At 63.8% G+C, this 54685-nt stretch carries 57 protein-coding genes and 2 tRNA genes (2 of these 59 cut by a window edge); 29 read left to right on the top strand and 30 right to left on the bottom strand.

The window, feature by feature from the left end; all coding sequences use genetic code 11:
- From B059_RS0113415 to B059_RS0113405, 3 genes are all read left to right on the top strand, one after another.
- Positions 1-724, top strand: the 3' portion of a protein-coding gene (locus B059_RS0113415; protein ID WP_018078770.1) for an arsenite methyltransferase. The gene continues 98 nt to the left of window position 1, outside the view; 724 of the gene's 822 nt are visible here — the last part of the coding sequence; its start codon lies off the left edge, out of view; the stop codon is at positions 722-724.
- Positions 721-951, top strand: a complete 231-nt coding sequence (locus tag B059_RS0113410; protein WP_018078769.1) for a thioredoxin family protein — start codon at positions 721-723, stop codon at positions 949-951. Before B059_RS0113415 ends, B059_RS0113410 begins: the two co-directional genes overlap by 4 nt.
- A 122-nt stretch (positions 952-1073) precedes the next feature.
- A complete protein-coding gene (locus tag B059_RS0113405; protein WP_018078768.1) occupies positions 1074-1970 on the top strand; it encodes a universal stress protein in 897 nt (298 codons plus the stop codon).
- A gap of 149 nt (positions 1971-2119) precedes the next feature.
- On the opposite strand, the gene B059_RS0113400 is transcribed toward B059_RS0113405, so the two are convergent.
- Together B059_RS0113400 and gltX are read right to left on the bottom strand one after the other, a co-directional pair.
- Positions 2120-2195: transfer RNA gene (locus B059_RS0113400), tRNA-Thr, on the bottom strand.
- A 30-nt stretch (positions 2196-2225) separates the two neighbouring features.
- A complete protein-coding gene (gene gltX, locus B059_RS0113395) occupies positions 2226-3629 on the bottom strand; it encodes a glutamate--tRNA ligase (RefSeq protein WP_018078767.1) in 1404 nt (467 codons plus the stop codon).
- Positions 3630-3733: 104 nt separating this feature from the next.
- Between gltX and B059_RS0113390 the strand changes: the two genes are divergently transcribed.
- Positions 3734-3808: transfer RNA gene (locus tag B059_RS0113390), tRNA-Val, on the top strand.
- 14 nt (positions 3809-3822) lie between these two features.
- Here B059_RS0113390 and B059_RS0113385 read toward each other — a convergent pair.
- On the bottom strand, positions 3823-4404 hold the full coding sequence (locus tag B059_RS0113385; RefSeq protein ID WP_038058830.1) for a hypothetical protein: 582 nt from the start codon (positions 4402-4404) through the stop codon (positions 3823-3825).
- 247 nt (positions 4405-4651) lie between these two features.
- Between B059_RS0113385 and B059_RS0113380 the strand changes: the two genes are divergently transcribed.
- The 3 genes from B059_RS0113380 to B059_RS19110 all read left to right on the top strand — a co-directional run bounded on the left by B059_RS0113380 (position 4652) and on the right by B059_RS19110 (position 7245).
- Positions 4652-6106 (top strand): DEAD/DEAH box helicase, encoded by a 1455-nt coding sequence (locus B059_RS0113380; RefSeq protein WP_018078765.1) that lies wholly within the window; start codon positions 4652-4654, stop codon positions 6104-6106.
- 91 nt (positions 6107-6197) lie between these two features.
- Positions 6198-6491 carry a hypothetical protein gene (locus B059_RS0113375; RefSeq protein WP_018078764.1) on the top strand — a complete coding sequence of 98 codons (294 nt, stop codon included), beginning with the start codon at positions 6198-6200 and terminating at the stop codon, positions 6489-6491.
- A 106-nt stretch (positions 6492-6597) separates the two neighbouring features.
- Positions 6598-7245 (top strand): MFS transporter, encoded by a 648-nt coding sequence (locus B059_RS19110; RefSeq protein WP_018078763.1) that lies wholly within the window; start codon positions 6598-6600, stop codon positions 7243-7245.
- Here the strand turns inward: B059_RS19110 and B059_RS20830 are convergent.
- The 20 genes from B059_RS20830 to B059_RS0113280 are packed head-to-tail and all read right to left on the bottom strand — an operon-like array spanning position 7157 to position 32619.
- Positions 7157-7507: a hypothetical protein gene (locus B059_RS20830; protein ID WP_157273699.1), complete on the bottom strand. Its 351-nt coding sequence runs from the start codon at positions 7505-7507 to the stop codon at positions 7157-7159. The two genes, B059_RS19110 and B059_RS20830, sit on opposite strands and share 89 nt — an antisense overlap.
- 12 nt (positions 7508-7519) lie before the next feature.
- Entirely contained in the window at positions 7520-10957 is a 3438-nt protein-coding gene (locus B059_RS19965) for a DUF6519 domain-containing protein (RefSeq protein ID WP_018078762.1), read from the bottom strand.
- Between the two features lie 35 nt (positions 10958-10992).
- A complete protein-coding gene (locus tag B059_RS0113360; RefSeq protein ID WP_018078761.1) occupies positions 10993-13047 on the bottom strand; it encodes a hypothetical protein in 2055 nt (684 codons plus the stop codon).
- Positions 13044-16019 (bottom strand): putative baseplate assembly protein, encoded by a 2976-nt coding sequence (locus B059_RS19100; RefSeq protein WP_018078760.1) that lies wholly within the window; start codon positions 16017-16019, stop codon positions 13044-13046. The genes B059_RS0113360 and B059_RS19100 overlap by 4 nt, the downstream gene beginning before the upstream one ends.
- Positions 16016-18763, bottom strand: coding sequence for a putative baseplate assembly protein (locus tag B059_RS0113350; RefSeq protein ID WP_018078759.1), 2748 nt, complete (start codon positions 18761-18763; stop codon positions 16016-16018). The genes B059_RS19100 and B059_RS0113350 overlap by 4 nt, the downstream gene beginning before the upstream one ends.
- The gene (locus B059_RS0113345; protein ID WP_018078758.1) at positions 18760-19128 is read right to left on the bottom strand and encodes a GPW/gp25 family protein; all 369 of its coding nucleotides are present in this window, start codon (positions 19126-19128) and stop codon (positions 18760-18762) included. Before B059_RS0113345 ends, B059_RS0113350 begins: the two co-directional genes overlap by 4 nt.
- Positions 19125-19442 carry a hypothetical protein gene (locus B059_RS0113340; RefSeq protein ID WP_018078757.1) on the bottom strand — a complete coding sequence of 106 codons (318 nt, stop codon included), beginning with the start codon at positions 19440-19442 and terminating at the stop codon, positions 19125-19127. The genes B059_RS0113345 and B059_RS0113340 overlap by 4 nt, the downstream gene beginning before the upstream one ends.
- An 11-nt stretch (positions 19443-19453) precedes the next feature.
- A complete protein-coding gene (locus B059_RS0113335) occupies positions 19454-19969 on the bottom strand; it encodes a phage baseplate assembly protein V (RefSeq protein WP_018078756.1) in 516 nt (171 codons plus the stop codon).
- Positions 19966-21093: a hypothetical protein gene (locus B059_RS0113330; protein WP_018078755.1), complete on the bottom strand. Its 1128-nt coding sequence runs from the start codon at positions 21091-21093 to the stop codon at positions 19966-19968. Before B059_RS0113330 ends, B059_RS0113335 begins: the two co-directional genes overlap by 4 nt.
- Entirely contained in the window at positions 21086-21448 is a 363-nt protein-coding gene (locus B059_RS0113325; protein WP_018078754.1) for a LysM peptidoglycan-binding domain-containing protein, read from the bottom strand. The genes B059_RS0113330 and B059_RS0113325 overlap by 8 nt, the downstream gene beginning before the upstream one ends.
- Positions 21445-22101 carry a hypothetical protein gene (locus B059_RS0113320; protein ID WP_018078753.1) on the bottom strand — a complete coding sequence of 219 codons (657 nt, stop codon included), beginning with the start codon at positions 22099-22101 and terminating at the stop codon, positions 21445-21447. The genes B059_RS0113325 and B059_RS0113320 overlap by 4 nt, the downstream gene beginning before the upstream one ends.
- Positions 22098-25304: an eCIS core domain-containing protein gene (locus B059_RS19960; RefSeq protein WP_018078752.1), complete on the bottom strand. Its 3207-nt coding sequence runs from the start codon at positions 25302-25304 to the stop codon at positions 22098-22100. Before B059_RS19960 ends, B059_RS0113320 begins: the two co-directional genes overlap by 4 nt.
- The gene (locus tag B059_RS0113310; RefSeq protein WP_018078751.1) at positions 25297-25587 is read right to left on the bottom strand and encodes a hypothetical protein; all 291 of its coding nucleotides are present in this window, start codon (positions 25585-25587) and stop codon (positions 25297-25299) included. Before B059_RS0113310 ends, B059_RS19960 begins: the two co-directional genes overlap by 8 nt.
- The gene (locus B059_RS0113305) at positions 25584-27491 is read right to left on the bottom strand and encodes an ATP-binding protein (protein ID WP_018078750.1); all 1908 of its coding nucleotides are present in this window, start codon (positions 27489-27491) and stop codon (positions 25584-25586) included. Before B059_RS0113305 ends, B059_RS0113310 begins: the two co-directional genes overlap by 4 nt.
- Positions 27488-28810, bottom strand: a complete 1323-nt coding sequence (locus B059_RS0113300; RefSeq protein ID WP_018078749.1) for a Pvc16 family protein — start codon at positions 28808-28810, stop codon at positions 27488-27490. The genes B059_RS0113305 and B059_RS0113300 overlap by 4 nt, the downstream gene beginning before the upstream one ends.
- Positions 28807-29502 (bottom strand): hypothetical protein, encoded by a 696-nt coding sequence (locus tag B059_RS20825; RefSeq protein WP_157273698.1) that lies wholly within the window; start codon positions 29500-29502, stop codon positions 28807-28809. Before B059_RS20825 ends, B059_RS0113300 begins: the two co-directional genes overlap by 4 nt.
- Entirely contained in the window at positions 29499-30227 is a 729-nt protein-coding gene (locus tag B059_RS0113295) for a T4 family baseplate hub assembly chaperone (RefSeq protein ID WP_018078748.1), read from the bottom strand. The genes B059_RS20825 and B059_RS0113295 overlap by 4 nt, the downstream gene beginning before the upstream one ends.
- A gap of 8 nt (positions 30228-30235) precedes the next feature.
- Complete coding sequence (locus B059_RS0113290; RefSeq protein WP_018078747.1) at positions 30236-30760, bottom strand: phage tail protein; 525 nt, start codon at positions 30758-30760, stop codon at positions 30236-30238.
- Positions 30761-30770: 10 nt separating this feature from the next.
- Positions 30771-32354, bottom strand: coding sequence for a phage tail sheath family protein (locus B059_RS0113285; protein WP_018078746.1), 1584 nt, complete (start codon positions 32352-32354; stop codon positions 30771-30773).
- A gap of 43 nt (positions 32355-32397) precedes the next feature.
- Positions 32398-32619, bottom strand: a complete 222-nt coding sequence (locus B059_RS0113280; RefSeq protein WP_018078745.1) for a hypothetical protein — start codon at positions 32617-32619, stop codon at positions 32398-32400.
- 317 nt (positions 32620-32936) lie between these two features.
- On the opposite strand from B059_RS0113280, the gene B059_RS0113275 reads away from it, so the two are divergent.
- Positions 32937-34439, top strand: a complete 1503-nt coding sequence (locus B059_RS0113275) for a methyltransferase domain-containing protein (protein WP_018078744.1) — start codon at positions 32937-32939, stop codon at positions 34437-34439.
- A 102-nt stretch (positions 34440-34541) separates the two neighbouring features.
- Entirely contained in the window at positions 34542-35174 is a 633-nt protein-coding gene (locus B059_RS0113270) for a nitroreductase family protein (protein ID WP_018078743.1), read from the top strand.
- Positions 35175-35219: 45 nt separating this feature from the next.
- Here the strand turns inward: B059_RS0113270 and B059_RS0113265 are convergent, their stop codons facing one another.
- The 3 genes from B059_RS0113265 to B059_RS0113255 all read right to left on the bottom strand — a co-directional run bounded on the left by B059_RS0113265 (position 35220) and on the right by B059_RS0113255 (position 37952).
- Entirely contained in the window at positions 35220-35705 is a 486-nt protein-coding gene (locus B059_RS0113265) for a hypothetical protein (RefSeq protein ID WP_018078742.1), read from the bottom strand.
- A 71-nt stretch (positions 35706-35776) separates the two neighbouring features.
- A complete protein-coding gene (locus B059_RS0113260) occupies positions 35777-36529 on the bottom strand; it encodes a DUF4197 domain-containing protein (protein ID WP_018078741.1) in 753 nt (250 codons plus the stop codon).
- 25 nt (positions 36530-36554) lie between these two features.
- Positions 36555-37952, bottom strand: a complete 1398-nt coding sequence (locus tag B059_RS0113255; protein WP_018078740.1) for a PhoH family protein — start codon at positions 37950-37952, stop codon at positions 36555-36557.
- 207 nt (positions 37953-38159) lie between these two features.
- Here B059_RS0113255 and B059_RS0113250 point away from each other — a divergent pair, with 207 nt between their 5' ends.
- Positions 38160-38510: an HIRAN domain-containing protein gene (locus tag B059_RS0113250; RefSeq protein WP_018078739.1), complete on the top strand. Its 351-nt coding sequence runs from the start codon at positions 38160-38162 to the stop codon at positions 38508-38510.
- Complete coding sequence (locus tag B059_RS0113245; protein WP_018078738.1) at positions 38507-39610, top strand: PQQ-dependent sugar dehydrogenase; 1104 nt, start codon at positions 38507-38509, stop codon at positions 39608-39610. The genes B059_RS0113250 and B059_RS0113245 overlap by 4 nt, the downstream gene beginning before the upstream one ends.
- A 4-nt stretch (positions 39611-39614) precedes the next feature.
- Here B059_RS0113245 and B059_RS20820 read toward each other — a convergent pair whose 3' ends face one another.
- Positions 39615-39791, bottom strand: coding sequence for a hypothetical protein (locus B059_RS20820; RefSeq protein ID WP_157273697.1), 177 nt, complete (start codon positions 39789-39791; stop codon positions 39615-39617).
- 12 nt (positions 39792-39803) lie between these two features.
- Between B059_RS20820 and tsaB the strand changes: the two genes are divergently transcribed.
- From tsaB to B059_RS0113210, 7 genes are read left to right on the top strand one after another with little or no spacing between them, the layout of a single operon-like run.
- Entirely contained in the window at positions 39804-40493 is a 690-nt protein-coding gene (gene tsaB, locus B059_RS0113240) for a tRNA (adenosine(37)-N6)-threonylcarbamoyltransferase complex dimerization subunit type 1 TsaB (protein WP_018078737.1), read from the top strand.
- Entirely contained in the window at positions 40490-40957 is a 468-nt protein-coding gene (gene rimI, locus B059_RS0113235) for a ribosomal protein S18-alanine N-acetyltransferase (protein ID WP_018078736.1), read from the top strand. Before tsaB ends, rimI begins: the two co-directional genes overlap by 4 nt.
- A complete protein-coding gene (locus tag B059_RS0113230) occupies positions 40951-41631 on the top strand; it encodes a uracil-DNA glycosylase (protein WP_018078735.1) in 681 nt (226 codons plus the stop codon). The genes rimI and B059_RS0113230 overlap by 7 nt, the downstream gene beginning before the upstream one ends.
- A gap of 11 nt (positions 41632-41642) precedes the next feature.
- Complete coding sequence (locus B059_RS0113225; protein WP_018078734.1) at positions 41643-42695, top strand: class I SAM-dependent methyltransferase; 1053 nt, start codon at positions 41643-41645, stop codon at positions 42693-42695.
- A 33-nt stretch (positions 42696-42728) separates the two neighbouring features.
- A complete protein-coding gene (locus B059_RS0113220) occupies positions 42729-43403 on the top strand; it encodes a LemA family protein (RefSeq protein ID WP_018078733.1) in 675 nt (224 codons plus the stop codon).
- Positions 43400-44248, top strand: a complete 849-nt coding sequence (locus B059_RS19090; RefSeq protein WP_018078732.1) for a TPM domain-containing protein — start codon at positions 43400-43402, stop codon at positions 44246-44248. Before B059_RS0113220 ends, B059_RS19090 begins: the two co-directional genes overlap by 4 nt.
- On the top strand, positions 44242-44760 hold the full coding sequence (locus tag B059_RS0113210; protein ID WP_018078731.1) for a TPM domain-containing protein: 519 nt from the start codon (positions 44242-44244) through the stop codon (positions 44758-44760). The genes B059_RS19090 and B059_RS0113210 overlap by 7 nt, the downstream gene beginning before the upstream one ends.
- 43 nt (positions 44761-44803) lie before the next feature.
- On the opposite strand, the gene lplT is transcribed toward B059_RS0113210, so the two are convergent.
- A complete protein-coding gene (lplT, locus tag B059_RS0113205) occupies positions 44804-46021 on the bottom strand; it encodes a lysophospholipid transporter LplT (RefSeq protein WP_018078730.1) in 1218 nt (405 codons plus the stop codon).
- Positions 46022-46177: 156 nt separating this feature from the next.
- Here lplT and B059_RS0113200 point away from each other — a divergent pair, with 156 nt between their 5' ends.
- Both B059_RS0113200 and B059_RS0113195 read left to right on the top strand, forming a co-directional pair.
- Entirely contained in the window at positions 46178-47122 is a 945-nt protein-coding gene (locus B059_RS0113200; RefSeq protein ID WP_018078729.1) for a LysR family transcriptional regulator, read from the top strand.
- Positions 47122-47490, top strand: a complete 369-nt coding sequence (locus B059_RS0113195; RefSeq protein ID WP_018078728.1) for a hypothetical protein — start codon at positions 47122-47124, stop codon at positions 47488-47490. Before B059_RS0113200 ends, B059_RS0113195 begins: the two co-directional genes overlap by 1 nt.
- Before the next feature lie 12 nt (positions 47491-47502).
- On the opposite strand, the gene B059_RS0113190 is transcribed toward B059_RS0113195, so the two are convergent.
- Complete coding sequence (locus B059_RS0113190; RefSeq protein WP_018078727.1) at positions 47503-47811, bottom strand: putative signal transducing protein; 309 nt, start codon at positions 47809-47811, stop codon at positions 47503-47505.
- A gap of 16 nt (positions 47812-47827) precedes the next feature.
- Entirely contained in the window at positions 47828-48238 is a 411-nt protein-coding gene (locus tag B059_RS0113185; RefSeq protein WP_018078726.1) for a Fur family transcriptional regulator, read from the bottom strand.
- Between the two features lie 142 nt (positions 48239-48380).
- Between B059_RS0113185 and hisD the strand changes: the two genes are divergently transcribed.
- From hisD to B059_RS0113140, 9 genes are all read left to right on the top strand, one after another.
- A complete protein-coding gene (gene hisD / locus B059_RS0113180) occupies positions 48381-49679 on the top strand; it encodes a histidinol dehydrogenase (RefSeq protein WP_026177521.1) in 1299 nt (432 codons plus the stop codon).
- Positions 49680-49692: 13 nt separating this feature from the next.
- The gene (hisC, locus tag B059_RS0113175; RefSeq protein ID WP_018078724.1) at positions 49693-50757 is read left to right on the top strand and encodes a histidinol-phosphate transaminase; all 1065 of its coding nucleotides are present in this window, start codon (positions 49693-49695) and stop codon (positions 50755-50757) included.
- Positions 50758-50787: 30 nt separating this feature from the next.
- Complete coding sequence (gene hisB / locus B059_RS0113170) at positions 50788-51375, top strand: imidazoleglycerol-phosphate dehydratase HisB (RefSeq protein ID WP_018078723.1); 588 nt, start codon at positions 50788-50790, stop codon at positions 51373-51375.
- Between the two features lie 61 nt (positions 51376-51436).
- Positions 51437-52123, top strand: coding sequence for an imidazole glycerol phosphate synthase subunit HisH (hisH, locus tag B059_RS0113165; protein ID WP_018078722.1), 687 nt, complete (start codon positions 51437-51439; stop codon positions 52121-52123).
- Positions 52124-52152: 29 nt separating this feature from the next.
- Positions 52153-52908, top strand: coding sequence for a 1-(5-phosphoribosyl)-5-[(5-phosphoribosylamino)methylideneamino]imidazole-4-carboxamide isomerase (gene hisA / locus B059_RS0113160; RefSeq protein ID WP_018078721.1), 756 nt, complete (start codon positions 52153-52155; stop codon positions 52906-52908).
- 15 nt (positions 52909-52923) lie between these two features.
- Entirely contained in the window at positions 52924-53679 is a 756-nt protein-coding gene (gene hisF, locus B059_RS0113155; protein ID WP_018078720.1) for an imidazole glycerol phosphate synthase subunit HisF, read from the top strand.
- Positions 53676-54077, top strand: coding sequence for a phosphoribosyl-AMP cyclohydrolase (gene hisI / locus B059_RS0113150; RefSeq protein ID WP_018078719.1), 402 nt, complete (start codon positions 53676-53678; stop codon positions 54075-54077). The genes hisF and hisI overlap by 4 nt, the downstream gene beginning before the upstream one ends.
- Entirely contained in the window at positions 54074-54391 is a 318-nt protein-coding gene (locus B059_RS0113145; RefSeq protein WP_018078718.1) for a phosphoribosyl-ATP diphosphatase, read from the top strand. Before hisI ends, B059_RS0113145 begins: the two co-directional genes overlap by 4 nt.
- Positions 54384-54685 carry the 5' portion of a histidine triad nucleotide-binding protein gene (locus tag B059_RS0113140; protein WP_018078717.1) on the top strand. The gene runs 37 nt beyond the window's last position, so only the first 302 of its 339 coding nucleotides appear in the window; its start codon is at positions 54384-54386; its stop codon lies off the right edge, out of view. Before B059_RS0113145 ends, B059_RS0113140 begins: the two co-directional genes overlap by 8 nt.

Below are 54685 nucleotides of genomic sequence, written 5' to 3'. Positions count from 1 at the left end.
CGGCTGTTGCGCGCCGTCCGACCAGGCCGTCGCCGAACTGCTGTCGCGCGGCATTGGCTACAGCGCCGAGGAAGCAGCCGCGGTGCCGGAAGGCGCCAACCTCGGGCTGGGCTGCGGCAATCCGCAGGCGATCGCGGCGCTGCAGGCCGGCGAGACCGTGCTCGACCTCGGCAGCGGCGCGGGCTTCGACGCCTTCCTCGCCGCACGCCAGGTGGGGGCCTCTGGCACCGTCATCGGCGTCGACATGACCCCCGACATGGTGTCGAAAGCGCGCGCGAACGCGGTGAAGGGTGGGTACGCCAACGTCGAATTCCGCCTCGGCGAGATCGAGCACCTGCCGGTCGCCGACGCCACGGTCGACGCGATCATTTCCAACTGCGTCATCAACCTCTCGCCGGACAAGGCGCAGGTCTTTCGCGACGCCTTCCGGGTGCTGAAGCACGGCGGCCGTCTCGCGATCTCGGATATCGTTACCACCGCCCCGCTACCACCCGACATGCAGCAGGAGGTCGCGCTCTACACTGCATGCGTTGCCGGCGCTGCCAGCGTCGACGAACTCGAGGCGATGCTCGCGGCGGCGGGCTTTATCGATATCCGCGTAGCGCCCAAGGATGCGAGCCGCGAATTCATCCGCCACTGGGCGCCCGGACGCGGAGTCGAGGGCTACATCGCCTCGGCCGTCATCGAGGCGGTCAAACCCGGACTTATGGAGAACGTGGAATGAAGGACATCAAGGTGCTCGGCACAGGCTGCGCCAATTGCAAGGCCACATTGAAACTCATCGAAGAAGTTGTCCAGGCGCGTGGCGTGGCGGTCAGGCTGGAGAAAATCGAGGATATGGCGGCGATCCTGGGCTACGGCGTCATGTCCACGCCCGGCGTGGTGATCGATGGCAAGGTGGTACACGCCGGCGGGGTGCCGGACCGCAAGAAGATCGAAAGCTGGCTCTGACGACGGCAGCTGCCCGGATTGACCGGGCAGGAAAAGCCGGTGGGCGTGAGGCCTGAAAACCCAACCTCACGGGATGTCTATTATGGATAATGTATTGTTTGTAAATTTCCCGGGGAATCGCCATGCCCAGCCTTCGCCGCATCGTAGCCGCCACCGATTTTTCCGGTTTTTCCGAGCGGGTGGTGCAGCGCGCCGCACAACTGGCCAAACAGCACCAAGCCGAACTGTACCTGCTGCACGTGGTGCGCCCACTCGATCTTTATCCCGGCCTGGCGCTGGCCCCGGACGAATTCAAGCATACCGACCAGGATTTGTTGCAGGCGGAGCAGACCCGGCTCGACGCCACGGCTGCCAGCCTGGTTAGCGAACTGGGTATTCAGGTCCGCACTGTTACCCGTCTGGGTCGGGCTCACGCCGAAATCGCCGCCTACGTGCAGGAGGTGTCCGCCGATCTGGTGGTTGCCGGGGTGCGCGGTGAGAACACGCTCATGGATCTGTTCCTGGGATCAACCGTGTCGCGTCTGCTGCGGGTGGATATCTGTCCGGTGCTCATCGTCAGAAATCCTGCGGATGGGCCCTACCATCAGGTGCTGGCGGCGGTCGATTTCTCTCCGGTGTCGGCGGCGGTGGCCGCCCATGCGCTAATGTTTGCCGACGGCGCGCCGGTGCACATGCTGCACGTGCTGGGCAGCGAGGTCGAGCAGCGCTTGCGCAGGGCGAAGTTGAACCAGGTGGACATCACATGCTGGCTTACCAAGCTGCATGACGATGCCGAGAAACAACTGGATGCCCTGCTGGCATCGATCGGGAAAAGCCCGGCAGTCGTACGACTGATCCAGTCGGGTTTTGCCCCTGCTGCAATCTGCCAGTGCATCGGGGACAAGCAGGCCGACCTGGTCGTCCTCGGCCGCCATGGCTACGGCGGCGGCTTGCAGGACTGGCTTCTGGGCAGCGTGAGCAAGGATGTGGCCTTCGCTGCGACGTGCGACGTGCTGCTGATCAGCAAGAGCGGACAATAGGGGCTCGCCATGGTCATCTGGCCTGGACATGACCAGGCCAGATGAGCTGGGAGTCTTCTTTTTTGCCTGGTGCATGGGCATGAGCTGGCAGGAGGCAGGGATCGGGAAACAAACAAAAACGCCGCTCGGAGAGCGGCGTTTTTTTCAACTGGTGCCGGTGAGAGGAGTCGAACCCCCGACCTTCGCATTACGAATGCGCTGCTCTACCAACTGAGCTACACCGGCGAAAAACAGCGCGCATTATAGCGGAATCGATCAGGCTTGTGCGGCCTGCAGCCCGGCTTTCAGGCGGGCCACGACCTTGTCCCGGCCGATCAGTTCGAGCGTCGCATCGATCGCCGGCGTCTGCGGCTCGCCAGTGACCAGCACGCGCACCGGCATCGCCAGCTTCGGCATCTTGAGGCCGTGCGCGGCGAGCGTTTCCTTGAACGTGGCGCTGATCGCGCTGCGTTCCCAGTCCAGTGCTTCGAGACGAGCGGCGAGTTCGGCCAGCGCCGGCAGCACCTCGGGAGTGACGTGCTGCGCCAGCAACTCGGGCGAGGGATGCAGGGTGCGATAGAACAGCGTGGCGGCGTCGGCCAGTTCCACGATCGTCGCGGCGCGTTCCTTGACTAGCGCGCACACCGCGGCAAGGGCGGGGCCGTCGTCCGGATTGGCGCCGTTGCGCACCAGGAAGGGGCGCATCAGTCCGGCCAGCCGCGTATCGTCGGCCGCCTTGATGTACTGCTGGTTGAGCCAGCGCAGCTTCTCGGTGTTGAACTGCGCGGCCGACGGCGTGATGTGATCGAGGTCGAACCACGCGACGAACTGTTCGCGGCTGAAGATCTCGGCGTCGCCGTGCGACCAGCCGAGCCGCGCGAGGTAGTTGATGACCGCCTCCGGCAGGTAGCCTTCCTCGAAATACTGCATCACCGACACTGCGCCGTGGCGCTTCGACAGCTTGGTGCCGTCGTCGCCGAGGATCATCGACAGATGGGCGTATTGCGGCACCGTCGCGCCCAGCGCCTTGAGGATGTTGATCTGGCGCGGCGTGTTGTTGACGTGGTCGTCGCCACGGATGACATGGCTGATCCGCATGTCCCAGTCGTCGACCACCACGCAGAAGTTGTAGGTGGGGGTGCCGTCGGCGCGTGCGATGATCAGATCGTCGAGCTCGGCGTTGGAAAACTCGATGGTGCCCTTGACCAGGTCCTTCCACGCCACCATGCCCTCGACGGGGTTCCTGAAGCGCACCACCGGCTGCACCCCCGACGGCGGCACCGGCAACGCCTTGCCGGGCTCGGGGCGCCAGCGGCCGTCGTAGCGCGGCTTTTCATTGCGCGCACGCTGCGCCTCGCGCATGGCTTCGAGTTCTTCCGTGCTGCAATAGCAGTGATAGGCCTGGCCTTTTTCCAGCATCTGCGCAATCACTTCCTTGTAGCGATACATCCGCTCCAGCTGGTAGAACGGGCCTTCGTCGTGCGCAAGGTCCAGCCAGGCCATGCCGTCGAGAATCGCCTGCACCGCCTCGGGGGTGGAGCGCTCGATGTCGGTGTCCTCGATGCGCAGGATGAACTGGCCGCCGTGATGGCGCGCGAACGCCCATGAAAACAGCGCGGTGCGGGCGCCGCCGATATGCAGGTAACCAGTGGGGGAGGGGGCGAAGCGGGTACGGATCATGGCAAGGCCGGGCTAAAACGCATTATTTTAACCGCGCGTTGCCGGAAGGGCGCTGCCAAAATTGACCTGCCCCACCGGGATGTGGTTTAATTCGCGCCGCTTCGGGGCAGTTAGCTCAGCGGTAGAGCATCGCCTTCACACGGCGGGGGTCACAGGTTCAAACCCTGTACTGCCCACCACCCGAATTCCAAACTCAAAGCCCTGGCGGGTTCCCGCCAGGGCTTTTGTTTTTCGTCGCACTAAATCTTTCCTCTGCTTCCCGGAATAGAGACTTGACCTCGTCGACATTCCACGGCCGTTCGATCAATGTTTCGTGATCCCATTCACTCCTGGGTTCCTCCGGGTCGAAAAAATCCCCTCCATAAACATGCACTGCGCACGTCATTTTCCCTATGGGGTTAAGTACGGAGTGGATAACGTCGCGACCCAGCGTGGCGATGTCGCCGGCGCCGAGAGACTGGGCGCCTGCCGCTTCAATGGTCGTTGCTTTTCTACGCCAGAAAACATTGTCTTCCCTCCCGGAATAGACGCCGACCACCGCAAACATTTGATGATTGTGTGGCATGAGGCTCATGCACGGCGCCCACACAAAGTTGATGATCGTGAGGTCGTTTGCCCGGTATATCGGCGTTATCCCGGCGTGCTGCGGTTCGCCAAGCTCGGACATCATCCCCGCGCTATCGGAAAGCGCAGCCGCGACGACCTCGCGAATTGGCTCCTGACCACCGGAAACGGCCTTGATGCAGTCCTCAATAAAATGATCTCTGTCGAACATGATGTGTCCTTCGCGGGTGGGGAACATATCGCAATATAGAACCCAGCCGGGCATCGAACAGTAGCGCGTCCGGCCATGCGTCACATACTTTCCGGACAAAAGCGTTGCTGCTCCCGGGTAGAGCCGGTATAGTGCGGCCTCCCGTACCCAGCCAATCGGTACGCGGCCGTTTTATTCCGATATCACCCCCATTCGTCTGCCTCGATTGGTGTTGCCACAAGCGCAACAGGCCGTCGCAGGAACTTACATGATCACTGAAACCACACTAGCCAGCCCAAGCTTCGACACGCTTGGCCTGGCCGAACCCATCTTGCGCGCTGTTGCCGAGACCGGCTACACCACGCCCACTCCGATCCAGGCGCAGGCCATCCCGCAGGTGCTGGCTGGCGGCGACCTGCTCGCCGCCGCGCAGACCGGCACCGGCAAGACCGCCGGCTTCACCCTGCCGATCCTGCATCATCTGTCGACGCGCGCCGCGCAGGCGCCGAAGCCGGGGCGCCCGCGCTGCCTGATCCTGGTGCCGACGCGCGAACTCGCCGCGCAGGTCGAGGAGTCGGTGAAGACCTACGGCAAATACCTGTCGCTCGGCTCGATGGTGATGTTCGGTGGCGTCAACATCAACCCGCAGTTCAAGGCGCTGAAGTCGCGCGTCGACATCCTGGTGGCGACGCCGGGCCGTCTGCTCGACCACCTGGGGCAGAAGACCGTCGACCTGTCGGGCGTCGAGATCCTGGTGCTCGACGAGGCCGACCGCATGCTCGACATGGGCTTCATCCGCGACATCAGGAAAGTGCTCGCGGTGCTGCCGAAACAGCGCCAGAATCTCTTGTTCTCGGCAACCTTCTCCGACGAGATCAGGACGCTGGCCAACGGCCTCCTGCACAACCCGAAGAGTGTCGAGGTGGCGCGCCGCAACACCACGGTGGAAGTCGTCGAGCAGTCGATGCACCGCGTGCCGCAGGCGCACAAACGGGATCTATTGGCGCATCTGATCAAGCACCACGACTGGCAGCAGGTGCTGGTGTTCACCCGTACCAAGCACGGCGCCAACAAGCTGGCCGAAAAGCTGAACAAGGACAGCATCAGCGCCGCCGCGATCCACGGCAACAAGAGCCAGTCGGCGCGCACCAAGGCGCTGGCTAGCTTCAAGGACGGCAGCGTGCGCGTGCTGGTGGCCACCGACATCGCCGCGCGCGGCATCGACATCGACCAGTTGCCGCAGGTGGTCAACTTCGAATTGCCCAACGTGCCGGAAGACTATGTCCATCGCATCGGCCGCACCGGCCGCGCCGGCGCCACCGGCTCGGCGCTGTCGCTGGTGGACGACGAAGAAATGAGCTATCTGCGCGACATCGAAAAGCTGATCAAGCGCTCGATCGTGCGGGTCGAGATCGAACCCGGCTTCGTGCCGCCGGCCAAGGCCGACCTGATGTCCGACGAGCGCCCGCCGCGTCCGCCGCAAGGGCGCGGCGGCCAGCGTCAGGGACAAGGACAGGGCGGGCAGAATGCCCGTCCGGGCCAGTCCGGTGGTCGCAATGGCGGCGGAGGTCGTTCGTCGCAGGCCAAGCCTGCGTCAGGCGGCGCCCGCTCCGGCACAGCGAACGTCGCACCCAAGCCTGGCCCGCAGCCCGCCTCGCATGCGCGCAAGCCGCGCCCGCAGGCAGCGCTGTTCTCGTCCAAGCCGGGTACGCGCGGGCATTAATTACTGGCATCGGCGCCCGGATCGTTCGGGCGGTGGCGAATCTGCCCTGATTCACCACCGCCTCGGATGCCCCAGGGAATTCGATCCACCCATGCCATGGCCCGTATTGCGTAGCCCGCGCAATACGGGCCATGGCTTTTTCAGATTTCTGAATCTCGCCCATCGCGGCGCTAGTCGATCGGCTTTACAGGAACGGCTCGCCATCAGCACAATCGCTGCCAGGGCACGCCCGCCAACGACGACGAACTTCACGACCGATGACCTCGTGGTCATCATGCAGGCCACGCTGGCCGGTCAGGGATTGGACATGCCGCGGGCAACCGTCGCCGAACTGACCCGTCGGCAATTATGGTTGTTCGCGCGCCAGGGCTTGCTGACGGCGTGAGGCTGACCGCGGCTCCGGGCACCCGAATCCCCCCGAAATGATCGTGCATGGCTCAATTCAATGTTTCGTGAGGCCGGAATAGGCTAGTCCGCATCCATCCGGCAGCATGTCCCGCCTGCCGTCCGTGTCGCTGGCCCGGCTGACCTGGAGGCTGCTCGCCAGCCTCTATTTCGTCGGCTTTTTCCAGCGTGTCGCCCTGGCAGTGATGGTCGACGAACTGATGCGCGACTTCAGCATTGCCGCGACGATGCTCGGCAACCTCTCCGCCATCTACTTCTACGCCTACGCCGCCATGCAGATTCCCAGCGGGCTGCTTGTCGATGCCGTGGGCCCGCGCCGGGCGGCCATCGCTGCGGTCATCGTCTTCGCCATCGGAATCATGCTGTTTGCACAGGCCGATGACTTGTGGATGGCCCGTCTTGGCCGGGGGTTGATCGGCGCCTCCATCACCGTCGCGTTCGTCGCCTGCATGAAACTCGCCGGCCACTGGTTCCCGGCCAACCGCTTCGCCACCGTAGCAGGCATCTCCCTCCTGTTCGGCAATCTCGGCGGTGTGCTCGCCGGAGTGCCGCTGTCGGAAGCGGTTGTCGGCGTGGGATGGCGCGCTGCGATGCTCATCAGCGCGGGCGTCATCCTGACCGGTTTTTCTGGCTGGCGCCTGCTGCTTACCGGGTTTTTCTGCGCGGTTCTTTTTTTATATTTCCAATTTTCCTGTCTTTGGGCGTGTCTTTTCGTTCTGCAAGTTGTTTTTTGAGAGCATTCATTTCTTCTTGCAGTTTGGCGACGCTCGCCTTGCGTTGCGTGACTCGCTCGTCCCAGCGGCTTACGGCCGCATCACGCTCCTTGATGGCGGCTTCGACTTCGGCTTGGGCACTCGCAAGTATTTGCTCCTTTTCCTTGAGAAGCACTTCAATGGCCGGCATCTTGCCCGTGCGCTGCGATTCCAGGCTTTGTGCGAGTCGGGCGGTGAGGTCATTTTGCAGTTTGAGCGCCTGTTCCAGTGTCTTGATGTCCATGCCGTACGCTCCTTAAATTTTGACGTTGAAATTGTTGATCGGTAACGGGATAGCGGTGCCGGTGTGGATGTAATCCCCGGTGGTGATGTTGCCCATCAGCACGATCTTGTTGCGGTTGGACAGCGACATGGCGTTGACGTTGGCCGCGGCCTTGACGTGATTTCCCATGGCGATCAAGTGTCCGCCCCACAGGCGCACGGTAGCGCCCACGTCGCTTGCCTCGGCGCCGAGGTGGTCGCAGATATTATTGTTGAAGGCCACCTTCTCGAAGCGCAGGTCGATATCGTCGGTGAACTGGATGCGCATGAATTCCACCAAGTGGGTACGGCCCGGGCCACGGAAGTGGTTATCGTTCACCTGCGCGCTTCCGAACATCAAGGCAATCTCGCCAGCGGCGAGGTTGTAATGCAGGGCAAGCGGCCCGATCAGCAGTAATGCGCGGTGTTCTTGCAGGGGATCGAACCTGGCGGGCTGGGTATAACCGACGCGGTTGCCGCTGATCTGGCAGGCCGGCATCCAGCCGCCGATGCCGAGGGCACTGACGGCGGTGACCTGGTTGCCGTCGGCGGAGATTCCAGTGTCGAGCACCTCGCAGTCTTCGATGCGCAGATGGGAGCCGGAAGGCGTCCACACCTCTTCGGCGTACACGCCGATGCCCACCGATAAAGCCGAAGCGTAACCGCAGTTGAGCACCCGGTTTTCGAGCAGGGCAACGGTGCCGCGCACGAACAGTGCCATCCCCAGAAGCAGGCAGGATTGCAGGGTGTTGCCGCTGACCTCCAGGTCGGTTTCCTGCGTGCAGGTGATGCCGGTGCCTGCCTGGTCGATGCGATTGTTCGCGACGCGGTTGCGCTCGCCTTCGCTGAGATGCACGGCGAAGAATAATGCGCGCATGTCGTTGTGCTCGATACGGCCGCCGGTGCAATCATCCACCCGCACGCCGTACCATCCGCCGCCTGCACCGTCGAGGTGATTGCCATTGACGACCGGCCCGGCGATGCGCGAGACGACGACGCCTGATTGCGGGCCCAGCAATTGATTGTCGCGCACTACGGCATGATCGGCCCCAAGGCCATTTTTTGCATCGGCGCCGCAATAGATGCCGGCGGGCACCGTCAACTGGCCCTTCTGGGCGATCGCTCCCAGGATGTTGGCTGCGATGCTTGCATGAGCGCCGCTGACCCGGATGCCACCCCATGCAGCGGAGAGCAGGTCGATCTGGTTGCCGCGCACCTCGCATAGCGCGGCGTCAATATCGATGGCGTAGAGGCGGGTATTTAGATATTGGCGCAGTTGCGCGGCATCAGAGGGAAACGTGTCCTGCGTGATGCCGGCGCTGCGGCTGATGCGGTTGTCAGCAATGAGCGAACCCGCGGCCTGATGGCGCAGCAAGATGCCAACCCAGAAATGGCGGATGCGGTTGTTCTCGATGCGGCAGGCCTGGGTGTGATCGGTGTCGATGCGTATGCCGTATTGACCGAGGGAACTGCCGTCCTGGCCGAGGAACACGCCGGTGATGCCTGCGATGGCGTTGTCGTTGATGCGTAGACCGTCCTGATAATCGCTACTCAGGATGCCGATGAGGAAGTTGTCCAGGCGATTGGCGGTCAAATCGACATCCCTTGCGCCGCTCAAATTGATGCCGACGTAGGAGGGTGGCACTTGCGGCGGCGTGACCGTGACGGCAAGCACGCAGTGCTCCACCCGCACCCGCATGCAGTTTTCGAGGTACAACAGCGCGCCGATATTATTGGCAGCGGCGGCCGTCGCCTCGAAGCGTATGCCTTCGACGGTGATGTCGCTCACCGGCGTGGTGGCGTCGCCGATCTGCAAGCTTCTGTCGAGCCCCGCCGAGCGCACGATGGCGCCGGGGCTCTCGCCGCGCAGGATGATGCGTGACGAGCGCACCTGAATGGCCGCGCTGATGTTGTGCACCCCCGTTTTCAGGCACACGCAACCGCCTTGGTCCGGCAGCGAGTCGATCGCAGTCTGGATGTTTTCGCCGGGCGCGACATTGACGGTGCAGCATCCGCCGCATTCGGGCGGCCATTCCACCCGGCAGTCGGTCTCGTCGTCGGGGAAGGTGACGATGGCCAGCCGCGCATAATGTCGATGGATGCCGCGCGGCGGTGCTTGCGTGTAGGTTTCCACCGAAGTGTTGGCGGTGCGCGCCGCGGACACCCAATAGTCCCCGCAGTGGAATCCTCCGCCGGAAGGATCGAGTTCGAACTGCACTTGTATGCCGCTTTCCAGCACCACCCAGACACCCGCCGCCGGCACCGGGATCAGGCCGCTACTGGCCGCCGCGTCGAGATTGACGATGACATTGTCGTTGGCGTCGCGCACCGTACCCTTTTGATCCCAGCGGCGTACGCGGGTGTGGCGCGCGTCCAGCGTGTCGGTGCCGCCGACGGGAATCAGATTCGCCGGCAATGCGGGTGAAAAGCTGATGGTCTGCTTGGCGTCATCGACGGTGATCTTGCGCATCACCCCGCGGCGCAGCGCCGGGTCGCCGTTCTCGCCTGAAAGCTCGCGCCGGTCGTCTAGGATCTCCACCCAGTCGCCGGTGTTGAAACGCAGCACCGCGTCGCGGCCCAGGCTGGCCAGCTTGAGCTCGGTGGCGGTCGCGGTATGGGAGACGATTTCCGTCACATTGCTCGCCACGCTGGCGTTATCGCGTGACCACTTGAACGTCGCCGCGCCCATGGCGCCGCCGTCATGTATCTCGATGCGATAGAGCTGATTCTCCAGCCCGCGATAGCCGCCGCTGGGCGGCAATTCGCAGGGATCGAGATCGGGCGGCACGCCCTCCGCCTTGATGGAAATGCGCCCGGCCGATGGCGCAATGAGCGTTTGCCAGCCGGCCACTGCGCTATCAGGGGTGGCGCAGTCGGCGCTGTCGACATTGGCCAGCAGGCGCACCTGCCACACGGTCTGCAGGCGTGTGGTGGTATCCACACCCACGGCACGTTCCACCAGATCGGGTTGCTGGAGATGGGTGAGCTCGCGCTGCCACACTTCGAGATAGGCGAGGTGCGGTCCGCCGCCAGGCAAGGCTGGCGGTGCAGGAAAATACGGCTGCTGGTTGTACGCCAGCGCCGTTTGTCCGCGTAGCTCGGCGAGCACCGCATCAAACTCAGGGGTGCCGCCGCCGTGATTCTCCGCCAGCAGCCCGTCCACATACATGCGGCCGCGGCCGATGGTGATATCGCCTCCGGCGGCCAGTATCTTGAACGCGTCCGGGGTCTGCGGCGAGACAACCGCCACGCCGGCGATGCCCGGTGTCGGATGCACCCCGAAGGTATCCACGCTCTCGGCGCGCAGGCGCCTGTCCAGCACTGCCACCCACTCGTTCCAATCCGAATCCAGTTGCACGCGTCCTTGCTGCATCAGGACGCCGGACAGGTCGATGCGGGGATCGAATCGAACCCGGCTGTAATCTCCACTCATGACTATTCCCCTTATCGTGGCGGCAGCGCCGCCCTCTAGCTTCCGTAAATCAATCCCGCTTCCAGGCCAAAGCGCAGATATTCTTCCAGCCGCACGCGCAGATTCGTCTCGCGCTGCGGCTGATACAGGCCGTGCAGCACGCCCATCTCGCTTTCGTCGTGGGCACCGCGGCGGATCTTGTCCGGAGTGCTCTGCCGCAACTGGCAATAAGCGGGGTCGCCGTAACGCAGCGAGGTGAAGTGCGGCCGCGTTTCCTGATCGCCTTCTTCCGGTTGGCAGTGATAGCGGCGCGGCGTGCGCGAGCCGGGCGGCACCCAGGAAAACCGCACGCAGCCCTGCTGACGGCGCTCGGTCCACAGCGGCGCCTTCCATGTGTCAGCGCCCGCGTCGAGTGCGGCGACAAACAGGCAATCGCTGGCCAGCGTCAATTGCTGAGTGTGGACCTTGCCGATGACGGTGCAGCTTTCCAGCGTGAGTGCGCCGCCAGGTGCGAGTGCGTCGGTGCCGGGGCCGCGCAGGGCGATGAGATTCTGCGCGGTTGCATCCACGATGCACTCGATTAGCGAGACTTCGGCATCGGCGGCGATATGCAGCGGCGCGGTGATGCAGCGTTCCAGTTCCACCCTGGCGAAAGCATGGCTTACCACCAGGCCGGGATCGTGGTCTTGCGGCGGCGATCCGTCGCCCTTGCTGCGCGGGCCGGGGATCAGGGTGCAATCGCGCAGCACGAGATGACGCGGTTGAGTGTCCGCGAAGGCGGCCATCATCAGCGTGCCGCCGCTGATCACCCAGCCGTCGAGGATCAACGTGGCCCCGGCGCCGAGATTGAGTGCGATGTCGCCGCTCGCTGCCAGCAGCGGGCGTGCGCCATTGACCGCGCGCAGCACGACCGTCTTGCCGGCATTCACCGTGATGCTGGGCGTCTCCACATAACGGCGACAGTCGGTCACTTCCACCGTGCCGCCGTTCTGCACCGCGTCGAGCGCCAGCTGCAGCGCTGCACCACCCTGCACGGTGTGCACCGGCGTGACCGCTACGGCCGGATCACCACGTTCGTATTCGCCGCCGCCGATGGCGATGGTGTAGCCGTAATGAAAGCTCACCAGCGGAGCGGCGGCAGGCGCGTCGGCGAACGCAATGCGGCCCAGCACCGGATCAATGGCCACCAGCCCGGAGCCGGCAGCAGGCTTGTGCGCCCAGGCGATGACATTGCCGCCGCCGTCCTTGATGTCGCTGAGATCGCAGATGCGGATGTGATTGCGCGCAATCAATTGCGGCGGATTGCCATCCAGCTCCAGACACAGACTCTTGCCGCTGCCGTAGTAGTCGTCGAGACGGGCCTTGAGCAAGCGGCGCGCGAGCGGCATCGGCACGTTGCGCGGTTCGGCGAGATGAGTGATCTCTTCTTCCGTCTCCGGCGTGTTGTAAAGCGCCATGTCGACACCCAGCGGATTGAAGCGGAAGCACAGGCCGCCGCCGATGGCTGGATCGGCCACGGCTGGCGAGCGGGTCAGCGGAAACGCGCGCACCCGCCACAGATATAAACCGATGTTGGGAATATTGTGGCGCGCGGCGCCGGTGCTGATGCGCCGCACATCCACGGTGTGCGCGATCGCATCGAAGGCGGTGTCGCGCCAGTGTAGTCTTTCCTGGTTGCGCAGATCTGGCGCATAGTGCGCCCCCATGCGCAGATGATTCATGTTCTGCGCCCAGCCGAGCAGTTGAAAGAACTCCACCGCCCGCGCCGGCCAGCCGGTGACATCGCGCGCCAGTTGCTCGAGCATGGAAGCCGTGCCCTTGCGGCGGCGGTAGCGGATGGTATTGGCCACGTCGGCGCGCGGTGAAGCCACATTGGGCACGACGCCATGCAAGGTGCGATAACCGATGAGGTCGCCGATGTAGGGCGCCACCCACGGCGCGCAGGTCTCGATGAATTGGTCGTCGTAGAGTTGTTCGAGGTTTTCCTCGATGGCTGCCACCTGCTCGGCGATCAAGGCGAGCAGCTCGCGCAGCGGATAGCCCTGTTCCGCATCGCGGATGCGGTGGATGGCGGGCAGCAGTTCGTAGAGGCGATCGGCGGCAGTGTTCACGTCATCTCTTTCAGATAATCAAACGGCCCGGTAGCGAGCAGCAACAGCTCGGCGGCGATGCCCTTGCCCTGTGCATCGACCGCCGCTGCAGAAGGCGTCAGGCGTTCTTCCAGCGCGATGGCAGTACCGCGGTAGAAGCGATCCAGGTCCACACCCAGCACACCCTCCACCTGCTGAGCCACGGCGATGATCTCGGAGCGCGAGACAATCTGGCCAAAGTCGCGCGCATTGAAGGAAAAGGCGTCACGCAGCGCAGCCTCGACGTCGGCCAGCACCTTCTTGCCATCGTGATCCGGGTCGCGTTTGACGCGCAGCGCAAGGCGAAAGGTCGCTTCGTTGTATGCCGCTGTTTCACAGTGCGCCAGCGGGTCGCCGTTTTGTTTGAGCGCGTTGAGCAGCTTGGTAAGCGTCGAACCCGGTGGTTGGCCGCCGTCATCGCCGGCAACGCTGATGAATACGGTGCGCCCCGCGCGGGTGTTTAGCACGGTGGCCTGGGCCCTGGCGATGCCGGCGTAGGCGCGCGCATAGTCTTCGTAATCCTTCACCGAGACCACGCGCCCGAGCGTGCGTACGCCGAGCGGTATATTGCGCCGCGCATGGTCTGCGCTGTCCGCATCCACGCCGCCCTCTGCAGGCAGCGGGTTGCTCGCCGCTTTCAGGCCCAGCGGGCGCGTGAGCAGCTGCGAGAGCTGGCCGGCTTGCAGGTTGCCCGCCGTGCCGATGCCCTTGCGATAAACGGCGCGAACATTATCCTGGCCGGTGGGCAGGCGCGCGCCGTGGCGGCCGTCGCCGAACTGGATGGTTCCCGCACCGTCTTCGTCCACGCGCAGTACGTAGGCGCGGTCATCGGTGCCGGCGCGGTAGAGCGTGGGTGTCTCGTTCCAGCGGATGTCGTTGACACGAACCTCCAATGCGGCCTCGGCACCGGTCTCCCTCTCGGCGGCAACGTAGGTCAGCGGTGAGTGTTTGAGGGTGTAGCGTTGATGGGAGAGTTGTGCCGCGCCACTGCCGAGGATCTGGTGCACGGTCTCGCCGTGCACGGCGAGCGCGACGTTGGCGTAGAGCTTGACGCTGCCGCGCTGGTACTGATGCTGCAGCGAGGTGGTGAAGAAAATCTTGCTGGTGTCGCCATCCGGCTCGGTCTTCAGTAGCGTCAGCACTTCGCTCGCCTCCTCGCCGGCGGTGGTGGTTCCACTGAGTATCAGCGTGCGGCCTGGCGCAAGTTCTTCAACTTTGCGGTCCACGCGCAGCAAGTCTCCCGCCACGTCGGTTGTGATGGGCGTTTCCGCCAGCGCCAGTTTTTCACTGGTTGCGAACACCGCTGTCTCGCGTAGCCGTTCGTTGAATAGCTCGCGCAGGTTCTCGCCTTTCACCGTCAGCCGCGTGGTCTTGCCGGCAAGAGTGAAGCTGGCGCGCGCATCCTCGCCCGCGGTATCGACCTGATACAGCTCCTGATACTCGGGTATGGACAGCACCAGCCAGCCGTCGTGCACGATCTGCGGATAGAGCGCGTCCAGATGCAGCGTATGGACGTTGCGCGGATAGAGTCGCTCTTGCGGGATGATCTGCCTGGCCACCCCCGGCGGCGTCCACGACAGCTTGATGGTCCCCGCGCCGCCGTTCTCGTAATACTCCAGTTTGATGTCGTATTTCTTGCCGGCGCTGAGCGTGATGCTGCCGCTGTTTTCGGTAGCGCCGTGATCTGTCCAGTTGTTGATGATCAGGTGATTGTCGACCCACAAGCGCACGCCGTCATCGGAGGTGGTGTGGAAGCTGTATGTGCCGGACGACGGTGCATGCACCCAGCCTGTCCAGCGCACCGAGAACGTGTCGGCGCCGATCAGCGCATCGGGCGAGCCGCTGCCCCAGTCGAAGTCAACCGTGGTGTCGGTGCGGACAAGCTTGCGACTCGTGAGATTGATGTTGTCGAAATATTCGCCGAAGAGACCCATGCCGGTGGCAATGCTGCTCGGCGGATCGGAGATGTCGGCGATGGTGAAGCCGGGCCATTCGGTGGCGGTGACGGCCGAGCCGGCCGGCAAGCCCAGATAGCCGCATTTGATGTCGTTGGACATCACCCGCCAGTCGGGGGCGTTGTAGCCGAACAGCGAGGCGCGCTGGCGCAGCGCGTACACCTTGGGATTGGCCGATGGCGCGACGTAGGGCAAGGCGGTACCCAGGCCGCGATCCAGCGTGACCACGGTGCGATCGGCGGTGCTGTCGAGCGCCACGTCTTGCGCGCGGCGGAAATCCCAGTTTTCGTTGCCCGTATTGTTTTCACGCTCCGTGCCGACGAACAGCAGCGCGTCGCCCGCCTTGAGTTGCGTCGCGACGCCCTGCAGGTAAACAACCCTGGTGCCGAACACCGGCAGTCTCATCTCGCGCATTTTCGGCAGCAGGACGTTCCATGCCGGCCGCGCCTCGATGCTCTCGACAGTCTCGAAGATCTGCGGCTTTTCGTCGGGGCCGGGCATGCTCTGCACCTTGATGCCGACGCCCAGCGTCACCCTGTCGGGCACCCCGGAAGCCTGCCTGGGTTCGGTGCTCGCGGGTTGTGGCGTCGGCTCTTGCAACGTGAAGGCGAGATAGGTCTCCGCAGCTACACCGGGCCGCAGGCGATAGCCGATCAGCCGTGCCAATTCGCTCAACGACAGCCGCTCGCCGGCAGTGCGCAGATAGGATTCATTGGCGAGGCGCTCCTGATAGAAACTCAGCACGTCGGCCATGCAGGCATAGGCGTCCAGCAGCGCGATGGAAAAATCATCGCTGTCGCGAGTGCGCAGTTTCGCAAGCGCGGGGTAATCCTGCGAGGACAACCGCGCCCGCAGGCTGGCCAGCACCTTGCTGTGCGTCCCGATGCGGTAGGCGATGGCGGAGAGCCCCGGGCGGTTGTAGAGCACTTCCGGCGCCTGCATGCTCACGCCTTCACAGCAGCCGCAGGCGTCTTGCGATGTACGTTCTTCGCCGCTCATTTGCCGCCTCCTGTCGAAAGTTTGAACACACCCCGTTCGGGAAAGTTGGGGTCGTTGTCCAGCCGTGCGATCTCCAGGCGTCCGATGGTCAGCACGCCGTCATCCAGTGGCTTGGGGTCGGGCGGCGCATGCAGGCGCTGCAGGGTGTTGATCACCACTGAGGCCACGCCCTGGATCGCCTGTGCCGCTTCATACAGTCTGCTGAGGTACACTGGCTGGCCGAAGGTGAAGCTGTCGGGATGGAACAGCGCAGGCGTGCCATCGTCCCGCCAGCCCCGGCTGAATACCCGCATCAGCGCGGCGCGCACGTCGGCGCGGAAATAATCGGGCTTCACGCACACCGTCATTTCCAGAAGCATGGGCACATAACTCGGGCCGTTCACTTCCAGATCGTAGCCGGCCATGCGATATCGCTCGACGTGGTCGCGGATGGTTTGTTCATAAGCCGCATCCACCTCGCCGCCACCCTTGCGATCGACGGTGAGAAATACCGTGTACCAACTGCCGGTCCAGCGGAAAGTGGCAGCGGCGCGCTGCACACTGGGATGGCGCTCGGTGACTTCCGCGTAATCCTCAGGTGTAACGGCGCGTTCCTGGGTGCGGAACGCTTCCGGTGCATCGCGCCTGATGTCCTCGGCGTTCTCCGGGTCGCTGCCGCCTTGCGCCGGAAGCGGATTCGACGCGCGCAGCAGCCGCGCATCGTTGCTGACGATGTGTGCGATGGACTCCAGACCGATATTGCCCGCCGTGCCGTTGCCGACGCGATAGCTCGCGCTGAAGGTGGTACCGCTGTCGGGACGCTTGGCGTGATAATCGTCGCCGAAACGCAGCAAGGCGCCGCCGTCGTACTCGCTTTCCACCACGAACTCGGTCGCCGCTGCATCGCTGGCGAGCAGGTCGGGGCGCGGCAGCCATGTGTCTGGCGTGCCCTGGTAATTGCTGGCGAGCGAGACGGCAGGGCGGGCGCGCTGTGGATCGGCGGCGGTGATCAATATCGCGGCATCGGCCAGCGGCGACACCTGCACCTGACCGCTGTCCAGCCGCAGGTGGTAGGCGCTCGTACCATCGGACACCGACCACATGCCATTGCCGCCTTGCACCCCCACCAGCCCTGCCTGCAACACCACGCCCTGCGCCTGCAACGCATCGTGCAGTGCCGGCGTAAAACTGCGCGTCTGTAATGCGGTGATGATGGCCGCTGTCGCGGTGAAGGCGAACAAGGGTGCAGCCGTAAGCGGCAAGGCGTGCGTGAGCGGACGTTCCAGCAGCCGCGGCCGGAAACGCGGCGGCACGGCCTGCAACGGCGGGCGCTTGCAGCTTAATACGTCGCGGGTGGATGCAAGGGTGAGCCGCGAGGCAGGGACCTCTCCCAGGTCTTCGCCCGTCAGCGTGCGGCCATGGTCGGCCAGCACGATGTTGCCGTAGGCCGCGCTCACCTCGCCGAGATAGGCCGCGCCGTGATCCTTGTCGGTGGTGGTCGACAGGCATAGGGGAAACGGCAGCGCATCCTGTTCCACCCAGCGGATTTCGGTGACATCCAGCGGATTATTGTTGGGTACCGGCAGGAACAGGCCGCCGGAGGGGTCGCTGGCCAGACGCACATCGGTGAGGCGCACTGGCCAGCGATGCGTGCGGTCGGCATCCTCGGCCAAGCCGGTGCGGGGGCCGAGCTCTTCCGCGAACACCAGCACGTCGCCTGCCTTGAGATTGGGGTAATGGCCGTTGAGCGTCGCATACGTCGCACCCCTGGGGAGGCAGCATTCACGCCCGCCCCAGGTGTAAAAACTGATGCGTTCGTGATCCTGATAGAGCAGTGTGTCTTCCACCGTCTCGAACACCAGCGAACCGTTCGCCAGTGCATCACGCAGCTGATCGCCGGACGGGACGATGCGCTCGGCTGTGTTGGGTGCGCGCGTGAGCAGCGGGGTGCCGCGCTGCATCATCACCCCGTCGTCGTTGACGAACAGCCGCACCCACACCCGCGCATTGCAGCCCTCGTGAACCCTATAGTCCACCAGCCGCGCATGGCGGCGTAGCGAGGTGCGCTTGCGCGCAGTGGCGAGGTAGGCCTCGGTGGCAACGGCGTCTTGCTGGTAGGAAAGCTGGTCGCCGACATAGGCCAGCAGTTCCACCACGGTGACGCCGATATCAGCAGCGTTGCGGCTGCGCCATTCGGGCATCAGCACGCTCATGCGGTCCAGCATCAGACGGCGGAAGCTGGCGTAATCCTTGGCGAGATAATCGAGACGCGGGTTCACTGTTGGCGGCGTCGGGCAGGGCGTCACAGTGACGCAATCGAAGTCCGATTCGCACTGCACCTTGAAGGAGAACTGAATCTCGCTCAGGCGCGGATCAAAACCTGCCGGCGGGGTGTCGCTGCCGGGTCCGCTCACCAGGCTCAAGGTATAAATGGAAAAATCGCCGTAAACTTTGGTGCGGATCACCAGGAATTCGTTGAGCGGCGCAAGGCCGTCCACCAGGCCAGGCGGTTCGCTGGCGGGCAGCGCATTGGCGATCGCGATCCACTCGATGTCCACGCTTTTGATGCGCTCGCCGCCCTCGATGCGGAGCTGGTCTTTGCCGAGTGCGGGCCCCGGGCGCAGGAATTTCACGAACAGCGTGAGCTGGCGCGCGGGATCGCCGGGCAGGCCACTGTCGTGGACCTCCAGATATTCCAGGCCGTTGAGCATGCTGTTCAGCTTCACCACTTCCCGGCGGCGCTGGTCGCAGCAGTAGTACTTCATGGCGCAACTCCAGGTGCGCTGATCCGCGCCACGCCGCGCGTTTGCGTGCGGTTTTCAATGTATTGCACGGTGATGAGCAAGGCGCTGTCCTGCGCTTGAACGTCGATGGCATCGACGGTGATGACATCACTGAGCCATTGCTGCAACGCACCCTGGATCAGGAATTGTGTAGTCGCCGCGACTTCGGGGCTGGCGGCGGCGAACACCAGCTGCATCACGCCACTGCCGAAGGAGGGCCGCATCACGCGCTCGCCTGGCGCGGTGAGTAGCACCTGTTCGATGAGGTCGCGGATGTAGCTGGACGTGTCCGTCTGCGCGGTGCGGCCGCGGCCGTCGAAATGGAATGGATAGTCGATCTGGCTCATGTCGCAAGCACCCTGGGTTGTACCACCAGTGGCAACAAGCCGGTGCCGGTTGGCACGCACACCGCCTGCCCGGTTTGCAGTAACAGCGGCGCGCCGCCCGCCAGCACCCGCACCGCGCCCGTCACCCATTGCGCGGTGACGCAGGGCGGATTGGGCGTACCAGTGAGGGCGCAGCCAGTGATCGCGTAGGGCGTGGTCAGCGTGGTCACCGGCTGGCCGCTCACCAATACGCGCGGAAAGGGCGTGAGCGGTGTCGCCGGCCCCGCATGGATGCAGGTCACCGTGGCGCCGAGATGAAGTATGGGTGCCGGCATGGTCGCTCTCCCTACACCACCGTGAGCGCGCCGAGGTTGATGTCCACCGTCGGTCCGGTGAGATTGATCACCGCGCCCTTTCCGTTGGAGATGATGATGCCGAGGTCGGTCACCGAGATCATCGCGCCGGTGGCGGTCTGGATCTGGATGCCGCCGGTGGGGCCGGGCACGTCGCTGATGACGATGCCGTTCTTCAGGGGCGTTTGCAGCGTGATGCCCGGCACCGCCGGCGGCACCATGTGCGACAGCAGCGGCACTTCCGCTGCCATGCCCCAGAATCCCCCCACCCAGATCGGATAGTCCGGATCACCCTGTTCGAATTCCACCCACACGCCGGCGCCGATCAGTGGCACGGTGAACATGCCCATGTTGATGCCGGCCACCGGCACGCAGGGCATGGCCCAGCTGGAGAGCATCAGGTTGGATACGTCTGGAACCAGCACCTGTATGCGACCGATCTGCATGGGATCGAGGTTGTTGATCACCGTGCCGCGGTATTTTCCGAAGTATTTTTTTGCTTCGCTCATGCCGGCACCCTCGGTACGGTGGACACCAGGCCGTTGCGCACCAGCGTGAAGTCCTGTTTGTATTCGCCGCGCTTGATGGCGTGCGTCACGCTCTTCACGTAATACAGACCATCAAACGCCGCACCCGCGCCGCGCACGCCAACCAGTTGGCGCGACTTCAATATCCGGCCGTAGCGAACCACGTTCAGCGAGCCGGTGCCCGTCACCGCATCGGCATGTTGCGAGGCATACGCCAGGCCGGTCATCACCGCGCTCAGCGGCGACTGCTTGGCCGTGTTGCTGAGAAACTTGAGCTTCGGCGGCAGCGGCGGTATCGCACCCAGCGGCGGATTGAGCGGCGTGATGTCGGGGATGGGAATCGGTATCGGTGCCTTGGTCTGCTGATTCTGGATGAACACCACCGGCATCTCCTTCGATTCCTTATCGAAGCGGAAGGACAGTGACTCCACGTTGGTGTGGGCATCCATGTCGGTGTTGAGCGCCGGCTGCGGTGCGCCCAACTTGATTTCCGGCCCCCAGTACGCGCGGCTGGTGCCGGGAAGTGGACCAGGGTCGATGTAGAACACATAGCCCGCTTCGTGTGCGAGCTGTTTCACGTAGGCGTAATCGGTGCCTTGCTGGCGCGGAATGCGCTCGATGGGGATGGGAATATCTTCCACCACGCTCGGTATCGTCAACGGAATGACACCGAATGCCGCGTACTTGGCCAGCACCGCCAGCACGCGCAGCACAGGCGGCATGGCGGGGAAGGGGATGCCGTCCAGTTCGATGAAGTCCATCAGCGCGCTCAGGTCTTTGCCCTTCACCACCAGACTGGATTTGCCGCCACCGACGGGACGCACTTCGTGATTCGTCATCACGCCGTCGATCAGAACCTCGGCGTTGCCGCCCATCATCGCCACGATTACCACGCGCATGATGGGAATGGAGCTGCCGCCGGTGAGCAGAAACAGCGTGTGCAGCGGCGAACGCTTGGACAGGCTGAAGGTGAGCTCGAAGCCGCTCTGTGTGTCGCCGCCATTCACCTGAACCTGCACCTGTTCCAGCGCCTCGATCACCTCGCGTGGCGCCGGGACGGGCACAGCGGGACCGATGTAGAGCTGAAGGTTGATCCCCTCAAGCATCGCTCGCTCCCGGAACACCTTCCGGCAGGGTGATGGCGAGCGTCGTTCCCGGCGACTCGGTTAGTTCGTCGGGGCGCACCGCGCGGTTGGCATCGCACAATCGCCAATACAATTCCGCGTCACCCAGATAACTTGCCGCCAGATTGTCGAGGCGGTCGCCCTGCACCACCGTGTGTTCCTGCACGACGCTGAAATTGTCCGGCGGCGGCACGAAGCGCCGTTTGAGATAGGCGATCGGTTCCTGACTGTTTTGTTCCAGCGTCGCCACTGCCACGCCGTAATAGCGGCTATTGGGCGGGAAAGACGAGCTGTTCAATACGCCTGCGTTCAGCAGCGCCTGCAATGGATCGCTCATGACAGCCCCTCCAGGCCCAGTGTGCTCAACGTGGCGCCCGGTGCCTTGCCAGCCAGCGCCTCCTTGTTTTTGAGATAACTCATGAACAGGCTGCCGCCCTTGTGGCTGAAGCCGAGATCATCCACCGACAACACGCGCAGGCCGAGGCTCACCCTGGCGCGAATGGGATTGAGCAGCGGATCGAACGCTTCTTCCGTCACCGAGAATTCGGTGATGCGCACCGGCACCGCGCGCTGCTTGCTCCACACGAACAGCGTGAGTGGCGCTTCCATCGGGATGATCTCCAGCGCGCCGCTGCCGGCCAGCGCGTTGTTGGCTTGCAGCGCGGAGCTTTCGGGGTAGATCAGTGTTTCCAGCGCCGCCAGTTGCGGATGGATGCCGTGCTGCACGGTGTTGTTGTTCTGGCCGGGAAATTCCAGCTGGTCGGTAGCGTCGATCTCCGCTTCGAGCTTGAAGGTCTCCACCGGCGGGCCCTTCATGCGCAGGGGCTCGGAACGGTCACCACCTTCGGCGGCCAGCGCGTGTATCTGCAAGGAGCGGCTGAGGTTGTCCGGGTTGTATTGCAGCGAGATCACGCGCAGCACCTGGCCGCTGCCCGGGTCCATCAGCACAATGCCGGCCTTGAGCAGGCGCGGCGACGAAGTCAGGCTCATGGTTTGGCTCCGGCACCGGCTCCGGCTTCTTCCGGTGGCGGCGTAAAGGTCGAGGTGGTAAAGAAATCCGGCTGGGTCTCGGGCGGCATGAAATATTCGTGCCGCGCCGGGTTGAGACTGCTGTGGTGCAGGTAGGCGATGACGCGCTCGGCCACGGCTTTCAATGTGGTCGTCCCTTTACTCGAGTGCGTACTCTCCACGCGCCAGGCATAGCGGCCGGGATTGTTGAGCTGTTTGCGACCTTCTGCGATCACGGCGTTATTCGCAGGCACAGGGTCGCGGCTGCCGGTAAACGTGCCATCAAAGGGCTTTTCTCCCGGATTGCGGAAGGTGCCGCTGAATTCAAAACTGTTCGGGTCGGCAGAGGGCAGCATTTTCTTCACGGTGAAATGGCTCTCCGCAAAATTTTTGCCGAACACGCGCTTGGCTTCGGCGAGATTGCGCGGATCGGGGAAAGTCGTGCTAAAAGGCTTGTTCCGGTACATGCGTTGGCCACGTTGCTGGAAGGTGCCGTTTGCCTTCGCCGCAGCTTCGGAGCGCGGGTCGCGCGCTGCCAGCGCATCGGCGATTTCCTTGCGCCGCTTTGCGGTCAGGTGCCCGTAGAGCCGGTCTATTTCAGGCCGCAGCTCCTTGGCGGTAAACAGCTTGGTGCCGGGGCGCTGGAACATCGGCCCGGACAGCGACTCGGTCATGCTGGCTTCCTCCACCAGCTGCTTCTCCTCGGCGGCGCGCTGCTTGATCTCAGCATCGATTTCCTTTTGCCGTTTGGCCATCTCCTTCTTGCGTTCTGCTGCGGCCTTCCTCTTTTCCGCGCCCTTGAGCGTGGGATCGATGACGGCAGGCTCAGGATGCGCCTGCCGGATCTTGTCGCGGAAGGCGCGGCGCGCGCGCTCGCCAAGCTCGGGGTCCACATTGAAGCCCTGCTCATGTGTGGGTGCGACGACGGTGCCGTCACCCCCGAAGGCTTCATCGATCAGCTCGACCATTTCGCGCGTGCGGCCGAGGTCGCAGCCCTTGATTTCGATGCGTGACTGCTTGTCGATCTTGCCGCCGACCTTGGGCAGCGTGCTCTTGCCCGCCTGCGGGTGCAGCGCGGCGCGCAGCTCGGTGACAGGCAGATGGGCATCCTCGTCGGCGGAGTCGAGGCCGAACGACAGCGTGCCATCCTCATTGGCATGGGTCACCAGATACAGCGTACCGACCGCTCCGCTCACTTGGTCGCGCACGTACTCGAGCACCGCGCTCAGCGAACGCTTGTCCGTCACCATAATGGCTTTCGGCAATTTGGCGCGATAGAAGCGTTCGGCTGTGGCATAGAAAGGATTGCCCGTGCCTCTCCTGTCTTGACCCATCAGGAATACGTAATCCTTGCGCTCCACCGTCGCCGCTGCTGCGGTTGCGGTGGCAGGTGCAGCACTCCCGGTTGCATCCAGCAATTCGACCTTGCCTTTGAGCAGCGCGTCGCGGCCACCCTTGAATTTCTTCATGATGAGCGCGTCCAGCCGCTTGCGCGAATCGCCGTTCAGGTCCGATTCCAGCCACTCGATGCTGACGCCGCCGGGAGCGAACATCGTGCGCAGATCGGCGTCACCGCTCCGTTCCAGCAGGTCCAGAATGCGGTCCTCGTCATCGCCCAGCGTGGCCCCATCCAGCATTTCGTTGATCAGCAGAATCTTCTGTGAGGCAATCAATCTGAACTTGCTGTTTCCCGCCTTCCAGCGCCGCACGATCGCACGCGCCTTGTCGTCGTTGTAATAGCCGCCCTTTATCTTGTTGTCCTTGGTGATGTCGGTCAGGTATTCCTGCAGTTCGTCATCGCTGTAATCAAGCTCCGCGCCGAACAGACTGGGGACAAAAAAGAAGAAGTCGCGGAAGGCGCGTCCAACACTTTCCGCCGTAGTGGCGCGTTGCAGCATGGGAAAGGATTTCTCGCTGGCACCGCTTTGTTGCACAACATGCGCCAGTTCATGCGCGAGCAATTGCCTGCCCATGGGCGTCCTGGGCGAATAGTGGCCCTGCGCAAACGCGATATTGCTGCCCGCTGTATAGGCCAGCGCGTCGACCGATCTTGCCGATCGGGCGGCGCGCTCATCGGCATGGATGCGCACGCTGCTGAAATCATGGCCGAAACGTTCTTCCATGAATCCGCGCGTGGCAGCGTCGAGCGGCTGGCCCGGTGCGGCGAGCACATCGTTCACCAGCAACGGTGCGGCGTCGTGCGTGGCGCCGCCGGCTGCCTGGCGTTGCACCGGAGCGCCTTCCTCTTTTTTCTTCTTGTCCTGCTCTGTTGCGTCGCTCGCTTCACTCCTGGGCTTGAGCTCCAGTTCCTCATCCAGCAATGAGAACGGCTTGGGCTTGAAGCCGTAACTGGGCGTGGGGAACTGCATCGACAGCGCCGACGGCGCGGGCGCCAGTGCGGGGGATGCATCGATCCTGCCGAGCCCCGGCAGCTTGCCGACACCGCTGAAGACCGCGCGCTTGAGGGCTGCTTCCTCCGACTCCTGACGTTTCGCTCCGGGCGATCCTGGTTGGTAACGCAAGCCGGCGCGGAACTTGGCCTGGTCCAGCGCCATGCGTGCGTTTTCCTCGCGCTGCAACTCGGCCTTGGTCTTCGCGGGCTTTTTCGCTCCGCCCAGCTGTTCGGTATACGAGAACGTGATCATCGCCTTGGAAGGGTTGTCCACCGGACCCTCGTAGGTAAGCTTCACCTTCAGTCCGGGCGTGATCTTGTCCAACGGGATCTCGGGGATTTGCGCCGGCAGTTCCTTGTGCGTCGCTGCCAGCGTCGCCACCGCCCCCGCGGCTGCCGCACCGGTGATGATCTTGCCCGGCAGGGTGCCGATGAAGCTTTCGCCGGCCTCCTTGGCGCCCTTTACCAGCGGGTCTTGTTCAGCTTTCTCCTTGAGCTTCTTGCCGACATCGGTTTCGAGGAATGCCTCGCCGAGTTTTTGCGCGGCTTCCTTGTATTTGTCTTCTTCGCTCTTGGGTTTTCCGCCTTCTTCGCGCTGTACTTGCGTGACCGGGATGCGCGACAGTGACAGTCCGGAATTGGACAGGCCACGCCCGCTCGCCACCGCATTGGCTGCGCGGTCGGCTTCGCGCTCGTAGGCGTCGCCCGGCGTGCCGATGCGCAGCGTCGACTTGCGCTGCAACCAGGGGCGGGCGGGGCCTTCCGGGTTGGTGGTATAGGCGCGCTCAGCCATGACGAGGCCCGTGAGTTTCTGCCGTGCCTGAGCAGGCGATTCCGCTGAGTGACTGCGCCAGTGCACTGCCCAAAGTGTGCGCGTTATAGTGCGCAGGCAGCGTAATGCTGGCACGAGCAGTGTGCAGGCTGGCGTCACGCAAAGCAGGCGCCGCGCACAATTCGCGGCTCAGCGCCTCATGCAGGGCGGCGCTCAACGCTGCCTCGTTTACCTGGGTGAAGCCGCGCAGCACCAGGTTGTCGATGTGCAGATGAATGGCGCCCGGTTTTGGCATCGTGTTCATCGCCAGCCTCCGATCTCCGCCTCATTGATCGGCTTTTCCAGTTTCGAATATTCGGTACGCGCGGCGCGGGCGAGGTGGGCCATGGACAAAGGCGTGCCATCCTCGGCGGCGAAGAAGGCGGCGTTCATCGCGATGTTGCGGATGTTGCCGCCGGAGACGTGCAGGCGCGCCAGTTGATCGAGCTTGAGTTCATCGTGCGGCAGGGCCTCGGGAAAAATGCGCCGCCAGATCTCGGTACGTTGCGACACGTCGGGAAACGGGAACTGCACCACGAAGCGGATGCGCCGCAGAAAGGCCGCGTCGAGCGACGACTTCAGATTGGTGGTCAGTATCGATAGCCCGCGGTAGGACTCCATGCGCTGCAGCAGATAGGCGAGTTCGATGTTGGCGTAACGGTCATGGCTGTCCTTGACCTCGCTGCGTTTGCCGAACAACGCGTCCGCTTCATCGAACAGAAGCACTGCGCCGCTGGTCTCCGCCGCGGCAAAGAGTTGTTCAAGATTCTTTTCGGTCTCGCCGATGTATTTGCTCACCACTGCGGACAGATCGATGCGGTAGAGGTCGAGGCCCAGTTCGCCCGCCAATACCTCCGCTGCCAGTGTCTTGCCGGTGCCGCTCTCGCCGGCAAACAACGCGCTGATGCCGAGGCCGCGTTCGCTCTTGCCGGCGAATCCCCACTGTTCATACACCGTGGTGCGGTGGCGTACCTGGCGCACGGTGTCGTTCAGGATGGCGCGTTGCGGTGCGGGCAGAATCAGGTCGTTCCATGTGGCGCGAGGCGTAATGCGCTGTGCCAGTCGTTCCAGTTCGCCGCGGGCGCGGCGGCGGCAAATTTGCCAGAGAATCTGGGGTAATGCGCCGTTTTTCATTTCAGAGCGCGTCTCCTCCGCTGCGGCAGCGATATCCTCGGCAGAAAAATCGAAATGCGCCGTGATGGGCAGCAGTACCGTATCGTCTATTCCCTCGACATCCGCCAATACGCCGCGCCACAGGTCGCGTTGCTCCACTGCCAGCGGTTTGCGTATCTCCATCAGGATGCAACGCTGCTGCATGGTCGCCGACGGCTTGCCGAGCAGGATCACGGGACAGTCAAGCTGGTCGAGCAGCGGGGCAAGCTGCGTTCCACACTGGTCATCCGTTTCGATGGTCAGGGCGCCACGCATGAGCAAACATTCGCGCGTGAGCAACTGCGCCAGCAGTGCGCGTTCACCAGCGCCGGATGGGATGTCGTTTGCGCGCAGGCACAATGGATGCAGAGCCAGCGTGCCGCAGACGTGCTCCGCCACGGCGCGTATGCCACTGGGGTCCTGGCCGTACAAGCCGAGAAGGGGAAGCCGGCCTTGCGCATCGCGCCAGGCGTGAAGCAGGTGCTCCGCTTGTTGCCGTTGCGAGGGGGGCAGCAGCACCTGCGGAAGATCGCGCAGCAGCCCGTCCAGCCGTGCGTCCTGCGCGGGAACACCGAGCAGATAGTGGAGGATGCGCTCGTCGATAGACAGACGCGCGGTGGTGAGTCGGGGGCTGTTGCCGAAATTGATCAAATGCCAGTAACGCAAAGGCGCCTGGGGCGAGCAGGCACTCCAGTGGGCTTCGGGCAACACCGCGAGCGCCAGGCCGAAGGTGAGATGCCCGACGTGGGTGTCATCTTGATTCGCACCGCAGAGTTGAGCGATGTTCGCTTCCAGTTCCATACCTGCACAGAGCAGCAGCAACGTGCGTTCAAAGGCCGAGAGCTGGAATTGTTCGCTCAGAAAATCGAGGACACGCGAAGTGTCGGCGGGCTTTTCAACTGCGATCGCCGTGTCGCGGTCGAGCGCATTCTCCAGCAGTTGCTGCAACCACGCGAGTTCGCCGTTCAGGGCACGCCGGTTGGTCTCGATCCATTGATTGTCGTCATGTGAGCTCATGCCGGGATGCTCATGCGTTGTGTCGTATCGAATTGCGGCGGCGTAACGGCTCGATTCACCAGCAGGCTGTCTGCACCGTCAACACGCAAGCGCAGCCATTGCGCTCCAGAGGCGAGTTCGGGGAACGGGAAGGCCAGGCTGCCGGTTTGTGCGATGAAGTTGTCCGGCGAGGCCTCTCGACCGCCGCCATTGAGACTGACTTTTTGTCCCGGTCTGACTTGCGGGGTGAACACCAGTGTCAGCGTGACCTCGCCGCTGGCGGCATCGCGCACGGCCGTGGAGGAAGCGATATCGATACGCGGCGCCAGAAGCAGTGGCAGCGTATTGGTGCTGCGAACTTCCGTCTCGCCCGGGCGCTGCAGCAGCAGGGTGACGTTCCACGCTCCCGGCGGCCAGGCGAGTTGCGCAGCGGCGTTGTTGGGCAGGGCGATGCTCAGGGCCTCGCCGTTGGCGTTGGTGCCCACGCTGATGTCGATCGGGTTGGCAAGACGCGGGTGTTCGAAACGCGCCACCACGCCGGTGCCCTCCAGATTGTGGCCGCGCAGGGTGAAGGTATCGCCGAGCCGGGCCGCCAGTTGCTGATTGGGCGGTTCGATGGCGGTGAGCATGGGGTAGGGCGGAATCAGGCTGGCACCCGCCATCACGCCGCGCTCGCGTCCGCTGGCGGGGTCGACCTGCCCACGCGTCAGTACCGGCAGCGCGGAGCGCGTCGCACGTTGCGCCTCGATCAATACCACCGACACATGATAGGCGGCGGTGGGTCGGTAATGTGCCTGCAGGGCTGACCACAGCTTGGACATTTCTTCAGTGCTCATGGTCATCGGCGTGATCTTGATCTGTTCGACCTGATCGGCGAGGTCGGCGGCGGAGAGCGCCTGAAAAGCGGGCGGCAGGATGGCGCCGGGGACGGTGCCGCCACTGAGCGCCGTGCGTATGGCCTGCCGGTCCAGAACCGGCGCCTCATGCAATAGATGCATCGCATAACCCAGCAGGATTTCGCCGTGCAGTTCCGCCGCGCCGTAGGCGGTGAGCAGGTAATGCAGGTCCAGGGCCAGCGGTGGATTGGTCAGGCGCGTGCCGCGTCCATCGCGCGACGGCAAGCCTTCGTTGCGCCACCCGGTGTTGGGCGTCACCTGATGCATGAACAGATTGAGCTGCGTGCGCCCGTTGGCAACATCTACCGCGATGGTGTCGGGGGGCACAGCCGTGACATCCACATTGCTGCCCAGCGACCCGGTTATGTTGTGGTCGATGAGGCCGTTGTTGAGCAGATCGCGCAACACAGCGGTGACGGCGGCGATGGCCAGCGGGCTGCTCATGATGCGCCTGTTCCGCGTTTGAGATAGTCGCCCAGGGATAGCGTGGGTTGGCTCGCCGGGCGCGGGCGCTGCGTGGCCGGGGGGGGGGCGATGTTCGCCCTGACTTCGACGCGGCCGATGGTAATGTGCACCGTGGGTGCGTCAGGCGTGCCCACGTCCCCAGGCTTGGGGGTGTCAGCGGCGACAGGAAATGGCGCGACGGATTCCGCTTTACGTTGCGGCAACAGCGGCAACCAAGGCTCCGGCGCGGCGGCAGGCATATCCTGTTTTCGCGATGCGATCGGTGGCTTTAGTGACGCGGCAGGGCGGGGAGCGACAGGAGCAAGCAGCGGCGGTGGCATCCGGGAATTCTCTGGTGTCGTTTCGACGACCGGGACGAGCATCGCTTCAACCCGCGGTGGCGCGCTGTCGGTGTGCACCGTAGGCGATGCTTCCGGTGGAAGGGGGCGTTGTGGCGGGTAAACGGAGGTGCGTGGTTTTCCGGCGGGAGGGTCGACGCGCGCGGTCGTGCATGGCTGTATTGGGAGCGAGGCGGGCGTGGCGTTCTGCGCTGGGTCAGCGACAGCCATCATGTCGGCGCTGTTGCCGGTCGAAGACTCTTCGGCCGGCGCGAACAAGCTCGGCAGCCGCGGCGCAATCAACGGTGCTTCACCCATGCTGCGCTGCGCCAATCGGGTGAGAAAGTCATTCATGCCGCCACCCTTTGCAGATAGGCGTTGCGGCGCACCGGGCTCATGCCGAGGATGTCGGCCTCGCGCCAGCCGTAGGCGCATGCCAGTTGATGCACTTCCATCAACAGCCGTTGCGCACGCGCATCCACTTCCTTCCACAGGATGTGTGCGATATCCAGTGTCGCCTGCCAGCGGTGTTCGCAGGCGGGACATGCCAGTTCGATCAGTAGTTCCGCTTGCGGATCGGTCATGAGCGCTGCCTGCGCGACCGCAGCACTTATCGCTTCCGGCAACTCGCCGGCACTCACAAACGCATCATTGCGACGTGCCTCGACCACGCACCGTTGAAGCAATAAACGGTGCGCCTCGGCGACGTCGGCGGCACCCGCCGCCGCGGCGAGATCAAAACTGGTGAGCGGGCGCATGCGCAGTTGGTAACCCTCGGCATCGAGCGTGTGTTCGTAGACTTCCGCGTCCGGCGCTCGCAGCGTGCTGCAGGAAATCTCGAACTCCACCGCCTCATTGCATTGCGGGCAGGTGCCGCGACTATTCAAAGTGTCGCCAAAGGTGGCCAGGCGCAAGTCCAGCAGCCGCGCGTCGCGCCGGCCCAGTGGCAGCGATGCCAGCTCGTCTCGGGAAAGCCCCGGCTCTGATGTCATCAACAATGCGATCGCTTGATCGACAGGATGGTAACGGTGGGCGGACTCCCATACTGCAAGGATGTCGGCGTCACTGAGTGATCGCATGGCTTACCCTAAGCAGGTTCCGTGAAGCTCGGCTCGCTGGGCTCGGTTACTTCGTAGTCGCGCTCCCAGCCCTCGTTTTCAAGCTTGATATGCTGGATGGCCACGGCGTTGGCGTTGGCGTCGAGATCCGGCAGTGCCTGAAATTCCGATACCCAGCAGCGGTACAGCTTGTACGCCAGGACCAGCTGGCCGGCCTCGTTATAGATTTCAAGAATAAGGTCCTTGCGGAAATCCTTTAGCGAAACTTCGCTGCCCAAGCCGGAACCGTAGTTCCACACCTTGTTGGCCCACTTCTCGAATTCGGTGTCGTGCGTGACGCCGCGATCCAGCGTGATGGCGTCGTATTTGGTGCGTCCTGGCGATTTGCGCGAGCTGGACGGATCGCCGCCTTCGCGATGCTCGACGACCTCGGTACTGCGTTTGAGTGCGCCGACCTTGGAGATACCTGCGACATAACGGCCATCCCATTTGATGCGGAATTTGAAGTTTTTGTAAGGGTCGAAACGCCGCGGATTGACTGTGAACTGTGCCATGGGGTACTCCTTAAACTTGAATCTGGCCGGCGATCTGCTGAATCTTGATCACCACGAATTCGGCTGGCTTGAGCGGGGCGAAGCCCACAACGATGTTGACGACGCCCTGGTTGATGTCGTTTTGGGTGGTCGTCTCCTTGTCGCATTTGACGAAGTAGGCATCGCGCGGGCTGCTGCCCTGGAAGGCGCCCTGGCGAAACAGGCCCTGCATGAAGGCGCCGACGTTGAGGCGGATTTGCGCCCACAGCGGTTCGTCGTTCGGCTCGAACACCACCCACTGCGAGCCGCGGAACAGGCTTTCCTCGAGGAATAGAGCGAGACGGCGCACCGGTAAATATTTCCATTCCGAAGCGAGTTGATCCGCGCCGCGCAGCGTGCGCGAACCCCATACCACGCGACCGGTGACGGGGAAGGCGCGCAGGCAGTTAACCGCAAGCGGATTGAGCTGGCCATTCTCGCCATCAGTCAGCTTCACAGCGAGTTCGGCCACGCCGTTAAGCGTGGCATCGTTGCCGGCGGGGGCTTTCCATACGCCGCGCTGACTGTCGGTGCGCGCCATGACTCCGGCGACTGCGCCGCAGGGGGCGAAGTCGGCCAGACGATTCTCCTGCAAGGGATCGGGCTGGCGCAGATAGGGAAAAAACAGTGCCGCATTCTCGCTGCGGGCCAGACCCCAGCCTGCGCTTTCCAGGCCACTGGCGCCGGTGAAATCGGAATGCTCGTCCCAGGCCATCAGGGGATCGACGACATACATTGCGCGGCGCTGCTGGCAATATTTGGCGGCAGCGCTGCGGGTTTGCGAGTTCACGTCGCCGCCGGCTTCGCGGGTCAGCGGCGGTACGCACAGCAGGTTGAACAAGTCCGCCTTCTCCAGCGCCCATAGCCCATGTTTGGGAGCTTCCAGCGATGCCAGCGATATCTGATTGTCGGTAATGGCGGCGCCTTCGTTGCCAGTCGCCGCGAAAGGAGTGGAGGAGGCATTGTCCAGCAGCGGATCGGCGCCGGCGGGCGGGTTGCCGTTGGCGGCGGGGCGCAGCGCAGGCACCGTGCCTGGCGGCGTGACGATGCGCACCAGGTTGGATTCCTGCTCCAACACCCGCGTGACGAAGCGTGCGTTATTGGGATCGGTCGAGAGATTGAGAAAGCGCTCGGTCACCCCGGTGGCGGTGTCGCGCACCGCGAGATTGAAGAGACTGTTGGCCGGATCGATAGGAAGATGAGGGCGGGTGTTGTGATCGACCCGAACCCGCAGCTTTTCACCCCATTTTCCGGGATTGGCCGCGACCAGCTGGACGCCCACCGCCAGGGTGAGGGTGGCGGCGGCTGCGCCGTTGTGCACGCGTACGACGATTGCATCGGTGCCGCCGTTCTGGAAGAACTGCTGCACCGCGTAGCTCAGGGTGCTATCGCGCCACAGCCCGCCAAAGCGCCGCTCGAATTCACCGAAGCTCTGCACGCGCACCGGATCATTCACCGGGCCGCGCAGCGCTCGCCCGATGAAGGCGGTGATGGAAGTTGACACACCGGTGATAGTGCGCACGCCACTGGGCACTTCTTCAATGTAGACGCCAGGGTAGGACAAGGTAACCGGCATGTTGCTTCTCCTTGAGAGTACGGGTCATTTTCAGCGCACGGACTTACCGCGTCGCGTTACCTCCAAGCGGCATCTCGATGGTGGCGTCGGCGCTGATATTGTTGGTGAAGGAAACATTCGCCGTGCCACCAAGCAGGCTTACCGCGCCTGTGCCGATCAGCACGTGCGGGCCATGCAGTGCGACTGGCTTGCCACCGACGTCGTCGTTGAGGTTGTCGCCAGGTACGCTGCCCTGCGCGATCAAAACGAAGAGCAGCGGCATCATCTTGCTCGGAATAGCTGTAATCAGCTTAGAAGAAATATTTCAGATTGATATGCAACTTTAATTGCAGTTGGGGGGTGGCCTACGGTACTTTAATCAAGGCACCGGCGCACATCCCTGGCCAGCAACGAAGCGCCCTTGGTGGACTCGGACTGGCCGGACCCTGCCGATCCTGCATCATCTGTCGACGCGCGTCGCGCACGCGCCGAACCCAACCGCGCAAACCGCGCCCGCAGGCTGTCCTGTTCTCGTTCAAACCGGGCTTGCGCGGGCATTGATCAGGCTTGAGAGGCGCGCACAGGGCTGAGACAATCGCCGCCATGGACACCCTCGCAAGCTACGACGAACTCCCCTACGACAGCCTGCCGCTGCCGGAAACCCAGCCGGATTTTCTGGCCGCGGTCGCCAGGCTGCATGGCTTCGATGCACCCGACCCGTGCCGGGCGCGCATCCTCGAACTCGGCTGCGCGCAGGGCGGCAACCTGATTCCGCTGGCGTGGCGCTGGCCCGAATCCCGCTGCGTGGGGGTGGAGCTGTCGCGCGTGCAGGCGGAGGCGGGCGCGGCATTCATCCGCCATCTCGGCTTGCCCAACGTGCGCATCGTGCATGGCGATCTGGCCGCACTGCCGGACGATCTCGGCGAATTCGACTACATCATCGCGCACGGCGTGTTTTCCTGGGTGCCGCCTGCGGTGCGGCAAGCGCTGCTTGATCTATGCCGGCGCCATCTGTCACCGCACGGCATCGCCTACCTCAGCTTCAACGTCGAAGCCGGCTGGAACGCCTTGCGGCCCCTGCGCATCGCGCTGGCCGAACGCACCACGGCCGACCTACCCGCGCCTGCCCGGTTTGAACAGGCGCTGCGTGTGCTGGATGAACTGGAAGCCGAGTGGAGCGACCCGCTGTTGCTGAAGGAAATCGCCTATCTCAAGTCGGCTGCGCCGTCCTATCTGTTCCATGAGTACCTTGCCGAATTCAATGCGCCGATGCGGTTTGCCGAATTCGCGGCGCAACTCGATACGCACGGGCTGCGCTATGTCGGCGAAGCGGGTCCGCGCCGTGCCGTGGTCGAACTTGAAGATAGCTGGGGGCTGATTCCCGAAAGCATGGCCGGGCGCTGGCTGGATGCCGAGGCGGCACTCGACGAGGCATTGGCAACCCGCTTTCGCCGCGCTGTGATCGCCCGCGCCGACGCGCCCTGTGCGCAACCGCCGCAGGCCGGGGCGCTGAGCGGGCTGGCGTTTTATGCCGATGTGCGGAGTGACGAGGAAATCGATCTGAGCGCAGCCACCGAGCAGTGCTTCGTCAATCCGGCCGGCAATACTTTCCCGGTGTCGCTGCCAGCGATGAAAGCGGCTGCCATGGCCCTGGCGGCTGCCTATCCCGGCGCACTGGATTACGCGGGATTGTTGTCTGCCGCCAGGCAAGTGATGGCCGAATTCGGCGTCGGCGGCGAGGGGGACGAAGCCGGGTTCCGCGAGGCGCTGTTCCAGCTGGTGATCGCGCATGGCGTCATGCCCACGGTGTCGGCCGGGACGGTCGATGCCGAGCTGAAGGGGCTCCCTTGCGCGCATGCACTGGCCCGCTGGCAGGCAAGCTCGCCGGGCTGGATCGTAAGCGGCGCGCGCCATGTGGCGATGGATCTGGATCCGTCGGGGCGGGCGTTGCTCGGCCTGCTGGACGGCAGCCACACGATCGCGGAACTGGTGGCCAGCATGCAGACCACGCTGGCCGAGGCAGGGCTGGAGCTGGCGCCGGCAACCGTCAATGAACTGACCCATCGGCAGTTGTGGCTGTTTGCCCGTCAGGGCCTGCTCGTGTAAGGGCATTCCCGTGTTGCATTCGGGTTGAAGCACCCGCAACGTCTACCCCATCGACGGCGATGCGCTATGGTTGAAGTGCCGCCAATCCAGGGAGCCGTCTCGATGTCCTCCATACTGCTCGAAGCAATTCAACGGCGCTACGCTTGCCGCCGGTTTGTTGCGGACCAGCCCGTCGCTGCGGGCGAACTGGCTTCGCTGAGAGAGGCAGGCCGCCTGGCACCGTCGGCCTTTGGCCTGGAGCCCTGGCGTTTCATCACGGTGGAAGACGGGGCGGGGCGGGCAGCCGTTGCGCGGGCCTGTTACGACCAGCCTGCCGCAGCCAGCGCTGCGGCATTCATCGTGATCGTGGCGCTGGTGGCGGCGCTCGACCCGGATTCGGATTACGTGCGTGCGCGTTTTGAAGCCGAGGCGGGTGGCCAGGACAGGGCGCCGACCGATGCGGCTTACCGCGCTTTCTATCGCGCGGAATCCATCGCGGCCTGGGCGCAAGGCCAGTGCAACTTTGCCGCAGCGCAGCTGCTGCTGCAGGCCTCGCACCTGGGCCTGGGCAGCTGTCCGATCGGCGGATTCGACATAGCGACGCTGGCCGCCGCCGTGCGGATCCCGCCGGGTGAGGCGCCCGCGCTGGTCATTGCCTTGGGGCACTGCGCGCACGCGGCGCCGCAGCGGATGCGCAAGCCTGCGGATGAATCCACAGGCTACGATGCGGACGCCGCAGGCGCGCGGCCCGGGTAAACGATCTGCACGTCCATGCGGCCGAGCCGGTTTGGCCGGCTTGCCTCAGCGCGGCGCCTGCCAGCAGTTGTTGTTGACCTGCCAGGTCAGCGAGAGTTGCTCGCTGTTCGGGTACAGCGCGTATTTCAGGCCCATGTAGTCGGAGCCTTTGCGCCAGAACATCGCCAGCAGGCTTTTTTCGCCGCTGGCGATGACGCTGGTGTAGGGAATGACCTTGAGCGGGTTGCCATAGAGGTTGGCGTAGTTCGAGGCGATGACGACGAAATGGCGGAAGGCTGGTTCGACCTCCTGGTCGAACGCCACCAGCTTGTCGTTGCAGAAGGTGAACAGGAAACGGCGGCCGGCGGGGTTGCTGGGCAGATCGTAGGCAAACAGACCGTCGCTGCCGGCCGGCAGGGTCTTGTCGAAGTTCCAGGTTTTGAGCGCCTGTTCGACCTCAGCGCGGCTCATGCCATTTTTGAATTCGCCGACTTCCCAGGCGTGAGCGGGCAGGGCGAGCAGCAGCCCGGCAAGCAGGCCGGGCATGGTCATGGCGATCCTGTTCGCGGCTATCCGCCAGCCGGAGCATGGCGTAGCCTGGCCGTGTCGCGCCGACCGCGGCATCACTTGCCGCTGACCGCGCCGAAGACCTTTTTCAGCAGGTCGCTACCGGCCTGCAGGGGATTGGCACGAATGGCCTGCTCCTTTTCGCCGATGAGCCGATACAGGCGGTCGAGCGATTGCTGGGTGACGTACTCCTCGATCCTGGCCTGGCTTTTGTCGACCAGGTCGAATTGCGCGGCCATGCCGGCATAGCGGTTGTATTGCTGCGCGAGTCCGACCCTGTCGGTGGTCGCCTTGACGATGGGCGTGAAGCGTTCGGTCAGCCTGACCTCGGTTTTCCTGCGGAAGAAGTCGGTGGCCGAAGTCTGGCCGCCGGTCAGGATGCCCCGGGCATCTTCCAGCGTCATTTCCTTCACCGCGTCCACCAGCAGGGTTTTGGCTTCGGGCACGGCGGCCTCGGCGGCGCGGTTCATCGACAGCACCAGTTCGTCGGCCTGCTTGCCCATGCCGAGCATGCGCATGGCTTTTTCGGCTTTTTGCAGGCTGGGCGGCAGCGGAATTTTCAGTGCGGCGTCGCCGAAGAAGCCGTCTTTCTGTCCGAGCTGGGCGACGGCGGCGTTGGCGCCACGGGTCAGGGCTTCCTTCAGTCCGGCATTGATCTCGGTCGTCGACAGGGCGTCGACCCCGCTGCTCGTGGCGGTCTCGACGGCCGGCTTGGTGATCACGCCCTTCAGCATCTCCTTCCAGTCGATCGCGTGAGCGGGCAGCGCCAGGGTGAGGCCGACGGCCAGAATCATCCAGTGCTTTTGCATGGTGCGTCTCCTTGCGCGGTTGGGGTCACAGCACCTCTGCAGCATAGTCGGCCAGACGCGAACGTTCACCCCGCTGCAGCGTGACGTGGCCGTTGTGCGGCCAGCCCTTGAAGTGGTCGACCACGTAGGTGAGGCCGGAGCTGCCTTCGGTGAGGTAGGGCGTGTCGATCTGCGCGATGTTGCCCAGGCAGATCACCTTGGTGCCCGGTCCCGCGCGCGTGATCAGCGTCTTCATCTGCTTGGGCGTGAGGTTCTGCGCTTCGTCGATGATCAGGAACTTGTTGAGGAAGGTGCGGCCGCGCATGAAATTCAGCGACTTGACCTTGATGCGGGAGCGGATCAGATCCTGCGTTGCGGCGCGCCCCCAGTCGCCAGCCTCGTCGTCGCTCTTGTTCAGCACGTCGAGGTTGTCCTCCAGCGCGCCCATCCATGGCGTCATTTTTTCCTCTTCGGTTCCGGGCAGGAAGCCGATGTCCTCGCCTACCGGAACGGTGACGCGGGTCATGATGATTTCGCTGTAGATCTTTTTATCCAGCACTTGCGCCAGGCCTGCTGCCAGGGTGAGCAGGGTCTTGCCGGTGCCGGCCTGGCCGAGCAGGGTGACGAAATCGATCTCGGGGTCCATCAGCACGTTGAGTGCAAAGTTCTGCTCGCGATTGCGCGCGGTGATGCCCCATACATTGTTCTTGTGGTGGCTGAAATCGCGTACCGTGACCATCTCCGCCTGCTTGCCCTCGACCTTCAATACCTTGGCGTAGAGCGGGTTGGGGCCTTCCTGATAGACGAACTCGTTGGGCAGCAAGCTCGAAATCAACGGCCCCTTGACGCGGTAGTAGGTGTGGCCGTTGGCCTGCCAGGATTCCATGCCCTTGCCGTGGCTGTCCCAGAAATCGGCCGGCAGTTCGCGCAGTCCGGCGTACAGCAGGTCGGTGTCTTCCAGCACCTTGTCGTTGAAGTAATCCTCGGCGGGCAAGCCGAGTGCGCGGGCCTTGATGCGCATGTTGATGTCTTTCGACACCAGGATGACCTGACGCTTGGGATAGTGACGCGACAGGAACAGCACCACGCCGAGGATCTGGTTGTCGACCTTGGAGGTCGGCAGGCTCAGCGGGATGTCGCCGGTGATCGCCTGGGTCTGCAGGAACAGGCGGCCGGTGGCGGCATTGTGGCTGTGCGGGGCGAGTGGCACGCCTTCCTCGATGCTGTCGAGCTTGCTGACGATCTCGTCGATGAAGCGCGTTGCCTGGCGCGCGTTGCGCGAAACCTCGTTCATGCCCTTCTTGTGCTGATCGAGTTCTTCCAGGGTGGCGATCGGCACGTAGATGTCGTGTTCCTCGAAGCGGAACAGGCTGGTGGGGTCGTGCATCAGCACGTTGGTGTCCAGTACGAACAGCTTGGTTTTGGCGGCGGCTTTTCTCGGCATGGTGGGTTTGGCTGATGGGGTAGGATGAGAATACATTCATCCTACCCCAAGCGGACGACCGCTTGTCGGGTGAAAAAGTAAAGCCGAAAGCTTCGGGCCGGTGCGAATCGGGGGGCGGATTTCCCACTAGAATGCCTGATTCGGAACCTGAGATTCGGACTCCCCATGCGTCGTCGGCTGGCGTTGCTATGTCTGATTGGGCTGTGGATGCAACCGCTCCACGCACAAGTTGCCGCGCACATCCTGTTGCAGGATTCGCCGCTGGCCGGGTTTCAGTACCACGCAGGCAGGACGCTGTGGCCACAGATGCGGGTCGGCGATGCGCTCGCCCTGGTTCGCGAACCGGACAATCCGCACGATGCCAGGGCGGTGCGGGTGGAATGGCGAGGCCACAAGATCGGCTATGTGCCGCGTCGCGAGAATGCCGACGTGGCGCGCCTGCTCGATCGGGGGCAGGCCTTGACCGCACGCATCGTGCGGCTGGCCGAGCTGCGCGACCCATGGGCGCGGGTGCGTTTCGAAATCCTGATTCCTCTGCAGACGGAGCGAACACCATGAAGCGACTGATCGTCTCCTTGGCCATGGCACTGGCCTGGCTGGCGCAAGCCTCGGCGGCTGCGTTGTCGGTGCCGGCTTTGCCGCTGTCCAGCCTCAAACTGCCGCCGGGATTCCGGATCGAGTTGTTTGCCAGCGTGCCCAACGCGCGGCAGATGGCGCTCGGAAAAAATACGCTGTTTGCCGGCAGCATGCGCGCGGGCAAGGTCTACGCAATTCCATTGCAGGCGCCGCACACGCCGGTGGTGATTGCCGCCGATCTCGAGATGCCGGTGGGGGTGGCATTCCGCGATGGCGATCTGTACGTGTCGGCGGTCAACCGCATCCTGCGGCTGCGCAATATCGAAGCGCGCCTGAAAAACCCGCCGCGCCCGGAAATCGTCAGCAGCGCCTATCCGGACGACACTCATCACGGCTGGAAATTCATCGCCTTCGGACCGGACGGCAAGCTCTATGTGCCGGTCGGTGCGCCATGCAATATTTGCGCGCCCGATCCGGACAAGTACGCCGTCATCACCCGGCTCGATGTGAGTAGCGGCACAATCGAGGTGGTCGCGCGCGGCGTGCGCAACAGCGTGGGCTTCGACTGGCAGCCGCAAAGCGGCGAACTGTGGTTCACCGACAATGGCCGCGACTGGCTGGGCGACGATGCGCCACCCGACGAGCTCAATCGCCTGAGCCGGCCGGGCCAGCATTTCGGCTATCCGTATTGCCACGGCGGGAGCTTCACCGATCCCGAATTCGGCCAGGCCCGCCGCTGCGACGAATTCGAACTGCCGGTGCAGAATCTGGGCGCGCATGTGGCGAGCCTGGGAATGCGCTTTTACCGCGGCAAGCAGTTCCCCGGACGATACCGGGATGCCGTCTTCATCGCCGAGCACGGCTCGTGGAACCGCAGCCGCAAAAACGGCTATCGCGTCAGCGTGGTGCGCTTGCAGGGCAGCCGCGCGGTGAGCTACGAGCCCTTCGTCAGCGGCTGGCAGCAAGGCGAGTCGGCCTGGGGGCGTCCCGCCGACGTGCTGGTGATGCCCGACGGCAGCCTGCTGGTGTCGGACGACCAGGCTGGAGCGATTTACCGGGTCAGCTATCGCGGCAACCGGTAAAATATCAGCGTCCCGAATTGGAAATTAGCGACATAAAAATGCCGAAACCGTCCCCATCCTTTGTTGCCGCGCTCGCCGGGTGTCCAATCCGGCTGCGCGCGCCGTCGCGGCTGGAAACGGTTTCGCCATTTTTATCCTGCGAAGGCCTTTTCGGCGCAATGTTCCAGTCGCGAATTTCCAATTCGGGACACTGATGAAACTGCTCGTTCTCGATACCTCGACCGAATGGTGCTCGGCTGCGCTGTGGCTGGATGGCCGGGTCCAGGCGCGCCGGGTGCTGGCCGAACAGCGGCACAGCAGCCTGTTGCTGCCGATGATCGATGAACTGCTGCGTGCATCCGACACCTCCTTGCGCCAGCTCGACGGCATCGGCTACGGTGCCGGCCCCGGCTCGTTTACCGGCCTGCGCATCGCCTGTGCGGTGACCCAGGGTCTGGCCTTCGGCGCCGGGCTGCCGGTGGTCGGCGTGTCGACGCTCGAGTCGGTCGCCGAGCAGGCCGGCGCGGAGCGGGTGCTGACCGTGCTCGATGCGCGCATGGCCGAGGTCTACTGGGCGGCGTATCAGCGCGACGGCGCCGGCTGGCGTGCCGTCAGCGAACCCGCCCTGGCGCTGCCCGGGTCGGTGAGCGTGCCGGCAGCCGGCGACTGGGTCGGCGCCGGCAACGGTTTCGCCGCGCTGGGCGAAGTGTTGCGCCCGCGGCTGGCGGCGGCGCTCGTGCGCATCGACGACACGCTGATGCCCGACGCCGCGGCAATGGCGTCGCTTGCCGCCCTGGCATTCGAACGCGGAGAAGGCAAGGACGCCGCGCTGGCCGCCCCGATTTACCTGCGCGACAAGGTGGCGCTGACGGTGGATGAGCGCCGCCGGAAAAAGACCGCATGAGCGCCGTATTCGAAATCGCGCATCGCCTGCGGCCGATGACCGAGGCCGACCTGCCGCGCATCCACCGGATCGAGCTGGCGAGCTACGAATACCCGTGGAGCCCGGGCAACTTTGCCGACTCGCTCCAGGCCGGCTACAGCATGTGGGTGCGCGAAGCCGAGGGTGAGGTGATCGGTTACTACGCGATGATGGCGGCAGCGGGCGAGGCGCATCTGCTCAATCTCACCATCGCGCCGATGTGGCGGCGACACGGCCTCGGGCGCGATCTGCTCGACCACTGCCTGGCGCGTGCCTGTGATCACCATGCCGACAGCGTCTTCCTGGAGGTGCGCACTTCCAACAGCGCAGCGATCGGGCTGTATCACGGCAGCGGTTTTATCGATCTGGCGGTGCGGCGCGGTTATTACCCGGCGCGCAACGGCCGAGAGGATGCGCTCATCATGAAAAAGGACTTGTCGTGCTGAGCCGGGACGACGTGTTCGACGAACTGGGCATCGGCCCGGTGTGGCGTCTGCGCGAGACCCCTGTGGCAAAAGCGGCTGCCGGGGATACGCCTACTTATCCGCGCCTGAGCTGGGAGGCGCTTGCCGATGCCGTCGCCCACTGCACCGCCTGCAAGCTGCACCTCACCCGTACCCAGGGCGTGCTCGGCGTGGGCGACCGCAACGCCGACTGGCTGATCATCGGCGAGGCGCCGGGCGCGGACGAAGACCGGCTGGGCGAGCCGTTCGTCGGCCAAGCGGGCAAGCTGCTCGACGCCATGCTGGCAGCCATCTCGCTGCAACGCGGCGACAATGTCTACATCGCCAACCTGCTGAAATCGCGTCCGCCCGGCAACCGCAATCCGGAACCGGACGAGGTGGCGGCGTGCCGGCCCTATCTGCTGGCGCAGATCGAACTCATCCAGCCGAAACTCATCCTCGCTCTGGGGCGCTTTGCCGCGCAGAATCTGCTCGACACCGACGAGGCGATCGGCCGCCTGCGCGGCCGGGTGCACCGGTTCCAGGGCGTGCCGCTGGTGGTGACCTACCATCCGGCCTACCTGCTGCGCAACCTGGCCGACAAGGCGCGCGCCTGGGAGGATCTGTGCCTTGCCAGGCAAACCTACACTTCCCTGATCCCTGCTTCTGACCCCTGACCCCTGTATTCATGAAACTCCTGCATTCCGCTTTACGTTTTCGCGTCAACTATTTTTCCGACCTTGGCCGCCATCAGGTGGTGATCTGGGCGCCGGGCGACACGCCGCCGGTCGACGCCCAGGTGGACGTCGGCCCCAGGATCGAGCACGAGGTGCCGAACGAGGTGTTCCGCAGCGATATCGCACCGCTGAAGCAGGGACGCTTCTACCCGTCGCAACTGCTGCACGCCGACGACGCGCCCGGCCCGATGTTTCGCGTGATGAAGCTCAACGAAGCGAGTTTCGTCGCCAATTTCAGCCATCCGCTGCAGGGCCGCATTTTCAGCATCGACAGCGGCAAGAGCGATGTCTCGACCGAGCCAGTCGGCAAAGTCGAACAGCTGCTCGAATGGAGCGGCATGGAAACGCAGTTGCAGACGCCGACCGATTTCGAGGGCCCGGATGCCTTCAGCCGCGAGGACGAATTTCCCGATACCGAGTTCTACACGGTCGCCCGCAAGGTCACCCACGTCGACGCCGTGTGCGCACGCCGCATCCAGGCGCTGTACCGCACCGTGCTGCCGGAGAACGCGCGGGTGCTCGACCTGATGGCGGGCTGGCGCTCGCATCTGCCGGACACTGTGCAGTTGGCGGTGGGACTGGGTCTGAACGCCGAGGAGCTCGCCGACAACCCGCAGCTTGCCGAACGCATCGTGAAGGACATCAACGCCGACCCCAAACTGCCGTTTGCCGACGCCAGCTTCGACGCCGTGGTGTGCACCGTTTCGTTCGAATATCTGACGCAGCCGCACAGGATCGTTGCCGAAGTCAGGCGGGTGCTGAAGCCGGGCGGCATGTTCGTGGTGACGCTGTCGCACCGCTATTTCCCGCCCAAGGTGGTCAAGCTGTGGACCGAGCTGCATCCGATGGAACGCATGGCCTGGGTCGGCACGCTGATCAAGCAGGCCGGCTTCAGGAAGGTGGAAACCTATGTCGAGCGCGGCCTCAAGCGCCCCAAGGACGACCGCTATGCCGACAGGCTGGGCGAATCCGATCCGCTGTTTGCCACCTGGGGCGTGGCGTAGACTAAGCTCACACGACACTCACGGGAGACTGACATGTTCAAATGGCTGAATGCGTTCAAATGGATGGCCGCGGGATGGATGGCGCTGGTCTTGTCCGGATGCGGCTACAATACCTTGCAGACGACGGACGAGGACATCAAGGCGACCTGGGCCGAAGTGCTGAACCAGTACCAGCGCCGTGCCGATCTGGTACCGAATCTGGTCAACGTGGTGAAGGGATATGCAGCGCATGAGAAGGACGTGTTCATCAGCGTCACGGAAGCGCGCGCCCGCGTCGGCGCGATTCAGGCGACGCCGGAACTGATCAACGACGAGGCTGCGTTCCAGAAGTTCATCGCTGCGCAGGGCGAGCTTACCGGTGCCATTTCGCGCCTGCTGCTGGTGGCCGAGAACTACCCGCAGCTCAAGGCCGACGGCCTGTTCCGCGATTTGCAGGCGCAGCTCGAAGGCACCGAGAACCGCATCACCGTCGCACGCAACCGCTACATCGCCGCGGTGAAGACCTACAACGTCACGGTGCGCTCCTTCCCCTCCAATCTCACCGCGATGCTGTTCGGCTACAAGACCAAGCCGAGCTTCACCGTGGAAAACGAGGCGGCGATCGCCGTGCCGCCCAAGGTCGATTTCGGCACGCCCGCCGCGCCCGGACCTGCGCCTGCTCCGGCAGGCGACAGCGACGCATCCGGCAAGCTGTCGCCCGGCTATTGATCGGGTTGTCCACCCTGAACCACCGGGCGCGCGCGGCACTCGGTTTTCTCCTGCTGCTGCTTGCACTGTCTGCCTGGGCCGAGGTCGCGGTGCCGGATTTGTCGCGCCGCGTCACGGATCTGACCGGCACGCTGAGTGCCGGGCAGATGGCTGCGCTGGATGACAAACTGGCCGCGTTCGAAACGCGCAAGGGCAGCCAGATCGCACTGCTGATTGTCCCCACCACCCAGCCTGAAGACATCGCGCAGTTCGGCATCCGCGTGGCCGGGCAATGGAAGGTCGGGCGCAACAAAATCGATGACGGGGTGATCCTGATCGTCGCCAAGGACGACCGTAAACTGCGGCTGGAAGTCGGTTACGGCCTGGAAGGCGCGATTCCGGACGCCATCGCCAAGCGGGTGATTGCAGAAACCATCACGCCGTATTTCAAGGCGGGCGATTATTACGGCGGCATCGATGCGGGCGTGCAGCAGCTGATGCAGCTGATCGAGGGCGAGCCGTTGCCGGCGCCCAGCGCATCGAAAAAGGGCGGAGACGATAGCCCCTTCATCCTGCTCATCGTCGGCGGCGTCGTCGCGGGCTGGCTGCTCTCCATACTGATGAGCCGTCCGGCTGCGGGCGGGATCGCCGCGCTCGGAAGCGGCGTGGTGGGGGCGATGCTGCTGGGCCTGACCCCGGTGCTGCTGTTCATTGCCGTGTTCGTGTTCGTCGGCGTGGCCACGGGATCCCGCCACGGCGGCGGCTGGTCCAGCGGTGGGGGCGGCGGCTTCGGTGGCGGGGGCGGCGGCTCGTGGGGCGGTGGCGGCGGTGGATTCGGCGGTGGAGGCGCATCGGGCTCATGGTGAATTTCAGGCGCTGGGCAAGACACCTTTTCATGCCGCCGTGGGCGTGGCGGCGCGCGTTTCCACAGGCCACGCTCGATGCGATCGAGGCCGCCGTGGGCGACTCCGAAATGCGCCATGGCGGTGAAATCCGCTTCGCCATCGAGAACAGCCTTGCTCCCGCCTTGGCGTGGCGCGGCATGAGCGGGCGCGAACGCGCGATCGAGGTGTTTAGCCAGCTGCGCGTGTGGGACACCGAGCACAACAGCGGCGTACTGGTCTACCTGTTGCTGGCCGACCACGATATCGAAATCGTCGCCGACCGCGGCATTGCCGCGCGGGTGGAAGCCTCCGCATGGGAGGCGGTGGCGCAGGCGATGGAGGCCGCTTTCAGGCAGGGCGAATACAGGCGCGGCGCGCTGGCCGGCATCGAGCAGATCGGCGCGCTGCTGGCGGCGCATTTTCCGTTGTCCGGGGATTCATCCCCTTCCGGAGACAATCCGGACGAACTGGCGAATCGCCCCGTTATTGTTTGAGGAGACGAGGGGCAGGCGGGTGCGGAAGCAGCGTCAACCGCCCCTAGTGCACGATGTCGTTGCGATGGCGTAGCCAGATCGTCGTCATCACGCTGCTGATGAACAGCCCGAACACCAGGATGATGGTGTGGATGTGCCAGTCGGCGCGCACCATCAGGGCATAGGCGCCGGTCAGTACCAGAATGCTGATGTTTTCATTGAAATTCTGCTGGGCGATGGAATGGCCGGCTCCCATCAACAGATGCCCGCGATGTTGTAGCAGGGCATTCATCGGCACCACGAAATAGCCCGCCAGAACGCCCGCCAGCAGCAGCAGCAGCAGGGCCGGGATCAGGCTTTCCACCCAGATCAGCGCGATCGGCACGAAGCCGAGGAGGATGCCGGCGGGCAGGACGCTGATGGCGCGCTGCAGACGAACGAATTTGCCGGCCAGGATCGAGCCGATGGCGATGCCGAATGCCGAGGCGGCGGTGAGCTGGGTCGCCTGGTCGAGACCATATTTCAGATTGAGCGCGGCCCAGGCGATGATGAGCAGGCGCAGCGTCGCGCCGACGCCCCAGAATAGCGTGGTGACGGCGAGCGAAACCTGGCCGAGCGGGTCGCGCCACAGCAGCTTGAAGCTGTGCCAGAAGTCATACAGGACATACAGCGGCGACTTGCTGGGGAGTATGTGGTCGATCGGCAGGCGCGGGATGAGCAGGTTGATGAGGGCGGCGCCCAGATAAAGGCTGGTAATGGCGACGATGGCGAATTTGGGGGCGATGACCACGGCCGAGAGCCCGACACGGCCGAGAATGCTTTCCGCGAACTGGGGGTTGATGAGTGCGCCGCCGATGATGGCGCCGAGCACGATGGCGGCGACGGTGGTGCCTTCCATCCAGCTGTTGGCGACGACGAGTTTTTCGGGCGGCAGCAGTTCGGTCAGGATGCCGTATTTGGCGGGTGAATACATGGCCGCGCCGATGCCGACGATGGCGTAGGCCAGCAAAGGATGCAACCCGGCCAGCATGGTGAGGCAGCCGGCGAATTTGACCGTGTTGGCGATGAGCATGACGCGGCCTTTGGGCAGCGCGTCGGCAAACGGCCCCACCAGCGGCGCAAGCACGATATAGGCAATGACGAAAACCGTTTGCAGCAGCGGCGAATACCATTCCGGCGCAGAAAAGAACAGCAGCAGCCCGATGGCTGCGAACAGCAGGGCGTTGTCGGCCAAGGCGGACAGGAACTGCGCCAGCAGTATGGTGTAAAACGCACGGTTCACGGTACACCCAGCTCAGGATCTGCGGCAGAAGGCAGGGGGCTGGCCCCGGGGTGCTGGGGAAAGGACAGCGAATACAATGGGTTGGAGGGAACTGGTTTCAACACGGACGGGTTTGTGGTTGAATAAATTTTTTTATTGACCCGAAAGATACAGTTAATGGCCGATCGCAGACTGCAGGTATTCTACACCGTTGCCAAACAGCTCAGCTTTACCAAGGCCGCGGATATCCTTTATATGACCCAGCCTGCGGTGACTTTCCAGGTCAAGCAGCTGGAGGAGCATTTCAATACCCGCCTGTTCGAACGCAGCCACGGCAAGATTTCCCTGACACCTGCTGGCGATCTGGTGCTGGGGTATGCCGACCGCATTCTGGCGTTGACCGCCGAGATGGAAGCGCGCGTGGGCGAATTGACCGGACAGGTGACGGGCCCCTTGATGATCGGCGCGTCGACCACCATTGCCGAATACCAACTGCCGCGCATTCTGGGGGAGTTCAAGGAACGCTTTCCGCAGGTGCAGGCGCGGCTCACCGTCGCCAACTCGGAAACCGTGGCAGCCAAGGTGGCGGATCATTCGCTCGATGTCGGCCTGATCGAGGCGCCTTCGCACAATCCCAACCTGACCACGCTGGCGTGCTGCGAGGACGAACTGGTGATGATCTGTTCGCCCAATCATGCGCTGGCTTCACGTTCGAGCGTGAACGCGACCGACATCGCCGAACAGCCCTACGTGTCGCGTGAGCACGGTTCCGGTACGCGCGAGGTGGTCGACGACTTCTTCAAGAACAATGGCGTCAATCCCGACGACCTGCATATCGAGATGGAGCTTGGCAGCCGCGAAGCGATCAAGGGTGCGGTCGAGGCCAACCTGGGTGTGGCCATCATGTCGGCTTCCACCGTGACCAAGGAAATCCAGCTCGGTACGCTGGTCGCGCTGCCGTTGGCCCCCCGGCTGACGCGCGAGCTGTCGATGGTCTATGCGCAGGAGAAATTCCGCAGCAAGCTGCTCGATGCTTTCATCAGCTTCGTCGAGAACAAGTTCCAACAGTGCAACATCGACATCGTTCCGCAGAAACGCCCGCTCAAGGGACGCGGGCGCTGATGCGCGACAGCAAGCGCCTGGTATCGATTTTCCGGTCGCTGTCTGAAACGCGGCAGCAGGCCCTGCTGGACTATGCCGAGTTTCTGGCAGGCAAGGAGGGTGCCGAGATCACGGCCGCCCCACCCAGCGAACCACTGCCAATTCCGCGGCCCGAGCAGGAAAACGTAGTCAAGGCGATTCAGCGTTTGATGCAGACCTATCCGATGCTGGAACGCAACCAGATTTTTCACGAGGCCTCCGCGCAGATGACCCGCCACCTGGTACACGGTGTGGCGGCAGCGGAAGCGATCGACGAACTCGAGCGGATTTTTGCGCGCCAGTACCAGCAGTATCGCGAAATGCTGCAAAAAGACCTGCTGCCGCCCTGACCGGGAGAATGCTCAGCCGGGCAGGGCGCTTCCGCACTGCCAGCAGCTCAGGAAATTGCCGGGATTGCGCTCGCCACAGTGCGGGCAGGTTTTTTCTTCACTCGATGCCGGGCTCAGGAAATCCGCCAGCGCTTCGCGCGCATGGCGTTCTTGCCTGTCATCGTCGACCCACACCTCGGGCTGCGCCTGCATGAACGGCAGCTCGCCCAGCGCGCCGGCGGCGTTGGCATTGAGGATGTGGGTGGTGATGCCGAGGCTGGTCAGCATGTCGGCGACCAGTTGGGCGTCGAGCAGGGTGGGGGCGATGTGAACCCGTTTCATCGACGGGGTCGATGTCTTAGTTCTTGTGGCGGACGCGCACGATGAGGTCGATGCCCTCGGTCACCATGTCGGGCGGCAGCGGCGGCAGGCCGGAAATCCGCACGTGCCCGGCATCGATGTCGGACAACCTGCCGCTGTCGACCTCATAGAGATGGTGGTGAGGGCTGGTGTTGGGGTCGAAAAATACCTTGCTCGGATCGACGATCACCTCGCGCACCAGACCTTTTTCCAGGAACAGCCTGAGCGTGTTGTAGACCGTGGCCTTGGAGGTTTCGGAATGACGGGTATTGACGATCGCCATCACCTGATCGGCTGACAGGTGTTCCTGGCGCGAAAACAGCGCATGCGCAATCTCGATCCGCTGGTGAGTCGGATTGATGTCGTGGCTGCGCAGGAGTCCGGCCATGTTGTCGCGCGTGTAATCCATGGGGCAATCATAATCAGCAATCTGGACTTTGTCTAATTTCCGGAATGGGTATGACTGCTGTTTGAGAGGACGTGCCGGGCGCGGCAAAACGCTAAAAACCGGTACAATCGGAGCCAGACTTTTAAAGCAAAATCCTGTGCTTATGCTCACCCGCCTCGATAGCGCGCAGCCTGATTTCCAGGCCCGCCTTACTCGCCTGCTGCAATTCGACGACGCTGCCGATGCCGTCATCGAGCAGACCGTCGCGACGATCCTGCATGAAGTGAAGACACGGGGCGACGCCGCGGTGCTCGAATATACCGAGCGTTTCGACCGCCTTCCCGCTACTTCCCTGGCCAGCCTGGAACTGGGTCCGGCACAATTGCAGGCGGCACTCGCAGCCCTGCCCGTCGATACCCGCCAGGCGCTGGAGGCCGCGGCGGAACGTGTGCGCCGCTACCACGAGAAGCAGGTCCAGGGCTCGTGGAGCTATACCGAGGACGACGGCACCGTGCTGGGTCAGCAGGTCACCCCGCTCGACCGCGTCGGCCTCTACGTGCCAGGTGGCAAGGCGGCCTATCCGTCGTCGGTGCTGATGAACGCGATTCCGGCCAGGGTCGCCGGTGTGGCCGAGCTGATCATGGTGGTGCCGACGCCTGGCGGCGAGCAGAACCCGCTGGTGCTGGCCGCCGCCGCGATTGCCGGTGTCGACCGTGTGTTCACCATCGGCGGCGCGCAGGCGGTGGCTGCGCTCGCCTACGGCACCGAAACCGTGCCGCAGGTCGACAAGATCGTCGGCCCCGGTAACGCCTACGTGGCGGCGGCCAAGCGCCGCGTGTTCGGCACCGTCGGCATCGACATGATCGCCGGCCCGTCCGAGATTCTGGTGATCGCCGACGGCGCCACGCCGCCGGAATGGGTGGCGATGGACCTGTTCTCGCAGGCCGAGCACGACGAGATGGCGCAGGCTATCCTGCTGTCGCCCGATGCAGCCTACCTGGATGCGGTGGCGGCGGCGATCGACACGCTGATTGCGGAGATGCCGCGCAGCGAGGTGATCCGCACCTCGCTGACCAATCGCGGCGCGTTGATCAGGACGCGCGACCTTGACGAGGCGGCGGCGATCTCAAATTTCATCGCACCCGAACACCTGGAGCTGTCGGTGACCGACCCCGATGCGCTGCTGCCCAGGCTGCGCCACGCCGGCGCGATCTTCATGGGCAGGAACACCTGCGAGGCGCTCGGCGACTACTGCGCCGGGCCGAACCACGTGCTGCCGACCTCGCGCACCGCGCGCTTCTCGTCGCCGCTCGGCGTGTACGACTTCCAGAAGCGCAGCAGCCTGATCCACGTGTCCGAGGCCGGCGCGCAGACGCTGGGGCGGATCGCCGCCACCCTGGCCTACGGCGAGGGACTGCAGGCACACGCGCGTTCCGCCGAATATCGCCTGAAGCATAAATGAGCCAGCTATTCTAATGAGTCGCTACTGGAGCGCCGTGGTGCACGGCCTGACGCCCTACGTGCCGGGCGAGCAGCCGAAGCTGGCCAACCTGGTCAAGCTCAACACCAACGAGAACCCCTACGGACCCAGCCCGAAGGTGCTCGACGCCGTGCGCGCCGAAGCCGCCGACACGCTGCGCCTCTATCCCGATCCCAATTCCGACCGGCTACGCGCCGGCATCGCTGCCTATCATGGCGTGACGGCCGACCGGGTGTTCGTCGGCAACGGTTCCGACGAGGTGCTGGCGCATGCCTTCATGGCGCTCTTGAAGCACGATCGGCCGATTCTGTTTCCGGACATCACCTACAGCTTCTATCCGGTGTACTGCGGACTGTACGCGATCGCCCACCGTGCGATTCCGCTCACGGAGGCGTTCGAGATCCGGGTCGACGACTATCTGGCGCCCAACGGCGGGGTGATCTTCCCCAACCCCAATGCGCCGACCGGGTGCCTGCTGGCGCTGGATGAGGTCGAGCGTCTGCTCGCCGGCAACCCGGATTCGGTGGTGGTGATCGACGAGGCCTACATCGACTTCGGCGGCGCATCGGCGGTGGAACTGGTGGCGCGCTATCCGCAACTGCTGGTGGTCCGCACGCTGTCGAAATCGCATGCGCTGGCCGGCCTGCGCGTCGGCTACGCCATCGGCCAGCCGCATCTGGTCGAGGCGCTCAACCGGGTGAAGGACAGCTTCAATTCCTATCCGCTCGACCGCTTTGCCCAGGCGGGGGCGCTGGCGTCGATCGACGACCACGCCTGGTTCGAGCACATCTGCGCGAAAGTCGTGGCGACCCGCACCCGGCTGGTGGCTGAAATGGATAAGCTTGGCTTCGAGGTGCTGCCCTCGGCCGCCAACTTCGTCTTTGCCCGCCACCCGGCGCACGATGGCGCCGAACTGGCAGCCGCGCTGCGCGAGCGCAGCATCATCGTGCGTCATTTCAGGAATCCGGCCCGTATTGCGCCGTTCCTGCGCATTACGATCGGCACCGATGCGCAATGCGATGCACTGCTCGCCGCGCTGAAAGCCATCATGAACTGCTAGAATCTCCTATAAGCCTTATTTTTCGACGCCATGCGTACCGCCCAAGTCACCCGCAACACCCTCGAGACCCAGGTCACGGTCAGTCTCAACCTGGACGGCACCGGCATTGCCAAGCTTGCCACCGGCGTGCCGTTTCTCGATCACATGCTCGACCAGATCGCGCGCCACGGCCTGATCGACCTGGATATCCAGGCCCACGGCGACCTGCATATCGACGCCCATCACACGGTGGAAGACACCGGGATCACGTTCGGCCAGGCGTTTGCCCAGGCGCTCGGTGACAAGAAAGGTATCCGCCGCTACGGCCATGCCTATGTTCCGCTCGACGAGGCGCTGTCTCGCGTGGTGATCGACCTGTCGGGGCGGCCCGGACTGGAGTATCACGTCGATTACACCCGCGCGCGCATCGGCGAGTTCGATGTCGACCTGTTCCTTGAATTCTTCCGTGGTTTCATCAACCACGCCGGGGTGACGCTGCATATCGACAATCTGCGCGGCATCAATGCGCACCACCAGGCCGAAACCATTTTCAAGGCATTCGGCCGCGCGCTGCGCATGGCGGTGGAAACCGACCTGCGCATGGGCGACGTACTGCCATCGACAAAAGGTGCGCTATGAGGGCGTCGGCGATTTCAGGTGGCCGCACGCTGCGCGCCCCGCAAATCGAGGCGGCCAAGCTGTGAGCGTCGACATCGCCGTCATCGACTACGGCATGGGCAATCTGCGTTCGGTCTCCAAAGCCATCGAACACGTTGCGCCGGCTGCGACCGTGGCGGTGACTTCCGACCCGGCCGTGATTACCGCAGCCGGCCGCGTCGTGTTTCCGGGGCAAGGCGCCGCCCGCGACTGCATGCGTGAAATCGACGCACGCGGCCTGCGCCAGGCGATCGTCGATGCTGCCCGCAGCAAGCCTTTTCTGGGCATCTGCATGGGGATGCAGGTGCTGTTCGAGCACAGCGAGGAAGGCGATACCGCCTGCTTGGGGATACTGCCCGGCAGCGTGCAGCGTTTCCCGCACGAGGCGATGCACGACGGTCGAGGGAATAAACTGAAAGTGCCGCACATGGGCTGGAACAACGTCCATCAGGTGGTGCCGCATCCGTTGTGGACAGGCATCGAGGAAGGTGCGCGCTTCTACTTCGTCCACAGCTATTTCGTGCAGCCGGCTTCGCCGGAGGTGATTGCGGGATTTTCGCATTACCCGTTTCCTTTCACCTGCGCGGTGGCGTCTGCGAACATGTTTGCCGTCCAGTTTCACCCGGAAAAAAGCCAGAATGCCGGATTGACGCTGTTAGGCAATTTCGTAACCTGGAATCCGGGTGCCTCTGAAACCGCCTGCGATATGTCCGGCGCGGCCTGCGCCTAATATTACTCTGTACGACCCGCTGATCAGCCATGTTAATTATTCCTGCGATCGACCTTAAAGACGGCCACTGCGTGCGCCTGGAACAAGGCGAAATGGACCGCGCCACCGTGTTTTCCGAGGATCCTGCGGCGACCGCCCGCCACTGGAAAGAGCTGGGCGCGCGGCGCCTGCATCTGGTTGACCTGAACGGCGCTTTTGCCGGCAAGCCGATCAACGACGCGGCGATCCGTTCGATCGTCGAGGCCGTGGGTGACGAGATGCCGGTGCAGCTCGGCGGCGGTATCCGCGACCTCGCCACCATCGAGCGCTATCTCGACGACGGTGTGCGCTACGTCATCATCGGCACCGCCGCGGTGAAGAATCCCGGGTTCCTGCACGAAGCCTGCGACGCCTTCCCCGGTCACGTGATGGTCGGGCTCGACGCCCGTGACGGCAAGGTCGCAGTCGAAGGCTGGTCCAAGCTCACCGGCCACGATGTGATCGATCTGGCCAAGCGCTTCGAGGGTTATGGGGTAGAAGCCATCATCTATACCGACATCGGCCGCGACGGCATGCTGACCGGCGTCAACATCGAAGCCACCCAGCGCCTGGCGCAGGCGCTGTCGATCCCGGTCATCGCCAGCGGCGGCGTCACCAACCTCGACGACGTCAAGGCACTGTCCACCGTCGCCAAGGACGGCATCATCGGCGCCATCACCGGCCGTGCCATCTATCAGGGCACGCTCGACTTCGCCGAGGCGCAGAAGCTTGCCGACGAACTCGCGGGCGGCGTGTTCGGGGTCTGATTCGAGAGGCTGACCATGCTGGCAAAGCGCATCATTCCCTGTCTCGACGTAACCAATGGTCGCGTGGTCAAGGGGGTCAATTTCGTCGAGTTGAAGGACGCCGGCGACCCGGTGGAAATCGCCCGCCGCTACAACGAAGCGGGCGCCGACGAATTGACTTTTCTCGATATCACCGCATCCAGCGACAACCGCGACCTGATCCTGCATATCATCGAAGCGGTCGCCTCCGAGGTGTTCATTCCCTTGACGGTAGGCGGTGGGGTGCGTGCGGTGGGCGACGTGCAGCGCCTGCTCAACGCCGGCGCGGACAAGGTCAGCATCAACACCTCTGCCGTCACCAACCCGCAGCTGGTGAAGGATGCGGCGGACCGTTACGGCAGCCAGTGCATCGTGGTGGCGATCGATGCCAAGCGGACAGGCGATCATTGGGAGGTCTTCACCCACGGCGGCCGCAAAGCCACCGGGCTCGATGCGATCGAATGGGCGAAGCGGATGGAAAGCCTCGGTGCCGGTGAACTGCTGCTCACTTCGATGGATCGCGACGGCACCAAGAGCGGTTTCGATCTGGAACTTACGCGCGCGATTTCCGAGGCGGTCGACATTCCCATCATCGCCAGCGGCGGCGTCGGCAACCTGCAGCATCTGGTCGACGGCGTGCGCGAAGGCCGCGCCGACGCGGTGCTGGCGGCGAGCATTTTCCACTTCGGCGAATACGGCATCGACGAAGCGAAAAAATACATGAAGCAGCACGGCATCGAGGTGCGCCTGTGAGCGACTGGCTCGACTCGGTCAAATGGGACGCGCAGGGGCTGGTGCCGGCGATCGCCCAGGATGCCGCTAGCGGTGAAATCCTGATGGTCGCGTGGATGAACCGCGAAGCGCTGGAGGAAACTGCGCGCACGCTGCGCGGGGTGTACTGGTCGCGCTCACGCGGCAAATTGTGGCGCAAAGGCGAGGAGTCCGGCCATGTGCAGAACGTCAGCGAAATCCGGCTGGATTGCGACAATGACGTGGTGCTGCTGAAAGTTGAACAAGTCGGCGGCATTGCCTGTCATACCGGACGACGCTCCTGTTTTTTCCAGAAGCTCGACCGCGATAAACAGGGCGGTGAGCGCTGGGTGACGACCACCCCGGTGCTGAAAGCCCCCGATGAGATCTACCGTAAATGAGCGATATCCTGGATCGTCTGGCAGAGACGCTGGAAGCGCGCAAGCAGGCGTCGCCCGACAGCTCGTACGTGGCCAGGCTGTACGCCAAGGGTACCGACGCCATCCTGAAGAAAATCGGTGAGGAAGCGACCGAGACCGTAATGGCGGCGAAGGACGACCAGGCGGAAAAGATCATCTACGAAGTCGCCGATTTATGGTTTCATACTTTGATATTGCTGGCGCACAAGGGGCTGAAGCCGGCGGATGTGCTGAATGAGCTGGCGCGCCGGGAAGGGCTGTCCGGTCTGACAGAAAAGGCGAATCGACATGAGTGACTGCATCTTCTGCAAAATCGTTGCAGGCCAACTGCCGTGCGGCAAGGTCTATGAAGATGAGGACGTGCTGGCGTTTCACGATATCCACCCGTTTGCGCGGGTGCATTTCCTGATCATTCCGAAACAGCACGTCGCTACGCTGGGCGATTGCACCCCAGCGCATGAGAAACTGCTCGGCAAGATGCTTCTGCTGGCGCCGCGCCTGGCAAAAGAGCAGGGACTCGATGCCGGGTTCAAGACCCTGATCAATACCGGGCGTGGCGGCGGCCAGGAAGTGTTCCACATTCACGTGCA

This window comes from Thiobacillus denitrificans DSM 12475 (assembly GCF_000376425.1).
Classification (GTDB): domain Bacteria; phylum Pseudomonadota; class Gammaproteobacteria; order Burkholderiales; family Thiobacillaceae; genus Thiobacillus; species Thiobacillus denitrificans.
Note: the sequence above shows the minus strand (reverse complement) of the source record. Positions and strands in the feature narration are given on the sequence as shown.

What these genes read in the sequence shown, in the direction of transcription:
- B059_RS0113410 (WP_018078769.1), top strand. Translation starts at nt 721, where the DNA reads ATGAAGGACATCAAGGTGCTCGGCACAGGCTGCGCCAATTGCAAGGCC.
- B059_RS0113405 (WP_018078768.1), top strand. Translation starts at nt 1,074, where the DNA reads ATGCCCAGCCTTCGCCGCATCGTAGCCGCCACCGATTTTTCCGGTTTT.
- gltX (WP_018078767.1), bottom strand. Translation starts at nt 3,629, where the DNA reads ATGATCCGTACCCGCTTCGCCCCCTCCCCCACTGGTTACCTGCATATC.
- B059_RS0113385 (WP_038058830.1), bottom strand. Translation starts at nt 4,404, where the DNA reads ATGTTCGACAGAGATCATTTTATTGAGGACTGCATCAAGGCCGTTTCC.
- B059_RS0113380 (WP_018078765.1), top strand. Translation starts at nt 4,652, where the DNA reads ATGATCACTGAAACCACACTAGCCAGCCCAAGCTTCGACACGCTTGGC.
- B059_RS0113375 (WP_018078764.1), top strand. Translation starts at nt 6,198, where the DNA reads ATGCCATGGCCCGTATTGCGTAGCCCGCGCAATACGGGCCATGGCTTT.
- B059_RS19110 (WP_018078763.1), top strand. Translation starts at nt 6,598, where the DNA reads ATGTCCCGCCTGCCGTCCGTGTCGCTGGCCCGGCTGACCTGGAGGCTG.
- B059_RS20830 (WP_157273699.1), bottom strand. Translation starts at nt 7,507, where the DNA reads ATGGACATCAAGACACTGGAACAGGCGCTCAAACTGCAAAATGACCTC.
- B059_RS19965 (WP_018078762.1), bottom strand. Translation starts at nt 10,957, where the DNA reads ATGAGTGGAGATTACAGCCGGGTTCGATTCGATCCCCGCATCGACCTG.
- B059_RS19100 (WP_018078760.1), bottom strand. Translation starts at nt 16,019, where the DNA reads ATGAGCGGCGAAGAACGTACATCGCAAGACGCCTGCGGCTGCTGTGAA.
- B059_RS0113350 (WP_018078759.1), bottom strand. Translation starts at nt 18,763, where the DNA reads ATGAAGTACTACTGCTGCGACCAGCGCCGCCGGGAAGTGGTGAAGCTG.
- B059_RS0113345 (WP_018078758.1), bottom strand. Translation starts at nt 19,128, where the DNA reads ATGAGCCAGATCGACTATCCATTCCATTTCGACGGCCGCGGCCGCACC.
- B059_RS0113340 (WP_018078757.1), bottom strand. Translation starts at nt 19,442, where the DNA reads ATGCCGGCACCCATACTTCATCTCGGCGCCACGGTGACCTGCATCCAT.
- B059_RS0113335 (WP_018078756.1), bottom strand. Translation starts at nt 19,969, where the DNA reads ATGAGCGAAGCAAAAAAATACTTCGGAAAATACCGCGGCACGGTGATC.
- B059_RS0113330 (WP_018078755.1), bottom strand. Translation starts at nt 21,093, where the DNA reads ATGCTTGAGGGGATCAACCTTCAGCTCTACATCGGTCCCGCTGTGCCC.
- B059_RS0113325 (WP_018078754.1), bottom strand. Translation starts at nt 21,448, where the DNA reads ATGAGCGATCCATTGCAGGCGCTGCTGAACGCAGGCGTATTGAACAGC.
- B059_RS0113320 (WP_018078753.1), bottom strand. Translation starts at nt 22,101, where the DNA reads ATGAGCCTGACTTCGTCGCCGCGCCTGCTCAAGGCCGGCATTGTGCTG.
- B059_RS19960 (WP_018078752.1), bottom strand. Translation starts at nt 25,304, where the DNA reads ATGGCTGAGCGCGCCTATACCACCAACCCGGAAGGCCCCGCCCGCCCC.
- B059_RS0113310 (WP_018078751.1), bottom strand. Translation starts at nt 25,587, where the DNA reads ATGAACACGATGCCAAAACCGGGCGCCATTCATCTGCACATCGACAAC.
- B059_RS0113305 (WP_018078750.1), bottom strand. Translation starts at nt 27,491, where the DNA reads ATGAGCTCACATGACGACAATCAATGGATCGAGACCAACCGGCGTGCC.
- B059_RS0113300 (WP_018078749.1), bottom strand. Translation starts at nt 28,810, where the DNA reads ATGAGCAGCCCGCTGGCCATCGCCGCCGTCACCGCTGTGTTGCGCGAT.
- B059_RS20825 (WP_157273698.1), bottom strand. Translation starts at nt 29,502, where the DNA reads ATGAATGACTTTCTCACCCGATTGGCGCAGCGCAGCATGGGTGAAGCA.
- B059_RS0113295 (WP_018078748.1), bottom strand. Translation starts at nt 30,227, where the DNA reads ATGCGATCACTCAGTGACGCCGACATCCTTGCAGTATGGGAGTCCGCC.
- B059_RS0113290 (WP_018078747.1), bottom strand. Translation starts at nt 30,760, where the DNA reads ATGGCACAGTTCACAGTCAATCCGCGGCGTTTCGACCCTTACAAAAAC.
- B059_RS0113285 (WP_018078746.1), bottom strand. Translation starts at nt 32,354, where the DNA reads ATGCCGGTTACCTTGTCCTACCCTGGCGTCTACATTGAAGAAGTGCCC.
- B059_RS0113280 (WP_018078745.1), bottom strand. Translation starts at nt 32,619, where the DNA reads ATGATGCCGCTGCTCTTCGTTTTGATCGCGCAGGGCAGCGTACCTGGC.
- B059_RS0113275 (WP_018078744.1), top strand. Translation starts at nt 32,937, where the DNA reads ATGGACACCCTCGCAAGCTACGACGAACTCCCCTACGACAGCCTGCCG.
- B059_RS0113270 (WP_018078743.1), top strand. Translation starts at nt 34,542, where the DNA reads ATGTCCTCCATACTGCTCGAAGCAATTCAACGGCGCTACGCTTGCCGC.
- B059_RS0113265 (WP_018078742.1), bottom strand. Translation starts at nt 35,705, where the DNA reads ATGACCATGCCCGGCCTGCTTGCCGGGCTGCTGCTCGCCCTGCCCGCT.
- B059_RS0113260 (WP_018078741.1), bottom strand. Translation starts at nt 36,529, where the DNA reads ATGCAAAAGCACTGGATGATTCTGGCCGTCGGCCTCACCCTGGCGCTG.
- B059_RS0113255 (WP_018078740.1), bottom strand. Translation starts at nt 37,952, where the DNA reads ATGCCGAGAAAAGCCGCCGCCAAAACCAAGCTGTTCGTACTGGACACC.
- B059_RS0113250 (WP_018078739.1), top strand. Translation starts at nt 38,160, where the DNA reads ATGCAACCGCTCCACGCACAAGTTGCCGCGCACATCCTGTTGCAGGAT.
- B059_RS0113245 (WP_018078738.1), top strand. Translation starts at nt 38,507, where the DNA reads ATGAAGCGACTGATCGTCTCCTTGGCCATGGCACTGGCCTGGCTGGCG.
- tsaB (WP_018078737.1), top strand. Translation starts at nt 39,804, where the DNA reads ATGAAACTGCTCGTTCTCGATACCTCGACCGAATGGTGCTCGGCTGCG.
- rimI (WP_018078736.1), top strand. Translation starts at nt 40,490, where the DNA reads ATGAGCGCCGTATTCGAAATCGCGCATCGCCTGCGGCCGATGACCGAG.
- B059_RS0113225 (WP_018078734.1), top strand. Translation starts at nt 41,643, where the DNA reads ATGAAACTCCTGCATTCCGCTTTACGTTTTCGCGTCAACTATTTTTCC.
- B059_RS0113220 (WP_018078733.1), top strand. Translation starts at nt 42,729, where the DNA reads ATGTTCAAATGGCTGAATGCGTTCAAATGGATGGCCGCGGGATGGATG.
- B059_RS0113210 (WP_018078731.1), top strand. Translation starts at nt 44,242, where the DNA reads ATGGTGAATTTCAGGCGCTGGGCAAGACACCTTTTCATGCCGCCGTGG.
- B059_RS0113200 (WP_018078729.1), top strand. Translation starts at nt 46,178, where the DNA reads ATGGCCGATCGCAGACTGCAGGTATTCTACACCGTTGCCAAACAGCTC.
- B059_RS0113195 (WP_018078728.1), top strand. Translation starts at nt 47,122, where the DNA reads ATGCGCGACAGCAAGCGCCTGGTATCGATTTTCCGGTCGCTGTCTGAA.
- B059_RS0113190 (WP_018078727.1), bottom strand. Translation starts at nt 47,811, where the DNA reads ATGAAACGGGTTCACATCGCCCCCACCCTGCTCGACGCCCAACTGGTC.
- B059_RS0113185 (WP_018078726.1), bottom strand. Translation starts at nt 48,238, where the DNA reads ATGGATTACACGCGCGACAACATGGCCGGACTCCTGCGCAGCCACGAC.
- hisD (WP_026177521.1), top strand. Translation starts at nt 48,381, where the DNA reads ATGCTCACCCGCCTCGATAGCGCGCAGCCTGATTTCCAGGCCCGCCTT.
- hisC (WP_018078724.1), top strand. Translation starts at nt 49,693, where the DNA reads ATGAGTCGCTACTGGAGCGCCGTGGTGCACGGCCTGACGCCCTACGTG.
- hisB (WP_018078723.1), top strand. Translation starts at nt 50,788, where the DNA reads ATGCGTACCGCCCAAGTCACCCGCAACACCCTCGAGACCCAGGTCACG.
- hisA (WP_018078721.1), top strand. Translation starts at nt 52,153, where the DNA reads ATGTTAATTATTCCTGCGATCGACCTTAAAGACGGCCACTGCGTGCGC.
- hisF (WP_018078720.1), top strand. Translation starts at nt 52,924, where the DNA reads ATGCTGGCAAAGCGCATCATTCCCTGTCTCGACGTAACCAATGGTCGC.
- B059_RS0113145 (WP_018078718.1), top strand. Translation starts at nt 54,074, where the DNA reads ATGAGCGATATCCTGGATCGTCTGGCAGAGACGCTGGAAGCGCGCAAG.